The sequence below is a fragment of the Pseudomonas sp. LARHCG127 genome (assembly GCF_052871455.1).
Window position 1 is genome coordinate 113,815 of record NZ_JBIXJT010000015.1, and the last position, 49,748, is coordinate 163,562.

Annotated in this window: 50 protein-coding genes and 1 tRNA gene (1 of these 51 running past the window's edge); 31 read left to right on the plus strand and 20 right to left on the minus strand. The window is 57.3% G+C overall.

What is annotated here, in order from left to right:
* Together ACIPQ1_RS23330 and ACIPQ1_RS23335 are read right to left on the minus strand one after the other, a co-directional pair.
* Window positions 1-259: the beginning of a TRAP transporter small permease gene (locus tag ACIPQ1_RS23330; RefSeq protein ID WP_446534837.1), read on the minus strand. The gene continues 374 nt to the left of window position 1, outside the view; 259 of the gene's 633 nt are visible here — the first part of the coding sequence; the start codon lies at window positions 257-259; its stop codon lies off the left edge, out of view.
* Between the two features lie 65 nt (window positions 260-324).
* Entirely contained in the window at window positions 325-1,320 is a 996-nt protein-coding gene (locus ACIPQ1_RS23335; protein WP_411386510.1) for a TRAP transporter substrate-binding protein, read from the minus strand.
* Between the two features lie 220 nt (window positions 1,321-1,540).
* Between ACIPQ1_RS23335 and ACIPQ1_RS23340 the strand changes: the two genes are divergently transcribed.
* The 9 genes from ACIPQ1_RS23340 to ACIPQ1_RS23380 all read left to right on the plus strand — a co-directional run bounded on the left by ACIPQ1_RS23340 (window position 1,541) and on the right by ACIPQ1_RS23380 (window position 10,164).
* Entirely contained in the window at window positions 1,541-2,053 is a 513-nt protein-coding gene (locus ACIPQ1_RS23340) for a type VI secretion system amidase effector protein Tae4 (RefSeq protein WP_250965855.1), read from the plus strand.
* The gene (locus ACIPQ1_RS23345; protein WP_250965856.1) at window positions 2,050-2,274 is read left to right on the plus strand and encodes a hypothetical protein; all 225 of its coding nucleotides are present in this window, start codon (window positions 2,050-2,052) and stop codon (window positions 2,272-2,274) included. The genes ACIPQ1_RS23340 and ACIPQ1_RS23345 overlap by 4 nt, the downstream gene beginning before the upstream one ends.
* 579 nt (window positions 2,275-2,853) lie before the next feature.
* The gene (locus tag ACIPQ1_RS23350) at window positions 2,854-4,008 is read left to right on the plus strand and encodes a mandelate racemase family protein (protein ID WP_186708935.1); all 1,155 of its coding nucleotides are present in this window, start codon (window positions 2,854-2,856) and stop codon (window positions 4,006-4,008) included.
* Window positions 4,009-4,079: 71 nt separating this feature from the next.
* Window positions 4,080-5,702, plus strand: a complete 1,623-nt coding sequence (locus tag ACIPQ1_RS23355) for an ABC transporter substrate-binding protein (RefSeq protein WP_434572278.1) — start codon at window positions 4,080-4,082, stop codon at window positions 5,700-5,702.
* 34 nt (window positions 5,703-5,736) lie between these two features.
* Window positions 5,737-6,774, plus strand: a complete 1,038-nt coding sequence (locus tag ACIPQ1_RS23360; RefSeq protein WP_411386511.1) for an ABC transporter permease — start codon at window positions 5,737-5,739, stop codon at window positions 6,772-6,774.
* A complete protein-coding gene (locus ACIPQ1_RS23365) occupies window positions 6,774-7,682 on the plus strand; it encodes an ABC transporter permease (RefSeq protein ID WP_186708937.1) in 909 nt (302 codons plus the stop codon). Before ACIPQ1_RS23360 ends, ACIPQ1_RS23365 begins: the two co-directional genes overlap by 1 nt.
* Before the next feature lie 10 nt (window positions 7,683-7,692).
* Complete coding sequence (locus ACIPQ1_RS23370; RefSeq protein ID WP_446534838.1) at window positions 7,693-8,532, plus strand: ABC transporter ATP-binding protein; 840 nt, start codon at window positions 7,693-7,695, stop codon at window positions 8,530-8,532.
* Window positions 8,533-8,542: 10 nt separating this feature from the next.
* On the plus strand, window positions 8,543-9,310 hold the full coding sequence (locus ACIPQ1_RS23375) for an ABC transporter ATP-binding protein (protein ID WP_446534839.1): 768 nt from the start codon (window positions 8,543-8,545) through the stop codon (window positions 9,308-9,310).
* A gap of 131 nt (window positions 9,311-9,441) precedes the next feature.
* On the plus strand, window positions 9,442-10,164 hold the full coding sequence (locus ACIPQ1_RS23380) for an oligogalacturonate-specific porin KdgM family protein (RefSeq protein ID WP_250965861.1): 723 nt from the start codon (window positions 9,442-9,444) through the stop codon (window positions 10,162-10,164).
* A 158-nt stretch (window positions 10,165-10,322) separates the two neighbouring features.
* Here the strand turns inward: ACIPQ1_RS23380 and ACIPQ1_RS23385 are convergent, their stop codons facing one another.
* Complete coding sequence (locus tag ACIPQ1_RS23385; protein ID WP_186708942.1) at window positions 10,323-11,066, minus strand: FadR/GntR family transcriptional regulator; 744 nt, start codon at window positions 11,064-11,066, stop codon at window positions 10,323-10,325.
* Between the two features lie 97 nt (window positions 11,067-11,163).
* Between ACIPQ1_RS23385 and ACIPQ1_RS23390 the strand changes: the two genes are divergently transcribed.
* The gene (locus ACIPQ1_RS23390; RefSeq protein ID WP_446534840.1) at window positions 11,164-11,877 is read left to right on the plus strand and encodes a FadR/GntR family transcriptional regulator; all 714 of its coding nucleotides are present in this window, start codon (window positions 11,164-11,166) and stop codon (window positions 11,875-11,877) included.
* A gap of 135 nt (window positions 11,878-12,012) precedes the next feature.
* On the opposite strand, the gene ACIPQ1_RS23395 is transcribed toward ACIPQ1_RS23390, so the two are convergent.
* The gene (locus ACIPQ1_RS23395) at window positions 12,013-12,429 is read right to left on the minus strand and encodes a VOC family protein (RefSeq protein ID WP_411386516.1); all 417 of its coding nucleotides are present in this window, start codon (window positions 12,427-12,429) and stop codon (window positions 12,013-12,015) included.
* Window positions 12,430-12,812: 383 nt separating this feature from the next.
* On the opposite strand from ACIPQ1_RS23395, the gene ACIPQ1_RS23400 reads away from it, so the two are divergent.
* The gene (locus ACIPQ1_RS23400) at window positions 12,813-13,358 is read left to right on the plus strand and encodes a DUF4256 domain-containing protein (RefSeq protein WP_411386517.1); all 546 of its coding nucleotides are present in this window, start codon (window positions 12,813-12,815) and stop codon (window positions 13,356-13,358) included.
* A 235-nt stretch (window positions 13,359-13,593) separates the two neighbouring features.
* Here the strand turns inward: ACIPQ1_RS23400 and ACIPQ1_RS23405 are convergent, their stop codons facing one another.
* Window positions 13,594-15,096 carry a hypothetical protein gene (locus ACIPQ1_RS23405; protein ID WP_446534841.1) on the minus strand — a complete coding sequence of 501 codons (1,503 nt, stop codon included), beginning with the start codon at window positions 15,094-15,096 and terminating at the stop codon, window positions 13,594-13,596.
* A 311-nt stretch (window positions 15,097-15,407) separates the two neighbouring features.
* Between ACIPQ1_RS23405 and ACIPQ1_RS23410 the strand changes: the two genes are divergently transcribed.
* Window positions 15,408-15,833: a hypothetical protein gene (locus tag ACIPQ1_RS23410; protein ID WP_250965276.1), complete on the plus strand. Its 426-nt coding sequence runs from the start codon at window positions 15,408-15,410 to the stop codon at window positions 15,831-15,833.
* A 252-nt stretch (window positions 15,834-16,085) separates the two neighbouring features.
* On the opposite strand, the gene ACIPQ1_RS23415 is transcribed toward ACIPQ1_RS23410, so the two are convergent.
* A complete protein-coding gene (locus tag ACIPQ1_RS23415; protein WP_446534863.1) occupies window positions 16,086-16,490 on the minus strand; it encodes a DUF488 domain-containing protein in 405 nt (134 codons plus the stop codon).
* A gap of 219 nt (window positions 16,491-16,709) precedes the next feature.
* On the opposite strand from ACIPQ1_RS23415, the gene ACIPQ1_RS23420 reads away from it, so the two are divergent.
* From ACIPQ1_RS23420 to ACIPQ1_RS23430, 3 genes are read left to right on the plus strand one after another with little or no spacing between them, the layout of a single operon-like run.
* Window positions 16,710-17,513, plus strand: a complete 804-nt coding sequence (locus tag ACIPQ1_RS23420) for a response regulator transcription factor (RefSeq protein ID WP_446534842.1) — start codon at window positions 16,710-16,712, stop codon at window positions 17,511-17,513.
* The gene (locus ACIPQ1_RS23425) at window positions 17,513-19,903 is read left to right on the plus strand and encodes a 7TM-DISM domain-containing protein (RefSeq protein ID WP_446534843.1); all 2,391 of its coding nucleotides are present in this window, start codon (window positions 17,513-17,515) and stop codon (window positions 19,901-19,903) included. Before ACIPQ1_RS23420 ends, ACIPQ1_RS23425 begins: the two co-directional genes overlap by 1 nt.
* 1 nt (window position 19,904) lies before the next feature.
* Window positions 19,905-22,256: a TonB-dependent receptor gene (locus ACIPQ1_RS23430; protein ID WP_446534844.1), complete on the plus strand. Its 2,352-nt coding sequence runs from the start codon at window positions 19,905-19,907 to the stop codon at window positions 22,254-22,256.
* Here ACIPQ1_RS23430 and ACIPQ1_RS23435 read toward each other — a convergent pair.
* Window positions 22,240-23,325 carry a diguanylate cyclase domain-containing protein gene (locus ACIPQ1_RS23435; RefSeq protein WP_446534845.1) on the minus strand — a complete coding sequence of 362 codons (1,086 nt, stop codon included), beginning with the start codon at window positions 23,323-23,325 and terminating at the stop codon, window positions 22,240-22,242. The two genes, ACIPQ1_RS23430 and ACIPQ1_RS23435, sit on opposite strands and share 17 nt — an antisense overlap.
* A gap of 309 nt (window positions 23,326-23,634) precedes the next feature.
* Here ACIPQ1_RS23435 and ACIPQ1_RS23440 point away from each other — a divergent pair, with 309 nt between their 5' ends.
* The 3 genes from ACIPQ1_RS23440 (at window position 23,635) to ACIPQ1_RS23450 (ending at window position 24,764) form a co-directional block, all read left to right on the plus strand.
* Window positions 23,635-23,913 carry a hypothetical protein gene (locus ACIPQ1_RS23440; protein WP_446534846.1) on the plus strand — a complete coding sequence of 93 codons (279 nt, stop codon included), beginning with the start codon at window positions 23,635-23,637 and terminating at the stop codon, window positions 23,911-23,913.
* A 128-nt stretch (window positions 23,914-24,041) separates the two neighbouring features.
* Complete coding sequence (locus ACIPQ1_RS23445) at window positions 24,042-24,275, plus strand: DUF4160 domain-containing protein (RefSeq protein ID WP_250965270.1); 234 nt, start codon at window positions 24,042-24,044, stop codon at window positions 24,273-24,275.
* A gap of 3 nt (window positions 24,276-24,278) precedes the next feature.
* Window positions 24,279-24,764 carry a DUF2442 domain-containing protein gene (locus ACIPQ1_RS23450; protein WP_434705037.1) on the plus strand — a complete coding sequence of 162 codons (486 nt, stop codon included), beginning with the start codon at window positions 24,279-24,281 and terminating at the stop codon, window positions 24,762-24,764.
* A gap of 175 nt (window positions 24,765-24,939) precedes the next feature.
* Here the strand turns inward: ACIPQ1_RS23450 and ACIPQ1_RS23455 are convergent, their stop codons facing one another.
* The 3 genes from ACIPQ1_RS23455 to ACIPQ1_RS23465 form a co-directional block, all read right to left on the minus strand.
* A complete protein-coding gene (locus tag ACIPQ1_RS23455) occupies window positions 24,940-25,221 on the minus strand; it encodes a Rho-binding antiterminator (protein ID WP_446534847.1) in 282 nt (93 codons plus the stop codon).
* A 96-nt stretch (window positions 25,222-25,317) separates the two neighbouring features.
* Entirely contained in the window at window positions 25,318-26,205 is an 888-nt protein-coding gene (locus ACIPQ1_RS23460) for a dihydrodipicolinate synthase family protein (RefSeq protein WP_446534848.1), read from the minus strand.
* A 19-nt stretch (window positions 26,206-26,224) separates the two neighbouring features.
* The gene (locus tag ACIPQ1_RS23465; RefSeq protein ID WP_420764132.1) at window positions 26,225-27,007 is read right to left on the minus strand and encodes an aldolase; all 783 of its coding nucleotides are present in this window, start codon (window positions 27,005-27,007) and stop codon (window positions 26,225-26,227) included.
* Window positions 27,008-27,157: 150 nt separating this feature from the next.
* Between ACIPQ1_RS23465 and ACIPQ1_RS23470 the strand changes: the two genes are divergently transcribed.
* From ACIPQ1_RS23470 to ACIPQ1_RS23480, 3 genes are all read left to right on the plus strand, one after another.
* On the plus strand, window positions 27,158-27,724 hold the full coding sequence (locus ACIPQ1_RS23470; protein ID WP_186705385.1) for a helix-turn-helix domain-containing protein: 567 nt from the start codon (window positions 27,158-27,160) through the stop codon (window positions 27,722-27,724).
* 509 nt (window positions 27,725-28,233) lie between these two features.
* A complete protein-coding gene (locus ACIPQ1_RS23475) occupies window positions 28,234-28,593 on the plus strand; it encodes a DUF6124 family protein (RefSeq protein ID WP_446534849.1) in 360 nt (119 codons plus the stop codon).
* 275 nt (window positions 28,594-28,868) lie between these two features.
* Window positions 28,869-30,266, plus strand: coding sequence for a hypothetical protein (locus ACIPQ1_RS23480; RefSeq protein WP_446534850.1), 1,398 nt, complete (start codon window positions 28,869-28,871; stop codon window positions 30,264-30,266).
* Window positions 30,267-30,858: 592 nt separating this feature from the next.
* Here the strand turns inward: ACIPQ1_RS23480 and ACIPQ1_RS23485 are convergent.
* Genes ACIPQ1_RS23485 through ACIPQ1_RS23495 form a run of 3 tightly spaced genes read right to left on the minus strand, consistent with a single transcriptional unit; the run spans window position 30,859 to window position 34,150 of the window.
* Window positions 30,859-31,323 (minus strand): Mov34/MPN/PAD-1 family protein, encoded by a 465-nt coding sequence (locus ACIPQ1_RS23485; protein WP_446534851.1) that lies wholly within the window; start codon window positions 31,321-31,323, stop codon window positions 30,859-30,861.
* Window positions 31,305-32,975 carry a ThiF family adenylyltransferase gene (locus ACIPQ1_RS23490; RefSeq protein WP_446534852.1) on the minus strand — a complete coding sequence of 557 codons (1,671 nt, stop codon included), beginning with the start codon at window positions 32,973-32,975 and terminating at the stop codon, window positions 31,305-31,307. The genes ACIPQ1_RS23485 and ACIPQ1_RS23490 overlap by 19 nt, the downstream gene beginning before the upstream one ends.
* A 2-nt stretch (window positions 32,976-32,977) precedes the next feature.
* Complete coding sequence (locus ACIPQ1_RS23495) at window positions 32,978-34,150, minus strand: CBASS cGAMP synthase (protein ID WP_446534853.1); 1,173 nt, start codon at window positions 34,148-34,150, stop codon at window positions 32,978-32,980.
* A 230-nt stretch (window positions 34,151-34,380) separates the two neighbouring features.
* On the opposite strand from ACIPQ1_RS23495, the gene ACIPQ1_RS23500 reads away from it, so the two are divergent.
* The 3 genes from ACIPQ1_RS23500 (at window position 34,381) to ACIPQ1_RS23510 (ending at window position 36,198) form a co-directional block, all read left to right on the plus strand.
* Window positions 34,381-35,016, plus strand: a complete 636-nt coding sequence (locus ACIPQ1_RS23500) for a Cap15 family cyclic dinucleotide receptor domain-containing protein (RefSeq protein ID WP_446534854.1) — start codon at window positions 34,381-34,383, stop codon at window positions 35,014-35,016.
* 70 nt (window positions 35,017-35,086) lie between these two features.
* Window positions 35,087-35,536 carry a hypothetical protein gene (locus ACIPQ1_RS23505; protein ID WP_446534855.1) on the plus strand — a complete coding sequence of 150 codons (450 nt, stop codon included), beginning with the start codon at window positions 35,087-35,089 and terminating at the stop codon, window positions 35,534-35,536.
* Window positions 35,524-36,198: a hypothetical protein gene (locus tag ACIPQ1_RS23510; RefSeq protein WP_446534856.1), complete on the plus strand. Its 675-nt coding sequence runs from the start codon at window positions 35,524-35,526 to the stop codon at window positions 36,196-36,198. The genes ACIPQ1_RS23505 and ACIPQ1_RS23510 overlap by 13 nt, the downstream gene beginning before the upstream one ends.
* 398 nt (window positions 36,199-36,596) lie before the next feature.
* Here the strand turns inward: ACIPQ1_RS23510 and ACIPQ1_RS23515 are convergent, their stop codons facing one another.
* From ACIPQ1_RS23515 to ACIPQ1_RS23525, 3 genes are all read right to left on the minus strand, one after another.
* The gene (locus ACIPQ1_RS23515; RefSeq protein WP_446534857.1) at window positions 36,597-37,934 is read right to left on the minus strand and encodes a hypothetical protein; all 1,338 of its coding nucleotides are present in this window, start codon (window positions 37,932-37,934) and stop codon (window positions 36,597-36,599) included.
* A gap of 36 nt (window positions 37,935-37,970) precedes the next feature.
* Window positions 37,971-38,639 carry a DUF3885 domain-containing protein gene (locus ACIPQ1_RS23520; RefSeq protein ID WP_446534858.1) on the minus strand — a complete coding sequence of 223 codons (669 nt, stop codon included), beginning with the start codon at window positions 38,637-38,639 and terminating at the stop codon, window positions 37,971-37,973.
* Window positions 38,640-38,765: 126 nt separating this feature from the next.
* Window positions 38,766-39,053: a barstar family protein gene (locus ACIPQ1_RS23525; RefSeq protein ID WP_446534859.1), complete on the minus strand. Its 288-nt coding sequence runs from the start codon at window positions 39,051-39,053 to the stop codon at window positions 38,766-38,768.
* A gap of 596 nt (window positions 39,054-39,649) precedes the next feature.
* On the opposite strand from ACIPQ1_RS23525, the gene ACIPQ1_RS23530 reads away from it, so the two are divergent.
* A complete protein-coding gene (locus ACIPQ1_RS23530) occupies window positions 39,650-41,260 on the plus strand; it encodes a colicin-like pore-forming protein (protein ID WP_446534860.1) in 1,611 nt (536 codons plus the stop codon).
* A gap of 21 nt (window positions 41,261-41,281) precedes the next feature.
* Here ACIPQ1_RS23530 and ACIPQ1_RS23535 read toward each other — a convergent pair whose 3' ends face one another.
* From ACIPQ1_RS23535 to ACIPQ1_RS23550, 4 genes are all read right to left on the minus strand, one after another.
* Complete coding sequence (locus ACIPQ1_RS23535) at window positions 41,282-41,620, minus strand: colicin E1 family microcin immunity protein (protein ID WP_434572220.1); 339 nt, start codon at window positions 41,618-41,620, stop codon at window positions 41,282-41,284.
* A gap of 362 nt (window positions 41,621-41,982) precedes the next feature.
* The gene (locus ACIPQ1_RS23540) at window positions 41,983-42,324 is read right to left on the minus strand and encodes a hypothetical protein (RefSeq protein WP_434572218.1); all 342 of its coding nucleotides are present in this window, start codon (window positions 42,322-42,324) and stop codon (window positions 41,983-41,985) included.
* A 156-nt stretch (window positions 42,325-42,480) separates the two neighbouring features.
* Complete coding sequence (locus ACIPQ1_RS23545) at window positions 42,481-42,810, minus strand: hypothetical protein (protein WP_325918390.1); 330 nt, start codon at window positions 42,808-42,810, stop codon at window positions 42,481-42,483.
* Between the two features lie 306 nt (window positions 42,811-43,116).
* A tRNA-Leu gene (locus ACIPQ1_RS23550) sits at window positions 43,117-43,201 on the minus strand.
* Between the two features lie 108 nt (window positions 43,202-43,309).
* Between ACIPQ1_RS23550 and queA the strand changes: the two genes are divergently transcribed.
* The 6 genes from queA to ACIPQ1_RS23580 all read left to right on the plus strand — a co-directional run bounded on the left by queA (window position 43,310) and on the right by ACIPQ1_RS23580 (window position 49,390).
* Window positions 43,310-44,359, plus strand: a complete 1,050-nt coding sequence (gene queA / locus ACIPQ1_RS23555) for a tRNA preQ1(34) S-adenosylmethionine ribosyltransferase-isomerase QueA (RefSeq protein WP_025211994.1) — start codon at window positions 43,310-43,312, stop codon at window positions 44,357-44,359.
* Window positions 44,360-44,373: 14 nt separating this feature from the next.
* Window positions 44,374-45,489 (plus strand): tRNA guanosine(34) transglycosylase Tgt, encoded by a 1,116-nt coding sequence (gene tgt, locus ACIPQ1_RS23560; protein WP_212800693.1) that lies wholly within the window; start codon window positions 44,374-44,376, stop codon window positions 45,487-45,489.
* 43 nt (window positions 45,490-45,532) lie between these two features.
* Complete coding sequence (yajC, locus tag ACIPQ1_RS23565) at window positions 45,533-45,868, plus strand: preprotein translocase subunit YajC (RefSeq protein ID WP_007982729.1); 336 nt, start codon at window positions 45,533-45,535, stop codon at window positions 45,866-45,868.
* 63 nt (window positions 45,869-45,931) lie between these two features.
* On the plus strand, window positions 45,932-47,800 hold the full coding sequence (gene secD, locus ACIPQ1_RS23570; RefSeq protein ID WP_446534861.1) for a protein translocase subunit SecD: 1,869 nt from the start codon (window positions 45,932-45,934) through the stop codon (window positions 47,798-47,800).
* A gap of 9 nt (window positions 47,801-47,809) precedes the next feature.
* Entirely contained in the window at window positions 47,810-48,724 is a 915-nt protein-coding gene (gene secF, locus ACIPQ1_RS23575) for a protein translocase subunit SecF (protein WP_250965988.1), read from the plus strand.
* 117 nt (window positions 48,725-48,841) lie between these two features.
* A complete protein-coding gene (locus ACIPQ1_RS23580; RefSeq protein WP_018607449.1) occupies window positions 48,842-49,390 on the plus strand; it encodes a glycine zipper 2TM domain-containing protein in 549 nt (182 codons plus the stop codon).
* Window positions 49,391-49,748: the final 358 nt, after the last annotated feature.

Here is a 49,748-nt window from a genome sequence, read left to right on the forward strand (position 1 = left end):
GACCGAAGAAAATCAGCCAGCCAAACAGCGCCTTGGTCAGCGAGCTACTCCAGGTCATCGCCTGGGCCATGCCCATGACAGAGTCGCCGATGGCGAACATCGACTCGCTGGCGGCGGGCCAATGGTCGCCGAGGCTATAGAAAACCGCGTATAGATTATTGAGTACCACGTAGACGAACGTGACGATCGTCATGGCGGCCAGAAGGAAAGCGATGAAACCTTCCTCGAAGTGTTCCCAGGTGCGCCGGAGGGCGTTCATGGATGACATCTCCTGTGGGGGGACGACAGACCGGCACCGCCAGGGCGGCGGCACCGGCCAACCAATCACTGGGCTTTGTTGGAGGCTTCGGCGGCTTTGATCAGGTCAGCGCCGATATCGCCTTCGAACTTCTTCCACACCGGTTTCATCTTGTCGCGCCATGCGCCGCGTTCTTCTGGCGTCAGGGTGATGATCTCGGTGGTCTTGGCGTCGAGGATGCGTTGTTTGTCGTGCTCGTTCAGCTGCGCCGCCTCTTTGTTCACCTGGGCGGTGACTTCTACCAGGATCTTGTCCAGTTCAGTGCGGATGTCCGGCGGCAGGCCGCTCCAGAACTTGGTGTTGGTGATCAGCATGTAGTCGAGCAAACCGTGGTTGGACTCGGTGATGTACTTTTGCACTTCATGCATTTTCTGGCTGTAGATGTTCGAGTACGGGTTTTCCGCACCGTTGACCACACCGGTCTGCAAACCTTGGTACACCTCGGCGAAACTCATCTTGCGCGGGTTGGCGTTTACCGCCTTGAATTGCTCTTCCAGCACGGCCGATGCCTGTACGCGGAACTTCAAGCCACGGGCATCCTTGGGTTCACGCAACGGCTTGTTTGCCGACAACTGCTTCATGCCGTTGTGCCAATAGGCCAGGCCGGTGATGTTCTTGCTTTCCATGGACTTGAGCAGCTTCTGGCCTTCAGGGCTCAACTGGAAGCGGTCCACAGCGGAAATGTCATCGAACAGAAACGGCAAGTCGAACAACTGCACCGTCTTGGTGTACTGCTCGAACTTGGCCAGTGACGGCGCAATCATCTGCACGTCACCCAACAGCAAGGCCTCCATTTCCTTGCCGTCGCCGAACAGTGAAGAGTTGGGGTAGACCTCGACCTTCACTTTGCCTGGCAGCCGTTCTTCCACCAACTTCTTGAACAGCAGTGCGCCTTGGCCTTTTGGTGTTTGTTCGGCGACCACATGGGAGAACTTGATCACCACCGGATCTGCCGCCATGGCCGTGCTCATCGCACTCAGGGCCAACGTGCAAGCGAGCGCTTTCCAGATAGGTTTGAACATTACGGGCTTTCCTCTTGTTTTTAGTATTTTCGTGCGGGCTCATTCAAAACACGGCACGGCGGAACAATGATGAGTCTAGGCAGAAAAACAACTTGTCGGGGGCGGTCAATGGGAAAAACCGTCCTTTGGCTGTACGTCTCGCCAGCGCTTATTGAATCCATCGGGCGAGTGGGTCTGCTAGGCTATTCGTCCAGGATAAAAAACTCATGGAGAGGGCAGAATGTTTACATTCGACACGTTGTGGAAAAGCCATCCGCAGATATTTGGCGATGCCGCGCCTTGCAGAACGAATGGTGCCAAGAACTTCAGTGACCAATGCGCGATCAACCTTGGCGTGGCCCTGCGTCGCGCTGGTGCAGACATGAGCCAGCTCAAAAGCGTGCGACATTGCTGGCAACACCCCAAGAGCGACGGGCACATATTGGCCGCCGAAGAGCTCGCCAAGGCCTTGAGTCGCGCCAAGATTCCTGGCTTGCAGGCCATGAAGGCCATTAAAAGCGAAGAATTCGAAGAGACCCTGAGCGGGCAGCAGGGCGTTATTTTCTTCAAGGACTTCTGGCGTCGGGCAAACGAAACCACAGCCAACCGCAGCGGCGATCACATCGACCTGTGGAATGGCCGTCGCCTGACGGATTGGCTGAGCTACCCACGTATACAAATGGGTTTTTCGATCGAAGGCACGTTCTCGGACTTTCACGATTCCAAGGACATCTGGTTCTGGAAAGTCATATGAACGTCATCAAGGAAACTTTGTTCGTTCTCCTGATCATCGTGTTGGCGGTCGGCACATTTAATTTGGCGTTCATGGCCGTTGGTAGTTATTTCGGGCCGTTCTACGAGAGCGAAGCAGACCAGAGCCGCAACTTTGCGATCTGGTTGTTTGGCAATGTCGGGGTGGTGGTCGTGGCCGCGTCGGTGGGCATTGTCTGGAGACGACGCAAACCTCGGGTCTAGCCAGGCAGCCAAAACCTGCACAAAACCTGTACCAGGGCGTCCATCTTCCGCAGCCACCGCCTCCCACAGTTTTGATCCCGAGTGTTCACGAATTCTGCGACCACCACCGACCACCCTGTGGGAGCGAGCTTGCTCGCGAAGACGTCGGCACAGCCAACATCTCCGACGCAGACAGACCGCCATCGCGAGCAAGCTTTGCTCCCACAGTTTTTGATCCCGGGTGTTCACGAATTCTGCGACCACCACTGACCACCCTGTGGGAGCGAGCTTGCTCGCGATAGCGGCGGCCGATCTAACATCACTGTCTCAGGCACACCGCCTTCGCGAGCAAGCTCGCTCCCACAGTTTTTATCCTCCCGCCATCGTGGCCTTCCTGCGGCGAGTTGTATCTTTTTCGTCTCGTGGTATGACGACATTCTAAATATCGCTCAAGAAAAATAACCTCTTTTCACCAGTCCTCCCTCACGACTCCCTATTTTTATTGATTTTGTGGGTTGACAGCTCACGTGAAACCTCAGAATAATCTGTCACGTTGTATGACGACATACAAATAAACAATAACAACAGGGTGTTCCCTCTATGCGAATCACAGGCGTTCACGTCGAAGTCTTCTCCACACCTTCGCGCCGTGCCCAGGACAGCGCCGGTCACGCCCATCCGGGCGATGAGGTCATGATCAAGATGGCCTTGCTGCGAATCGGCTGCGACGATGGCTCCGAGGGTTATGCCTTTGGCCCGCCTGAGTTGATTCGTCCGCACATCATCGAATCCTTCGTGCGCAAAGTGCTGATCGGCCGCGATCCGATGGACCGTGAAAGCATCTGGCAGGACCTGGCGCACTGGCAGCGGGGCAGTGCCGGGCAGTTCACCGACCGGGCGCTGGCGCTGGTGGAACAAGCGTTGTGGGACCTGGCTGGGCGCAAGCTCAAGTTGCCGGTGCATAAACTGATTGGCGGTTATCGCGACAAGGTCCCGGCGTACGGTTCGACGATGTGCGGCGATGACTTGCCGGGTGGGTTGTCGACGCCGGACGAGTATGGCCAGTTCGCCGAGAAGCTGGTCCAGCGCGGCTACAAGGCCATCAAGTTGCACACCTGGATGCCACCGATCTCCTTCGCGCCGAATCCGCAAATGGACATCCAGGCCTGCGCCGCCGTGCGTGAGGCAGTAGGCCCGGACATCGCGCTGATGCTCGACGGTTACCACTGGTACAGCCGCATGGACGCCCTGACCATCGGCAAGGCACTGCAGAAGCTGAATTTCGCCTGGTTCGAAGAACCCATGATGGAAGACTCGGCGGAGTCCTATGCCTGGCTGGCCGCCAACCTGGACATCCCGGTGCTGGGCCCGGAGAGCATCGCCGGCAAGTTCCACAGCCGCGCCAGTTGGGTGACCCAGAAGTCCTGTGACATCCTGCGCGCCGGCGTGGCCGGGGTCGGAGGTATTGGGCCGTGCCTGAAAGTGGCGCACCTGGCCGAGTCGTTCGGCATGGATTGCGAGGTCCATGGCAATGGCGCGGCGAACCTGGCGGTGGTCGGGGCGATCAGCAATTGTCGCTGGTACGAACGCGGCCTGCTGCACCCGTTCCTTGACTATGAAGAGGTCCCGGCGCATCTCAACAGCATCGTCGACCCCATGGACGCCGACGGTTTTGTGCATCTATCCGACCGGCCGGGCTTGGGCGAGGACATCAACTTCGCGTATATCGAGGCCAACACCGTGTCCCGACATTGAGTCTGTTCCACGCCTGAGGCCGATGACGGCCCGGGCGACAAGTCTTTATAAATATAAGAAAGGACTGAACCATGAATCTCTGGCCCAAGCGCCTGACCAGGCTGCTGTGTGTCACCGTGGCCCTGTGCGCAGTGCAGGTGCCCGTCAGCCTGGCCCAAGGCGAAACGCCCCCCGACCAATTGGTGGTGGGCATGAGCATGATCAACCTGTTGTCCCTGGACCCTGCCGCGGCGACGGGCCTGGAGGTCGCGGAGGTCAACGCCAACGTCTATGACATGCTCCTGGAGCAGGACGCCGCGCAGCCCGACACGCTGATTCCGGCCCTGGCGAAAACCTGGGACATCAGCCCCGACCGCACGCGCCTGACCTTCCAATTGCGCGACGACGTACGGTTTCACTCGGGTGCGCCCCTGACCGCCCAAGACGTCGCCTGGTCGTTGCAGCGCGTCGTCACCCTCAACCGCGCCCTGGCCTCCACCTGGAAGGCCTACGGTTTCACCGCCGACAACGTGGTCAAACTGATGCGCGCCGAAGGCCCGCACACCTTTGTGATGGAGTTGCCACGGGTCACCGACCCGATGCTGGTGCTCAACACCCTGGCGACCTCACCCAGCGCCTTCATCATTGATCGCAGCATCGCTTTGCAGCATCAGGTCGGCGACGACCAGGGCGCGGCATGGTTGGCGACGCACACGGCCGGGTCCGGCGCGTTCAAGCTCGACATCTGGCGGGCCAACGATGTGATCCTGATGAGCCGTAATGACGACTATTGGCGCGGCGCGCCGAAGTTGCGCCGGGTGATCATGCGCAACATGACGGAGTCCCAGGCCCTGCGCCTGATGGTCGAGCGCGGTGACCTGGACGTCGCCCGCGGCATGGCGGCCACTGACATCAAGGCCTTGGGCAAGGTCGATGAAGTGCGCATCCAGAGCATTGCCCGCGGCACGCTGTACTACGTGGCGATGAGCATGCAGCAACCGCTGTTCCAGGACATCCGCGTGCGCCAGGCCGTCCGCCTGCTGATCGACTACCAAGGCATCAACGACGTGGTCATGCCGCACTACGGCGTGATCAACCAACGGCCCTTGCAGTTGGGACTGCCGGCTCGCCTCGACGACCCGGGTTATCGCCTGGACGTGGCCGAGGCCAAGCGTCTGCTGGCGGCGGCCGGGCATGCCGAAGGCTTCAAGGTGACGATTCGTTCACTGACCGATCCGCCGTTCATCAACATCGCCACCAGCCTGCAAGCGACGCTGGCCCAGGCGGGGATCCAGGCGACGATCATCACCGGCACCGGCAACCAGATCTATGGGGCGATGCGCGACCGTCAGTTCGACATCCTCGTCGGTCGTGGCGGCGGCGGGGCGGAGCGGCATCCCCATTCGAGCCTGCGGGCCCTGGTGTACAACCCGGACAACCGCAGCGAAGCCAAGCTGAGCAACTTCCAGGGCTGGCGCACCTCGTTCTTCGACCCGCAGCTCAATCAACTGATCGAGCAAGCCGAGCGCGAGCGTGACCCCGAGCGCCAGCGGGAAATCTATGCACAGATCCAGACCCTCTACGACCAACAGGCCGGGGCGATCATGCCGGTCTCGCAGATGGTCGACGAAGTGGTGATCCACGCGGATGTGCGCAACTACATCGGCCACACCGCCGCGACCACGCGTCTTCGCGACGTCTACAAGCAGCGCTGAAATCGACGGCCACAGGGCCAAGGCAGGAATGAACATGTCGACTGCATCCTTTTCAATCTGGACCACCCGGGCCGCTTCGGCGACCCGGCGCGGCGGCTCGGTGGCGGTGACGCTGCTGGGGTTGCTGCTGCTGACTTTCTTTATTGGGCGGGTGATGCCCCTGGACCCGGTGCTGGCCATCGTCGGCCCGGACGCCGACGCCTCGGCCTACGCCCAGGTGTACAAGGAACTGGGCCTGGACAAGCCGTTGTGGAGCCAGTTCGCGATCTACCTCGGCGACCTGCTGCACGGTGACTTCGGCATGGCCTTGCTGACCGGGAACCCGGTCATCACTGACATCGCCCGGGTCTTCCCGGCTACGTTGGAACTGGCCACCCTGGCCATCCTGTTCGGTGTGCTGGCGGGCCTGCCGCTGGGCGTCTACGCGGCGACCCATCAGGGCCGTGCCGGTGACCATGTCGCGCGGCTGATCACCCTGTTCGGTTACTCCACGCCGATTTTCTGGATCGGCATGATGGCCTTCCTGGTGTTCTACGCCTGGCTGGGTTGGGCCGGCGGCGTCGGGCGCATCGGCCTGGCCTATGACGGGTTGATTCCGAAACACACCGGGCTGTTGCTGATCGACACCGCCTGGTCCGGCGAGTGGGAAGCCTTTCGCAGTGCGCTGCGGCACATCCTGTTGCCGGCGGTGATCCTCAGCTTCAACTCGGTCGCCTACATCAGCCGCATGACCCGCAGCTTCATGCTCGAGCAACTGTCCCAGGAGTACATCATCACCGCCCGGGTCAAGGGCTTGTCCCAGCGCCGCATCGTCTGGGGCCATGCCTTCGGCAACATCCGCGTGCAGCTGTTGACCATCGTCGCCCTGGCCTATGGCGGCCTGCTGGAAGGTGCGGTGTTGATCGAGACCGTGTTCGCCTGGCCAGGCTTCGGGCAGTACCTGACGAGCAGTTTGTTGCTCGGCGACATGAACGCGGTGATGGCCTGCGTGCTGTTGATCGGCCTCATCTTCGTGACGCTGAACCTGATCAGCGATGCGCTGTACAAGATCTTCGACCCGAGGACTCGCTAATGAACCTGCCCCTTGCTTCCAGCGCCCCTGGCAGCGCCACGTTGCCGGCTTCCAGCACGGCGGCGATGGTCGCCAGCACCTTGCGCCTGTTGCGGTTTTTGCTGCGCAACCCGATGACCTTCGCCGGCCTGATCGTCGTCGCGACCCTGATGCTGGTCGCGGTCTTCGCGCCGTGGATCGCCGGCCACGATCCGCTGTTGCAGAACCTCGCCGGGGCCTTGCAGGCACCCAGCAGCGCGCACTGGTTCGGCACTGACGAATACGGTCGCGATGTGTTCGCGCGGTTGGTGTATGGCTCGCGCATCACCCTGTACATCGTCTTGCTGGTGACGGTGATCGTCGGCCCCATCGGCCTGTTGGTCGGCACGGTTTCCGGTTACTTCGGTGGTTGGGTCGACAGCCTTTTCATGCGCATCACCGACATCTTCATCTCGTTCCCCAGCCTGGTCCTGGCGCTGGCTTTCATCGCGGCCCTCGGCCCGGGCCTGGAGCATGCGGTGATCGCCATCGCACTCACGGCCTGGCCGCCGATTGCCCGGCTCGCCCGCGCCGAAACCCTGCCGCTGCGCAACGCCGACTTCGTCGTCGCGGTGCAGCTCCAAGGCGCGTCGAGCACTCGGATCATCCTGCGCCACATCATCCCGATGTGCCTGTCGTCGGTGATCATCCGCCTGACCATGAACATGGCGAGCATCATCCTCACCGCCGCCGCCCTGGGCTTTCTCGGCCTCGGCGCCCAGGCACCGTTGCCGGAGTGGGGCGCGATGATCTCCACCGGGCGCCGCTACATGCTCGAAAGCTGGTGGCTGGTGGCAGCACCCGGTGCGGCGATCATGCTGGTCAGCCTGGCCTTCAACCTGTTGGGCGACGGCTTGCGCGACGTCCTCGACCCCCGCAGCCAATCCTGAGGAACCGGCCATGACTGAGATAAAACTTGCGGTACAGGATTTGTGCGTGGAGTTTCGCAACGCAGGCAAAACCTCCCTGGCGGTGCGTGATGTGTCCTTCACCCTGGGACGTGAAAAGCTCGCCATTGTCGGCGAGTCCGGTTCGGGAAAATCCACCGTTGGCCGCAGCCTTCTACGCCTGCATCCGCCGACGGCGCGGGTCACCGCCAAGACCTTGCGCTTCGCCGATATCGACCTGTTGGCCGCCAGCGAAAAGCAGATCCAGGCGATTCGCGGCGCACGCATGTCGATGATCATGCAAGACCCCAAGTACTCGCTGAACCCGGTGGTGCGGGTCGGCGAGCAAATCGCCGAGGCGTACCTGGCCCATCACAAGGTGCCCCATCGCGAAGCCCGCGAGCGGGCGCTGGACATGCTCGCCAAGGTGCACATTCGCGATCCCCGGCGCGTCTATGACCTGTATCCCCACGAGGTCTCGGGCGGCATGGGCCAGCGGATCATGATCGCCATGATGGTGATCACCGATCCCCAGGTGATCATCGCCGACGAACCCACGTCGGCGCTGGATGTGTCGGTGCGCCGACAAGTGCTCAACGTGCTGGAGGAGTTGGTCAGCGAGCGTGACCTGGGGCTGATTTTCATCAGCCACGACCTGAACCTGGTGCGGTATTTCTGTGACCGCGTGCTGGTGATGTACGCCGGGCGCGTGGTCGAGTCGATTGCCGCCGCCGACCTGGATCACGCCACCCATCCCTACACCCAAGGCCTGCTGGCCGCACTGCCGAGCCTGGACCATCGGCGCGCCACGCTGCCGGTGCTGCAGCGCGACCCCCACTGGTTGAATGCTTGAGGAGCCTGTCATGAGCATGATTGAAATCGCCGGCCTGAACCTCAGTTTTGGCACCGGCGCGGCACTGAACGCGGTATTGCACGACGTCGATTTGAGCGTGGCCGAAGGCGAGGCGTTCGGCCTGGTGGGGGAGTCCGGTTCGGGCAAGACCACCGTGTTGCGCTGCCTGGCCGGGCAGTACCAGCACTGGACGGGAAGGTTGCACGTCGCGGGTCAGGCGGTGACGCGCAAGCTGCCGCTGAACCACTACCGTACCGTGCAAATGGTTTTCCAGGACCCGTATGCCTCGTTGCATCCGCGCTACACCATCGATGCCGCGTTGCAGGAACCGCTGCGTATCCATGGCATCGACGGGCGTGACCAGAAGGTCAGCGAGATCTTGCGCAAGGTCGGCTTGAACGACAGCTTTCGCTTCCGTTATCCGCATCAGTTGTCCGGTGGCCAGCGCCAACGGGTGGCGATTGCCCGGGCGCTGATCCTGCGTCCCCGGGTGCTGTTGCTGGACGAGCCGACTTCGGCGCTGGACGTCTCGGTGCAGGCGGAAATCCTCAACCTGCTGGCCGATTTGCGCCGCCAGGAAGGATTGACCTACCTGATGGTCACCCACGACCTGGCGGTGGTGGCGCATCTGTGTGATCGGCTGGCGGTGATGCAGCAGGGCCGGGTGGTGGAGACGCTCGACAGTCATCTGCTGGCGAGCGATGGCGCCACCCATGCGTACACCCGTTTGCTGGTGCAAGCCAGCCGCGACATACAGCGAATACCTATCGCTGTCTGAGGTAACTGTTTCGTAGCACGTGTTTTAACCCGAAGAAGACGTTGAACCGCAGGTTTCAATGCCGCGCACGCGCTCGCCTGTGATTTGGCGTTCAACCCAACTAAATCATTCAACTAACAAGAATAAAAAATATGAAAAAGACACTCGTCGCGCTGTCCCTCGCTTCTTTGTTCTCTTCCACTGTTGCCGTGGCCGACACCGGTTATATCAACGTACGCCACCAGTATGCGGAACAGACCCGCATGCACGCCGACCGCGCCAAGTTCGGTATGCGGCTGGACAACGGTGTGGGATTGGAAGGTGAACTCAAATACAAGACCGCCGGTGATCGCGAAGACGTCGCCTTCGACAACACCGTTGGCAGCGGCCATGAATTCACCGTCAACTACCAGCACAAGATCGATGATCGCTGGACACTGACGCCCTCGTTCGCCATGGAAAGCGATGAGGAATCCACCACCTACAAGATGGGCATGCGCCTGGGCTACAAGATCACCAAGGAGCTGAGCATCGCCGGACGCTACCGTTACGATTCCTCCAAGCTCGACCGCGACAAGATCGACCGTGACGTACCGGACAACGGCCAGGACGACCAGAAGATCCATCGCTACGACGTGTACATCAACTACGCCAACCAAGGGCCGTGGGCGTATGAATATCAACTGACGTACTTCGATGCCAACTACATCCGTTATAACGGCGGCACCGACGACTATGAGCAGAATGCCGTGGTCAAGTACAAATGGGACAAACGCTGGGCGCCGTTTTTTGAAGTGGGTGATATCAAAGTCAACTCCGTCGACAATGATCGCCAACTGCGCCTGCGGGTGGGTATTCAATACAACTTTTTCTGAGTTGTGGAGCGGGCCTACAGACAGCACTGCTGATTCAAGGAATAGATGAACCTGTGGCGAGGGAGCTTGCTCCCGCTGGGCTGCGCAGCAGTCCTTCTTTGTGGGCGCTTCGCGCCCAAGCGGGAGCAAGCTCCCACGCCACAGGGGGCAATGGGCGCTTATTCGTTGTAAAAGGCCTGGCGCTGCTGGGTTTCGCACAAACGCATGCGGCTGTTGCTTAGGTGCAGGTACATGGCCGCCCGCGCCGCGTCGACATTGCCGCTGGCGATGGCGTCGAAGATCTGCTGGTGTTCGGCGTTGATCCCTTGCAGGTAAGCACTGCGGTCACTTTGCCCGGAATAGGCGGAGTTCATGCGGGTACGTGGGATCAGCTTCGTGCCCAAGTGCTTCATGATGTCGATCAGGTAGTAATTGCCGGCGGCCTTGGCGATTTTCAGATGGAACTGGAAGTCGGCATTGATGGTGGTACCGGACTTTTCCGGCCCTTGCAGCAACGCCTCCAGCGCCTGGGCCAGTTCCGCCAGGGCTTCGGGGGTTGCGCGCTGGGCCGCCATGCCCGCGGCCTGGACTTCCAGGCTCAGGCGAAACTCCAACAGGTTGAGCACATCCGACAACGTCGCAATGGTCGCCGGCCCCAAGGTGAAGCCCTCTGGTGCCGGCATGTCGAGGACAAAAGTGCCGACGCCATGGCGCGTCTCCACCAGCCCCGCCGCCTGCAACCGCGACAGCGCTTCACGCACCACCGAACGACTGACGCCTTCGGCCTCCATGATATGCACTTCGGTGGGGAGCTTTTCGCCGCACTTGAGAATGCCGTCGCGCATGCGCTGGGCAAAGCGGTCGACCAGGGTTTCGGCGAGGCGGCGTGGCTTGTTCAATGGAGATAACGCTTGATCCGTCATCGGCGTGCTCTAGTGTGATCAGCGGGCATTATAGTGAGTTTTGGCGCAAGGTCGCGGCTATAATGCCGCGATCGTCTGGCTTTAATGGAAAGGTGCAATGGACCGTGTCACACCCGATCGACGCCTGAGCATGACCCAGCAACTGGTGGTCGACCTGACGCAGCAGATACTGGCCGGCGAGTTGCCCGCAGGCAGCAAGTTACCCACCGAACAAGTCATCATCAAGGAACGCGGCGTCAGCCGGACAGTCGTCCGCGAAGCCATGTCGCGACTCCAGGCCGAAGGCTTGGTGGAAACCCGTCACGGCATCGGCACCTTCGTGGTGGACACCGCCCGCCCCGGTGATTTCCAGGGCAGCAAACACGTCAAGGGCGGCGCCTACGATGCGCTGGCCGTCATCGAACTGCGCCTGAGCCTGGAAGTGGAAGCCGCCGGCATCGCCGCCCAACGCGCCACGCCGGAGCAGTTGCAGGCGATGCGCGAAATGCTCGACGCATCGAATGCCGTTGACCCAACGGATGACGAAAGCGCACGGCTCGATTTCGAATTTCACCGGCAAATCGCCCAGTGCACCGGCAACAGCTTTTTCATCGACGCCATGGCCCATGTGGGCAATACGCTGATCGCCGTCGTGCAACAGGCCGGACCGGCGGTGACGGGCGAAAGTCGGGCGCTGGTGGTGCGTGAGCGGGAGCAGATCTACGCGGCGTTGGCGCGGCATGACGGGGAAGCCGCGCGGGCGTCGATGCGGTTGCATTTGATCAACATGCAGCAGCGGGTCGAGGGTGCGGTGGAGTTGACAACGCAATAACCCCCACCGCAGATCCTGTGGGAGCGAGCTTGCTCGCGAAGACGGCCGCATATCCAACATCACCGGCCCAGACAGACCGCTATCTTGAGCAAGCTTTGCTCCCACAGTTTTTTGATCACAGCACCCAGTTGAAGCTCAGGGCTCCAACGCCGGGCCCTTCAACTCGATCTGGTTGCCATCCGGATCAAAGCAATAGATCGACCAGCCTTTGCCCTCCGCACCGTAGCGCATCTGCGCTTTCTCAACGGTCAGGCCGGCTGAGTTCAAATGAGCCAGGAGGGCGGGCTCATCAAACGGCTCGATACGCAGGCAGAGGTGATCGACATTATGCCCCTGCTTACCCGCCGCCGGCCCACCCTGGCGACCAAGAGGCCCGTCCACAGCCACCAGGTCAATCATCGAAACACCGGTGCCCAGATGAAGCATGCCAAGATCGTCCCGACGCTTCTTGAGCTCGCAACCGAGCACCGACGTATAAAAAGCCAGGCTGCGCTCAAGGTCTTTCACGCGCAGGACGATGTGGTCGATACGTTGAATCGTGAAGTTCTTCATACAGGCCTCATGTGCTCAGTGTCGCATCGGGTATTGCCCCAGGATCCCACACGCTATCAGGGCTTCTGATACCGTGCAAAAAACCTGATAGGGGAATGGCATAAGCATGAAGCCATCACGAATTTTCATGATTCACGCCGTTTCATTGGCAGTAGATGTGCTTCACTTTTCCTGTTGTGTAGTCACCATGAGCGTCTTGTTAACCCCCAAGGAATGCTTGCGCTTGCTTGAAAAGCTGCAGCAGATTAAGAGCTCAAGGCGCTGCGTGGCTATTGTCAGAGATGACAGTCGCCGAGGCTAAATTGAAATACCTGATATGAAATTTCGCCGGAAACGGTGATTAGAGCGTGCACATTCAATCGGCCAGCCAGGGACTCCGAGCCATGAAAAAACAAGAACAAGAAAGCCTTATCCAAACCCTGAAAACCCGCTTCGAAAAAAACCTGAACCGCCACCCAGACATTCCCTGGGCCGACGTTCAGACCCGGCTCGAAGCCAACCCCAACGCCCTGAAGTCCCTCCAAGCCATGGAAGCCACCGGCGGCGAACCCGATGTGATCGGCCTCGACCCAAAGACCGGCACTGTCACCTTCTGCGATTGCGCCAAGGAAAGCCCAACCGGGCGCCGAAGCCTCTGCTACGACCGCGCGGCCCTGGATGCGCGCAAGGAGAACAAGCCCAAAGGCAGCGCCATCGAAATGGCCGAAGCGATGGGCATCGCCCTGCTGACGGAAGACCAGTATCGGGCCCTGCAAACCCTCGGTGAGTTCGATGCCAAGACGTCCAGTTGGCTGGCAACCTCTCCAGCGCTTCGCGCCCTCGATGGGGCGATTTTTGGTGACTACCGCTATGGCCGGGTGTTCATCTACCACAACGGTGTGCAGTCGTATTACGCGGCGCGAGGGTTTCGCGGCGTGCTGAGCGTTTGAGCCCTGCCCCTGTGGCGAGGGAGCTTGCTCCCGCTGGGCTGTGTGTAGGAGCTGCCGAAGGCTGCGATCTTTTGATCTTGATCTTTCACTCCAGACTCAATTGTGTGGGACAAGATCGCAGCCTCGTTGCACTCGACAGCTCCTACACAGCTCCTACGGCGCAGCCGAGCGGGAGCAAGCTCCCTCGCCACAAAAGCGCCATGCTTTGGAAGTGTCTCCATGTAACGAAATCGCCTTACTGGAAATCCAAAACCTCACTCCCCTTGGCCTCAACCATCTCGCCAAACGCCGGCAACCGCGCCACAAACGCCGTCTCGAACGCCAGATACCGATCCTGCCCCGGCACATAACGAACCTGCGGCTTGACCCGCACAATATCCTTGGTCGACAGCTTCACCACCTCATTGCTGCCCTGGTTCCAGAACCACGCCAGCGTGTGGGTGCCGAAGGTATTGGCGCGGTAAGTCCAGACCCACCAATCGCCGTGCCCTCGCGAAACATGCAGTTGCCCATGAAACGTGCGCAACGTAATGACTTGCTTGGGCTGGGTGACGAGCAGGCGCGTGTCCTGGCGCAGTTCACTGCCGAAACCGTCCAGCATCGCCTTGGTCTTGGCCCCGGTCATGAAGTTGAAGCGCCACGCCAGCAGCACGGTGTCCTGATAACCCGCATGCTCAGCGTTCTGCCGCGCGCCTTCGCTGAACAACAGGATCTCGTCGCCCCCCAGGTAAACGGTTGATGCGCGCAACTTGTAGGCTTCAGCGGGCATCCGTTTGGCGACGACGGCCTGGTGCGGCGGGTCTTGGTGCCAGACCCAGCACTTCGGGCCGTTGTGCTGCATGAACAGCAAGCGGCGAGGGCCGATGGGCAGGATCGTCAGTTCATCGGCGCATTCGAAAATCACCTCGCTGCTGTCCGCCGTGATCCGCCAGATCCGGGTCAGATGCTCGGGTTCGTAGAGGCGCTGGCGTTCGAACACCTCCGAGTCCACCACCACACAGGGTTGTTCAAATTCTGGCCATTGCACCCCGGCAGGGCCGAACGCCGCGATCTCATTGCCTTGCCGAATTTCGTATTGGTAGCGGTCGTCCCTGCTGTAATCGCCACACACGACCCGACGTTTCCACAGGCTGCGCTGGGCATCGGCGTCGATGAGCTGCAAGTCTGCGCCGTCCACGCCATCGGTGCGGTGTTCGAGCATGTCCTGCTCGGCGGGCGGCCACTGGTTGTAATCGATCAGGAAGCACAACCACTGGTCTTCGTCCTGCTCGGTGATCGCGGCCCAACCGTTGCGGTAGTTGTCCTCATGCACATAGGTGTCGCCGGGGTAGTCATGGACTTCCTGCAGCCACTTCACCTTGCCGCGCTTGGGTTTGGCCGGTTTGCGCGCTTTCACCGCAGGGGGCTCGATCAACGTCGCCGTGAACCTCGGCTCCCCCTGCGAGCTTTGCCAATGCCTGGCAAACGCCTCGCGCTGGTCCGAGGGGAAAACCACCGGCCGATAATCATCGCCACCGGCGTCCAGGTTCCACAAGTCAAACCCCTGAGCCGCCAACAGCGGCGCCAGCGCCTCGAAGCAGACCTCGGGCATCTCGTTGGACAGCTCATCCAACAACGCCTCGAACCCCGGCCCGGCAAACACACCGATGTCGGGATAGTAGTGCTGCAACAGCCCGAGCACGTCGCTGCCCGGTGTTTTCCAATCGATATGAACCAATGGATCAAAACGAGCTGCCATCACGCCTGCCTTCCCCTGTGATTTTACTTGCGCCATCTTAGCCGTTCCTCAGCCACAGCACCCCGCCCAAGCAAGCCACCCAGTGTGGCGAGGGGATTTAGCGAAACGTCGCACCGCCCCGCTGGGCTGCGTAGCAGCCCCCAAACTCATCCAGCATTGCGGTCCACTGCCGATGCTCAAACGCAGGCACTGAGACAGCGTGAGCGCCGTCTATTCAGACTCTTCCATCCCCCCAGCCTGCGCTCTAAACTGCGCATGCCCAGTTGGGCAAACCAGCGCCGGCCTGTTCCGGTCAATCAGGGAAGAGAGTGATGAGAGTTATTTTTGTGGTGCTGTGGATGCTTAGCGGTTATGCCTTTGCCAACTGCGCCAACATAAACGACGACGACCAGCGTCGTTACTGCTATGCCAAGAACGGCAGTGGCAGCTGCAGCGCGATCTCCAGCAACGACCTGCGTCACGCCTGCGAGGCCGAGACTGGCAGCGGCAGTTGCGCCAGCATAAACGACGACGACCAGCGTCGTTACTGCTATGCCAAGAGCGGCAGTGGCAGCTGCAGCGCGATCTCCAGCAACGACCTGCGTCACGCCTGCGAGGCCGAGACTGGCAGCGGCAGTTGCGCCAGCATAAACGACGACGACCAGCGTCGTTACTGCTATGCCAAGAGCGGCAGTGGCAGCTGCAGCGCGATCTCCAACAGCGACCTGCGTGCTCAATGTGATGCCTTGAAGCCCTGACTGAGCGACTTGCTGAATGAAGCTGTCCCTCCTCGGCGATGCTCAAAACAACCGTGGCGAGGGAGCTTGCTCCCGCTGGGCTGCGCAGCAGCCCCAAAGCGACTGAAGTTCCCGCAGAAGCGTGGGGAACGGTCGACTGGCCGGGCACAGACCACTGTGGGAGCGAGCTTGCTCGCGATAGGGGCAGGCCAGGCAACATCGATGGCGACTGGTTGACCGCCATCGCGAGCAAGCTCGCTCCCACAGGTATTTTCAAAATTCTGGAAAATCACCTAAATAACAAACCGACGAACTCCCCTCGGCCCGCTTCTCCACCTCATCCTCCAACCACTGCGCCAACACCACCGCATTGTTCTCGACTGGCGACTTGGCCGCATACACCAACGTCAGCATCCCACCCTGTGCCACATCCACCAGCTTCCACCAATGCTCCGGCCGCGCCGCCAGCTCCCGCCGATAGGCCACGCTGAACTCGGCAAATGAAAGCGCCCCCGCCTTGAATGCCTTGCGTAACTCATGGGAAGGCCCAACCTCCGGCAACCACTCAGCAATCGCCAACGCGTCCTTGGGGCAATTACGCGGCCACAAGCGGTCCACCAAAACCCGTGCGCCATCCTCGGCGCTGGCGGTTTCATAGGCGCGTTTGCATTGGATCATCAAAGCCTGCCTGTCGGAGTAGGATCGCCTCAGCATAGCGGTCATGGACAATTCGGCATCTTCAAGTCTTCGCCGGACCTGCCGCTATTGGTGTAACGATTTTTACCGATCCATCGATTTTTGCGTTGCGATACCGTTGCTTTCCGGCAATTAATTGGCAAACGCACGATTAAGAGAACGTAGCGAATGGACGACGGACGATACGAAAGGCGCACGGCTATGGACGCAAGCGCGGCGGCGGCGTCCGAATCGCCGCATATTCTGCTGATCGACGATGTCCCGGAGGATATCCGCGCAACGCTTGTCCTGCTCAAGGCGCAACCCTGGCGCATTTCCCTGGCCAGTGATGCCCACCAGGGCTATCACCGCGCACTGGCCCTGCGCCCGGACCTCATCGTCCTGGACGTGCACATGCCGCAAATGGACGGCTTCAGCCTGTGTCGGCTACTGCGCGAGGCACCGGCCACCCGGCACACGCCGATCCTGTTCCTGTCCTCGGCCAACACCTCGTTAGAGCGATTGGAAGGGCTGACCGTGGGCGCGGTGGACTACATCCCCAAATCCTGCGCCCCCGAAGAAGTGCTGGCGCGCATCAAGATCCACCTGCAATTGACCTGGCGCGCGCCACCGGCCGTCCATGAAAGCCCCGCCGATCCGGAGCCGCAAGGCGATGAGATCGTGCTGCGCGCGGCGATGCGACTGATAGAAAACCAGCTGGACGACATGCCGTCCCTGGGCCTGCTCGCGCAAAAAGTCGGCACCCACGAAAAACGCCTCACCGCGATTTTTCGCGAGCACCTGGGAATGACCGTGTTTGCCTACATTCGCGATGCCCGACTGCGGCGCGGCCAGGACTTGCTCTGCGAAAGCGCCATGAGCGTGCAGGACGTCGCCGAACTGGTGGGTTTCCGCAACGCCTGCAACTTCACCACCGCCTTCCGCCAGCGAATCGGCATGACCCCCAGCCAGTTTCGCCAGCAAGCCCTGGGCATTGCCGAAACCGAGTCGGCCGGACGCGCGTGATGCGGCTTCTACAGTTTTTATGGCTGACGATAGCGTTGTTATCCACAGGCCTGGCGCGTGCGGCGCCTGTGGATATCTGCCGCACCGACTATCTGAACCTGATGCCGGTGGCGCAGATTGTCGAGGACACCCAGGCACACCTGAGCCTGGAACAAATCGCTCAACGGCCTGACACCGATTTCAAGGCCGCGACCCCAAGCTGGCCGACGCAGGGTTACAGCCGCTCTACCTTCTGGCTGAAATTACAACTGACTAACTCAAGCACTGCGGCGTGTTCGCGCTTGTTGGTGATCGGCGCGCCGCGCCTGGAAGACATCCGCGTCTACCAACCGGGACGGGTTGCCCACGGTGGAGCTGCCTATCCCTTGGTCGAATGGCTCCAGCCAGCGGCGCGTCAGCCGGCGTTCCCGGTCTCGCTGGCGGCGGGGGAGAGCACCACGGTATTCGTCCGCGTGGCCAGCCACTTCCAGATGTTGCTGGAGCCGGAACTGTGGTCCGAACCGGCGTTGCTGCGCAGTCAGCAACAGACCTACCTGAGCGACGGACTCAGCCTCGGCATTGTCCTGCTGGTGGTGCCGTTCGGCCTGATCGTCGGCTGGATCCTGCGCTCTCGACTGCTCACCGTGAACGCCGGCGCGGTCCTGAGCTATATCCTGCTGACCTGTATCCTCAACGGCTACCTGATCTACTGGCCCTCGGCGCTGGGTTGGACACGCGAGCTGCTGACCTGCGCCAGCGCATTCTCGTTCGTGCTGTTCCTGGCCTACTTCCGCGTGCTGTTGCAGGTTGCCCGATTGCCCATAATCATTGGCTGGAGCTATTGGGTGCCGCTGCTGGGCTGTATTTTCGGCCGACTCTGGTGGCTGAAAATCGATCCGGTCCAGGGCGCGCAAATTGTCCAGATGTCCCTGTTCAGTTTCTATGGCGTACTGCTCGCCACGCTGTTCATGGCCTGGCGCGCACGCCTGAGCTACAACTGGATGGCCTGGCTGGTTCCGGCGCTACTGCTTGGGCAACTGCTGATGCGGATTTTCTTCCCGCAAGAACAACTGCCCTGGCAAACGCCGGAAAGCAAATACAGCCTGTCGTCCACCTTGCCGGGCGTGGCGTTTCTGGTGTGCACTTTGATCATGGAAGTCGCCCGCAGCCGCAACCGTGAAAAACACGCCCTGTCCACCCTCGAACAACAACGCCAAGCCGAGCACGAACGCCTGGAAAGCACCGTGGCCCTGCGCACCTCGCAGCTGCGCGACTCCCTCGCGGCCCGCAGTGCATTGATGGCGCGCATCAGCCACGACCTGCGCTCGCCGCTGGTGCGCATCATCGACTACGCGCGTCTTCTGCATGCCGGGCCCAACCGCGACTATCAAGCGACGATCGAGCGCAACGCCCGCCAGCAACTGGAACTGATCGACGAGATGCTCGAGTTCTCCCGTGGCGAACTCGAGCAGATGCAACTGACCCTTGCGCCGGACTATTTGTACGGCTTCCTGCAGGAGATCGCAGACGAGGCAGGCTTTCTCGCCGCCCGCCAGGGCAACACGTTTGAAGCCGTGCTGGCGGATGACCTGCCGCCGCTGGTGGAGGCCGATTTCAAACGCCTCCGGCAGATCCTCATGAACCTCCTGGCGAACGCGGCGAAATTCACCCGCAACGGCCAGATCCGTTTCGAAGTGAGCGCAGGCCCCGGAGCGAGCGCCGACACCGTCGAGCTGCGCTTCAGCGTGATCGACAGTGGCATCGGCATCGACCCACAGGAATTCGAACACCTGCTGCAACCGTTCCGCCGCGGCCGCAATGCCCAGCGCTTCGAGGGCAGCGGCCTGGGCCTGTCCATCGTCACGCAACTGCTGGAACGCATGGACAGCCGCCTCGAACCCCAGGCCACCGGGCAGGGCAGCCACTTCAGTTTTCGCCTGCAGCTCAAATGCGCCCAGGAACACGACCTGGAAAACGGCATCGTCGACAACAACATCACGCCGCTCGATGGCCAGGGCAAACACGTGCTGCTGGTGGACGACATCGAGCAGAACAGCGAATGGCTCTACGACCTGCTGGCCGGCTACGGTTTCGACGTGAGCATGGCGGCGACTGGCGAAGACGCCTTGGCCTGTCTGGATGAACAACCGATTGACCTGCTGATCAGCGACCAGATGATGCCCGGCATGGACGGTTGGGAACTGCTGCGACAGGTGCGCGACCGTGAGCATGATCTACCGGTGATGCTGTATTCAGCGGTTCCGCCCCACAGGCCGGAGAATTACCCGCAAGACCTGGCCTTCGACGCGGTACTGCTCAAGCCCGCCGACAGCCGCGAATTGCTGGCGCGGATCAAGACGCTGGTTTGCCCGGACACGGTGGTGCATCGCGCAATGGCCCGGGAGTTCTAGCATGCCGGGTCTGGATTATCGGCTGCTCTTGCTCGGCAGCCTTTGCGCGTTGCCCTGGGTCTCGGCCGATGCCGGACTCGAGGCACCCAGCGCCCTGACGCTCGACGAAACCACCGTCACCGCTCGCCGCCGCGAAGAAGACCCGCAAGACGTGCCGATCCCGATCAACGTCCTCTACGGCGATCAACTGGACGAAGCCGGCCTGCATCGACTGCAAGACATCCAGCAACGGGTTCCGGGCCTGGTGGTCTCCGGCCACGATGCCCGTTACGCCGGCTTCGGCCTGCGCGGCTTCGGCGCCACCGCCTACAACGATGGCCTGGAAGGCAGCGTCGGCACCTACGTCGACGGTGTTTACCAGGCGCGCCAGGGCATGGCGTTCACCGAGTTGATGGACATCGAACGCATCGAAGTCCTGCGCGGGCCCCAAGGCACTTTGTTCGGCAAGAACACCACCGCCGGCGCGTTGAACATCATCACCCGCCAACCGACTTTCCAGCCCGAAGCCAATCTCGAAGCGACTTACGGTGAGCGCGGTCTGCGGGAATATCGCGGGACGCTTTCCGGGCCGTTGCAAGACGACGTACTGGCCGGGCGACTCAACGTATTCGACGGCGCCAGCGAAGGCGCCGTGGAGAACCTGCAAGACGGCAGCCGCCTCGGCGACTCCGACAGCCAAGGCCTGCGCGGCCAATTGCTGTGGACGCCGAACAGCGACTTCAGCGCCCGCCTGATCGCCGACTACGCCGAGCAGAACGAAGCCGGCAACGTCCTGCTGGTCAATCACTACAGCGAGCAAACCCGCAAGCGCGCCAAATTCCTTGGCTATCCGCTGGCGGAGCCCGACCCTTACCAACGGGAAAACCGCATCGACGCGCCGGGGCGCCCGCGAACCCTGCAGAACGGCGTGTCGTTGGAATTGAATTGGGATCTGGACGAGGCCATGCGTTTCACCAGCATCACCGCCTACCGCGACTGGGACTACCACGCCAGCCGCGACGGCGACAGCACCGCGCTGTCGGTGGCCGAGTCCGAAACCGAGCTCGGTCATCTGCAGTTCAGCCAGGAATGGCGGCTGTCCGGCAGCGCCGGCTCGTCCGTCGATTACGTCGCCGGGCTCTATTACCTGCGCCAACAACTCGACCGGCAGATCGACGCCGAGTTCGGCCCGGACGCGGCGCCCTGGTTCGTCGGTGACCAACTGGAGGCACTGCAAAAAATCTTCGGCGTCAGCCTCGCCGATCCGAGGCAGGTGCCTTCGGTGCTGCTCGATGGCGCCCGGCAACGTTACGACGGCGAACAGAAGGGCGACAGCCGCGCCATTTTCGGCCAGCTCTCCTGGCGCCCGATCGACCCGTTGGAATTCACCGGTGGCCTGCGCTACAGCCAGGAGCGCAAGGACGGCTGGGTCTCCCGCGACGTCAGCAACCTCGCTCCGCTGACCGGCTTGCCCCCGGTGTTCCAGGCCGGTGGGCAACTGCTCCGCGACATCGCCCTCGGCAGCGCTTATTACCGCGAAGATTCGATCAAGGAAAACAACGTCTCCGGCCTGCTCAGCGTCAGCTATAGCTTCACCGACGCGGTGATGGGCTACGTCAGTTGGTCGCGGGGCTACAAGGCCGGCGGCATCAACTTCGACGTGGTCGGCCCGTTCACCGCGCCGACCTTCGAGCCGGAGCGGGCCACGTCCCTGGAACTGGGCATGAAGACGCGCTTCTGGGACGAACGCGCCTTGCTCAACCTCGCCGTCTACCAGACCGACGTCGACGATTACCAAGCGCTCACCTACAGCCCGCCCACCTCGCTGTTCGCCCCTCCCCTGCGGGACAACCTGATCAACGTCGGCAAAGTCCGCCTGCGCGGCATCGAACTCGATTCCGCCTGGCAACTCACCCCCCGACTCACCGGCCGCCTGGGCGTGGCCTGGAGCGACGCCCGCTACCGCAGTTTCCCCAACGCCCCGTGCCCGCCCGCCTCGGGCCAATGGACCTGCGACCTCAGCGGCGAACGCCTCTACAACGCCCCGGAATGGAACCTCAGCAGCGGCCTCGACCACACCCACCCGCTGCCCTACGGCCTGGAAGCCTTCAGCGGCATCGACTACAGCTTCCGCACCGGCTACTACGGCACCCTCGAAGGCGGCGAAGGCAGCTATCAACCCGGCTACGGCCTCACCAACCTGCGCCTGGGCCTGCGCAGCCAGGACCGCGCCTGGGAAGTGGAAGGCTGGGTGCGCAATGTGTTCGACCGTAACTACATCACCGCCGTCTACTCACTGCTCGGCGCCGGCGACTACGGCGTCATGACCGGCAGCGAACGCACCGTCGGCACCACCGTCAGGCTTCGCTATTGAGCGAAATAAACCGCGTCGGACAAAACGCCAAGCGATTGCCGCCGGCCTTCTTCGACAGATACATCGCCTGATCCGCCTTACTGATCAACCCATCGATCTCCTGCCCATGCTCAGGAAAAAACGCCACCCCGATACTCGCCGCGATCTCCACCGTCTGCGCCCCAATCAGAATCGGCGCATTCGCCGCCGCCAACATCCGCTTGAGCAACGGCTCGCTGTCCTCCACCGCCTGCAAACCCACCAGCCCGGCGACAAACTCATCACCCCCAAGGCGCGCCAACGTATCGCCCTCCCGCAACGTCGCATTGATCCGCGCCGCGACAATCTGCAACACCCGATCCCCCCAGTCATGCCCATAACTGTCGTTCAACGCCTTGAACCCATCCAGGTCGATAAACGCAATCGCCACCTTCTGCTGATGAATCCGCGCCTTGCCCAACGCCTGCCGCATCCGCTCGGCCAACAACAACCGATTGGGCAACTGCGTGAGCGCGTCATACCGCGCATCCCGCTCCAGCAACTGCAAGCGCTGCTTCATCTGCGTCATGTCGCCGAGCAGCGCCACGTAGTGCTGAACATTGCCGTGCCGGTCATGCACCGCGCTGATGCTGATCCGCGACGTCATCTCCCGGCCGTCCTTGTGGTTGCTTTGGATTTCGCCGGACCAGTGGCCGTGGAAGTCCAGGGCATTCTTCATCGGCGCGTAAAAAGCGGTGAGGCGGCGGACCATGCGGTGGGCATTCAACTCGCGGCCCTGCACCTCTTCCTGGCTGTAACCGGTGAGGCGGGTGAAGGCTTCGTTGACGGCGATGACCCGACCGTAGGGGTCGACGAGGATGATGCCCTCGCGGGCGTGGCTGAATACGGTGGTGGCCAGCTCTGGGCAGAGGGTGCTGATACGAGGGGCCAGTGCGGCTTCGTCACGGGTGGCCGGCCATAGGTTGGAATCGAAGCCTTGCTGGGCCAGATAGGCGGCCAGGGAGGAGAGGGATTTGTGCAGGCGGGTCAGGGCATTCGTGGCGAGCCTGGCGTTGAGGCAATAGCTGCGAATGAAGGTGCGTAGGTTCATGGGAGGTACACGGGTGCTCGGTTGCAGCGCTTGGGTGAGTGAAGCGGGCATTATCGAGGCGGGGAGTGGGAGGGGCGTTTGCTGGAGGGGATGGAGGCTTTGCGGGAAGGGATGGAGTGGAAAGAATTTTTGAGGGGTTTATAGCCAAACAGAATTAACGGCTGCTTACTTGTGGCTAGTTGTTATTAATTACTGTCATTTCCAACAGGTGCGCGAGAAATTTTGAGGGCCGTATGCTGAAGGCGATATCGCGAGATTTCGCTCGAAACGTGTCGCGCTATCACGGTGCTTGATTTCGTGAGGTGCGATATGGAATTCGTAGAAAACTACAAAGGCTGCGTGATCAACAAAAAATCGGTGGGCGGCCGATGGGTCGATGGGGTTTGGGTGGGGCCTCGTTATGATTACAGCGTCTTCTTTCCAGATGGAACAGTCTGCGCGCTGACTTATGACAGCGCAGAGGGGGCGAGATCCGAAATCGATAAGGTGGCTGATGCGTTTGTGCGTGTGCGTAGGAAATTCGAGTGGGCGTTTTTTCTTGAGTTCTTGGGCGTGCGAAAAGGGGATGGGATTGTTCGGAGAAGGTGATGGAAAGTCTTGATCATTAATCACCGTGACAAACGACTGCTAATCGCGCTTTAGCGGGAAAAGGGGTCACGCTCAGCATCTGACGCCTGACCTTGTGCTAGAGAAAAAAATTCCCTAGCATGCCTGGCATGGCTACCGTACACAGCGACCGTAACTGGAAAATAAAAATCTACCCGGACGATCATGCGCCGCCGCATTTTCATGTGCAAACGCCCGATGGTGAGTCACTGGTAGAGATCGACGGGCTCAAGGTGCTTGGTAAAGGGGCCAACTCTAAATCCCTGAAAGCCGCCTTGGCGTGGGCGGCAGAACATACGGCTGACCTGCAGCGTGTGTGGAACGAACAGAATCGGAGGAGCTGACCCATGATCAGCAAAGCCAGAATCAGCAGCGTGAAGCCTGTCCCCGGTAAACATGCCTTGCAGGTGGAGTTTGCCAACGGTAAGCGCTACGACGTTGACCTGCGGGAGTACATCCGACAATTCCCGGTGCTCAAGCCCCTGGAAGACCTGTCGTTGTTCGGCACCGCCCAAGTGGGAGAATGGGGCTTCGATGTGAGCTGGGGGGATGACCTGGAACTGGCGGCCGTCACTTTGCATCGGTTGGCGCTGGAGCAAGCCGGTGAGGTGATGCCGACCCAGGCCTTCAAACGCTGGATGGCTGCCAACAAACTCTCGTTGACCACCGCCGCGCAGGAGCTGGGCTTTACCCGTCGCACTATTACCGCTTACAGCAGTGGGACCTCAATGATTCCCAAGCATGTGGCCCTGGCTTGTAAAGGATGGGAGTCTGAGCACAAGGGCAAGAAAGTGACAAAAGCTGAAAGCAAAAGGACCTCGCAAATAGCTTGATGAAACAAAGCCTCTGCCCCACTACTGCCTGAATGATTAGGGATGCTGCGCAGCCCGGCAGGAGCAAGCTACCTAGCCACGAGAATAACTGGATGCCCGTTGAGTCCCAGGCGCAACAGTCCCTTGTGGGAGCGAGCCTGCTCGCGATAGCGGTGCGTCAGTCAGCAGATCCATTTCACTGACTAACCTGGTCACCCACCATCAACACAACCCGCCCAAACCTGGCGTTCTTATCCAACGGCGTAATCGCCAATAAACGGTCAAGACGAATCTCCTGACGACCGTCCGCCGTTTCGATTTCGAGAAACTCTTCCCGCGTGGAAGCGGTCCGCGTAGTAATCGCCCGAGCCGTCACGCGTTGGCCGTCAGTCAGTTCGATGTCCAGCGTATAGCCGCACAGACAGGCAATCTCCAGGTAGTCGTGCAGGTCGCAGTGCAGCGGTTTATAGGTGTCCATCTCACGCCTCGCAGTCTTGCAGTTTGAGAATGAAGTGAAGCGACCGACAGGTTGACGTTTTGAGTCGCCACCCGCCGGGCCGCAGGGCAGGGCGAATCAGAGCAGTTGCTTCAGCATCGCTTGCAACCGGTCATTCCCCGACTCGTCGAGCGGAAACACCGGCAAGCGCGGGTCGCCGACCTCCAGGCCGAGGGTGCGCAGACCAGCCTTGATGGTAGCGGGCAAGCCGCCCTTGAGGATGAAATCCAGCAGTGGCAATTGACGATAGAACAGCGCCCGGGCTTTGCTCAGGTCGTTGGCCAACACTGCCGCGTACAGGTCGAGATTGAGTTGCGGGATGAGGTTAGGCGCGGCGGTGCACCAGCCCTTGGCACCGGCCGCGAAGGCTTCCAGCGCCAGTGGATTACAGCCGTTGTAGAACGGCACCTGGCCTTCGCCCAGCAGTTGCAGCTTGTGCATGCGCTGGATGTCGCCGGTGCTTTCCTTGACCATGGTGACGTTATCCACCGCGTTGAAAATTCGCAGGATCAAGTCCACGGACATGTCGATGCCGCTGGTGGCCGGGTTGTTGTAAAGCATGATCGGCACATCGATGCTGGCGCCGATGGTCTGGTAGTGCCTGAGGATTTCCGCCTCGCTCAGTTTCCAGTAGGAAGCCGGTAAGACCATCACCACATCGGCGCCGTGATCCTGGGCAAAACGCGCGCGGCGCACCGCTTTGGCGGTGGTCAAGTCAGACACGCTGACCACGGTCGGCACCCGGCCGGCGACGTGGGCGATGCTGAACTCGCTGACCTGGTCCCACTCCGCGTCGCTCAGGTAAGCGCCTTCGCCGGTGCTGCCCAAGGGCGCGATGGCATGCACGCCGCTGTCGATCAGGCGGTCGATGGACCGCCCCAATGCGTCCAGGTCCAAGCCTTGGCCGTCGGCGGAAAAGGGCGTGATGGTGTAACCGATGATGCCGTGGATGTTGGGGGTAGACATGGCGTCGCTCCTATTGGGTTCAGTTCAGGCAATCGGCGTGTTGGCGCAGGTTCTGCCGGGCGTAATAGTTGAAGGCGGCCGCGTGACGCTTGGGACGGGCGATCCAGTCGTGAGCTTCGCGGCCCAGGTGCGGCAGGATCGGCTTCACCTCGCCGGCGGCCATGGCGAGCAATTGCAGCTTCGCGGCGCGCTCGATCAATTGGGCGATGTTGCAGGCTTCTTCCACGGTCTCGCCGGTGGACAATTGACCGTGGTGGGAAAGCAGAATCGCTCGCTTGTCACCCAGGGCGCCGGCGATCAATTCGCCTTCCTCGTTGCCCACGGGCACGCCCGGCCAGCCTTCCAGGAACGCGCAGTCTTCGTACAACGGGCAGAGGTCCATGTGGGAAATCTGCAGCGGCACTTCCAGCATCGACAGCGCGGCGATGTGGGTCGGGTGGGTGTGGATGATGCAATTCACATCCGGCCGGGCGCGGTAGACCCAGGTGTGAAACCGGTTGGCCGGGTTGGGAATGCCGTGTCCCTCCAGGACCTCAAGGTCTTCGTTGATCAACAGCAGGTTGCCGGCGGTGATCTCGTCAAACCCCAGGCCCAGTTGCTGGGTGTAGTAAGTGCCAGGCTGCGGCCCGCGCGCGGTAATCTGCCCGGCGAGGCCGGAGTCGTGACCGTTCTCGAACAAGATGCGACAGGTCAGGGCCAGCTTTTGTCGCACAGTCCACGTATTATCCGGCAGTGATTTCTGCATCTGGTTTACAGCGTGCTGGACCAATTGGTCCTTGGGCGTCGCCAGTGTCTTGCTCATGTCAGTTCTCCTGATTCGTTCTTTGACCGTTCTTGATCCGCGTCATGGAAGCGGTGGGATGAAGGTGCTAATGACACTAAATAGGCTATATGACACAAAGTGTCATTTGCAATCGCAGATTGTCCGTTTCCCTGGAAATGTGGGTTACCTATGTCCATTCGCTTGAAATTGCTCAGAAAAAAACTCGGTGTGACGCTGGACGTCCTGGCTGAAAAAACCGGGATGACCAAGAGCTACCTGTCCAAGGTGGAACGGGGTCTGAGCACGCCCTCCATCGCCACGGCGCTCAAGCTGTCCAAGGCGTTGAACGTGAAAGTCGAGGAGTTGTTCTCCGAGGAAAACGTCTCGCTCGACAGCTACAGCCTGGTGCGCTGTGAAGACCGCCAATCCCTGGCGGCGAACCCTGGCAGCGCTGAATACGCCGTGTTGGCTCACCAGGTTTCCGAGCGAACCTTGCTGCCCTTCATCCTCTACCCCCCGGCCGAATTCGCCGCGCATCATGCGTTCAAGGAACACACGGGCGAGGAGTTCCTGTTCGTTCACGAAGGCCAGGTGGAAGTGGACTTCATGAACGAGCGCGTCGTGTTGAATCGCGGCGATGCGTTGCATTTCAACGCGCAAAAACCCCATCGCCTGCGCTCGGTGGGGGATGTTCAGGCGCAGTTGTTGGTGGTGGTGCACAGCGCTGAATCGGCAGAGAAGGGCGAAGACGCCTAGCACCACGTTGCTCACTGGGTAAACACCAAACCCCGTGGCGAGGGAGCTTGCTCCCGCTGGGCTGCGCAGCAGCCCCCTTCCATGAGCGCCTTGCCACAGATCTTTCGACAGCCTCAATTGAACGGCATCGGACACCTGCTCGGACCAGTCGAGTGACGTCCTGTCAGTAAAGACCGACAGACACTAGCGACAAGGCCCGCCAAGCCACAGCGCCTTGCGCCTTTGCCTACAACTACGCCAGAATCCGCCGGCTTGTGCGCCTGGGGTTGCGTCGGTAGTTTGGGACCTGTCACTGCTCATCAGTGATCGGGTTTAGCAGCTCGTGGTGAAACAGGTTGTGCAAGGCGTCATCCAGTCAGGAATCTCCTTCCTGCACTTGATGGTGGCTGTGCGCAGGGCGTCCCCGGACGCGCCGGTTTCTTGTTTCCCCGGTCTGCTAACCTGCGTACAGCTGCCTCCCATCGTTTAGCAGCGAGCGGGTGATGGCTCCAACTACAGGAAGCAAGACGATGGTAAAAGAGACTCCGAATCCTCCTGATACGAACGAGCATGTCTCCCGTGCTCAGTCTGCTCGCAACAAGAAAATCGATGACGCGGCTACGCGAGCGTTGGATTACTACCTGAAACCCAAGCCTAAGAGCGAAACGTCTGACAAGACCGATTCCATTTTTCGGATTGATCCGGGGGTGGATTCTGAGTGTTTGCTGGCGAATCTCAGTGAGAACCTGGCTTCGGCGAATGCCATGATCAGTGATTTGGCGTTTGATCTGGATGGGTCAAGGCGGCGTGTTGCGATGGGGATTTTGCAGGTGATTGAGGTGAGTGAGCTGTTGGCGAATCGGGCGTTGGATATTGTTGAGGTGAGGTGAGGTGAGGTGAGGTGAGGTGAGGTGAGGTGAGGTGAGGTGAGGTAGGGCGGCAGCGGTACGTGTCGCCTGGATCGAAAAAAGGTCTTGCTCAGCAAGGCCTTTTTTGTGCCCGAGGGAGACTCGTGCGCTCCATATAAACCGTGCCTTGTAGACGGATCTTTCAGTTAGGGATACAGATAGGGATACAGGGTGCAAGCCCCTACCGAGCCTGCAAGCGGTGCAGTAGTCTAAATTAGACTCCATTCTAACCCAAGCCAACAAGGATGACAGGCGATATGCCCTATAGCAGAGCAAGGTTGGTAGCCGACGCAAAATTTGTGATCGCCGAGTGCAACCGTATTCAGGAGCAACTAAATCGTGGCGGCATGAGATCAATAGCCCGAACGGATCATATGTCGTTCCTGCCCCATCCTAGTGGGCAGGGGGAAATGGTTTGTGGAAACGCTGCTTCATCCATCATCACAGATTTTGCTAAGGAGGCTGCAGAGAGAGGGGGGATATCGAAACGAGTAAGCCTGGGCAGCGTGCGAAAAGAATTGGCAAGGCTATTCGTATATCGATTCTTTAAGGAAGGGCGAGAAATTGATATGAAACAAATTGATCGGCTATTTAATGCAACAATTAAAGTCTCTCAAAAATACTTAGATCAAATTACTCACTTTATTCCTTGTCACCTTATGAATGTCAAAGATCCCGATTCCTTCACGCTCGGACCTGTCACATTTCACAATAAGTTAAGTATGGTTCGAAGAGTTTTGATCCAAAGCCGCTCTAGTACTAAATCTGCCAAAAATACTGCTCAGGGTCGACATGAGCGTGATTTGCTCGTAAGAGCACTTCGTTATTATCGTAATTTTCGTTGGGTCGCAGAGGTCTCTGTTCCAAATTGTGATGGCCCGACGTCTAATAGAATTGCTGAAGAGGCTGTTACAGCAAGTCTTAACTGTTTGCACTTGATGCTGGGTGTGGCGAATACAAGTCGAATGCAATTAGGAGGTCTTGATGTAAGCGGTGATAGTAGAGCGAAACTGACAATAGGAAGCGATGGCCTACTCGAACCATCATTGTCTTTCTCGTATCTGGGCGAGGTCATATATCAGGACGGTTGGTCTGAAATGTTATCAGAGCCACGGATGCTTTATTGGAAAAAACTATTCGATGTCGTACTTGAGGTGACGGTTGATCCTGAATTAGATAGGCCAATCAGTAGGCGATTTATCGACGCCGCCCAATGGTTTGGTGAGGCAGCCCGTGATAACAGTTATGCAACCAAGACAGTCAAGTACGTTACAGCTCTCGAGCGGTTGTTGATGACTGATGAAAAAGACGATATTTCCTTACTCGTGTCTCAACGAGTGGCGGCCTTATGCTTTAGTGCTGAAGTAGGGCGTAATGAATGGATAAAGAGAGCAAGAGACGCCTATGATCTTCGATCTCGTTTGGTGCATGGCTCAATATCACCTGCTTCCCTAGATCTTGAGGAAGGCGCAATAAATGCTGCTCGGGTAGCAGAAATGGCATTGACTAGGGCAATCGAAGCTTTTGGAGAAGAGGACCTACGTCTCGGTGGGCTTAGATCCGACCAATTAGCAAAATGGTTTGGGGAGTACATGAAGTGGGCTGATAGGGAGGAAGAGGCGATGCTTGCCCACATCGCCAGCGGTGCTAACTAGACTACGACACATTGATGACGCGCAAACCTGCCGGGGCCCCTGGACGCGCTGTATAAACACGGGGTCGGAAACCCGCGGGGCTTCGTTAGTGGGAGGACTCAAGAGTTACTGAAATTTCAATCATTGAAATTGAAAGAAACACATCGAAAAACAGCCACCATTACCGTTCCGGTAATGGTCACCTCAGATAGGCCATTCCATAGGGCTAATGCACAGGTGAACCGGCAGTTCACCTGTTCACTAAGCTGGGAGTTCTCCCGCTAACAAGGTCCTGCGGGTTTCCGACCCCGTGACTGTCGAATCTTGCAGGGACCCCGGACATCCTTGGCGACGTGTTCATTAGGTATCGCTGATGGAATTGATGCCTCCGGGGCGGGGGGAGGAGCCCTACAAAAATCCGGTGTTACTCCAGTTACGGGTGTAACAAATCATTCTAACTAATTGAATTTGAAGATTGTTTTTCTCGTAACACTGCATGGGCACCTCTGGGCTAGGGGTGTTACCAAATCCACTGGTGTAACGCATCTTAATAGAAGGGCGGAAGGTCTGGGGGGGCGTAGAGGATCAATGGTAAGGAGCCGCATAATTCAATCTACGTAATTTCTACGAGTCGATAAATTCGAGACTTGGACACAATTGCGTAGTAGTTATTCATTCGACCTATAATTACAGCTATAAGTGGAATGCCGTGCTCGCTACTCATCCCCTTCCAAGTGGCTAAGTCTGTAAATGATGGTTTAGGAAAGTCCTCGGGATGAGTGTGCCACTCTCCTAAATAATTATCTTCCCCATTGCTTTGGTGCCAATATTGGCTAAGTATTTTGTCATGGCCAAACTCTTTACGATCGAAACGGCAGCGAGACCTCCTGTCTTTGAGTTGGGGGGTGGTTATTGCTACTACCTCAATGTTGGAACTTCGTCGCTTGCCGATTATTATCCCTCCTGCCTCCGTGTCTCTGGACTTTACTTGCTTGTTTTGCTCTAGCTCATCGATAAGTGTTGTCGGAAAAATAACGAAAGTGCCATCCTCGATTGTCATCATGGTTTTATATTGCATATTGGGCACAGTGCTCTTTTTTTCGGTGAAATGGGTTTAACTATTTTTCCGTTGTCGTAATCTATGAGGATGCTTCTTAGTGTAGGATTGGGTTTTCCTCCTGCCCAAGCTACCGCCAACTCAGCAGCAAGCCCCGCCGCATGTATGGCGGCAGGAACAGAGAAAGGAACTAGCCACTCACCGCAAGAACCAAGATGTTTATACTTAAGTTCATAACCGGCTCGCATCAACGAGAAGGAAGATCCTGGAGTGGCATGGTCTAAGCAATGGAGACATGCATTTGTGTCTTGGTCCATTAGGTATGCCTGAGCCCCGCACCCTGCTCCAGAAACCCATGAATATAATATCGGTGGTAACCTTGTAGATATTTTTGCTGCGCTCAGGAAATGCGATAGCCCCTGGTTTCCGGTAGCATCGATAATTAGATCATAATCTTTTATTGAGTCTGTCTTTTTAATGCGGCCTGTCGAAGACAATACGTTTATTTCAGGATATTTCCCAGATAGTTCACGTTTTAAAGCATCAGACTTAAACTCTCCGACTTGCCCGAATCCGAGGTAGTGCCTACCTAAATTTCCAACTGACAATCGGTCATGGTCTATCAGAGCGAGTCGGCCACCCAGAAATCCAGCCCCTTGTTTCGCCAGTAAGTCACTTAGAAATCCGCCAACTGCGCCACAGCCAATCAAAGCAATATTTTTTCCGGAAAGACTGCTCCTATAATCGGTCAGGTTTCGAGTTATCCAGGACTCGGGATCGGAAGGTATAGGTGTGAGTCGTATGATCCGAACGTTAATTGCGTGAGCTTTCATAACTGCACGCATAAATCTATCAGGGCTAGAAGATTTGAGTAGTTTGCGAACTAGCGCTAGGTCGAGAAACACCGCGCAGGAAGTATTGATTGCGCGGACAAGAACAAAGACGTTGTTTGATTTGGCTCTAAAGGCGTCTTTTATCGCTTCGAGTACGCCATTTCGCGCATCATTATCTACAGCGGCCAACCACTGAGATAAAGACTTAAGGCTTTGAGGTGGCCAATCTAATGGAAGTGCTCCAAGGGGAGAGTTGATGTCGACTATGCGCAGGAGAACGTCCGAGAATAGATCCTTGGAGCCCCAAGGTTTATAGCGCTCGGCAAAGTTAGAGGCATCTTTTCCTAATATCCATATGACCTCCTCCCTATTATCCGTCTTGGGAAGCTCGACAATGCAGGCATTCTTATGGAGGCCGGGTTTTATACTAAAAGGTATGTCTAGAAGTACGTCCAGTCCGTCCCAGTAAACAGGAAACTCATCACGAGTGTCCTCAAGAGTCTTATTGTCAATAATTTTTTCAATGAGCTTTTCCGCAAGAACTAGACATCCTAGTACACCCGCGCCTAACTGGTTACGTGGTAAATAAGCTTGGTCTCTGCCTATGTAGCATAGGAATCCTTCGCTACTAAGATGTGCGCAGGCCTTGGGGAAATTTTCAGGGCGCTCCAATAATTGAATCAATGGAAGCGAGACTAGAGTTTTGTCCTGGATATAAACTCTAGCTTTAATTGATGTTTTTCCGGCAGAAAGAGTACCCGAATAGATGGGGAGAGGAGAGCTTCTGTCAAGTTTAAACCCCCGCTCCCGAAGTGCTTGATGAATATCACTAAGGTCCATCTCTAAGCTGATGTCCTGTTACCCACAGGAAGAATCGCGGGTGTTCTGTCGGGGGAGTCCGTTTTCACCGTTTCTACGACAACTCGTGTAGCGTCGTTTGGGAGTCTTGCGCCAAACTCCGAGATCAAAAGATTGCATGACTCTTGTGGAGAGCTAGAGCCTTGAATAGCTTGCTTAATTTTTAACGCCAGGTTTTTGAAGCGTTGGATGACTTCTTCCCGAATGCCATCTTCATCTAGACGTTTGGCGAGATCCTCTTGTTCCCCGTCAGGCTTATTAATGGTGGTCGGATTTATCAGCTGGCCAGATAAAATTTCAGGGAGTTTGCTAACTACTGCAAGCAGAGCCAAGTCATCTCGAGCATGAATTTGTGTATCATAAGCCTCCGCTGCGGCAACCATAAGTAAAATAGACTTGGGGTCACCTTTGGCCCATGTCTGGTGATCGCGCCAACCTTTTAGGTAGCGCATAATGTGCCTCAGTTGCTCCGACTTTACCGCGATCTCGTCGTTTACCCAATCCTTTACGGGGCGGGGATCATTATCTCGCCACCCTCGATTTTTAGTCGCCATCAGAACGCCATGAGTAGGCATTAGGTCCCAGTTGTCATCCTCAGGCTTTTGATCCGCTGCCAAAGAATCCATGCCGGCCTTCAGCAAAAAGTTTCGGGCTTCGCGGAGTTTCTCGAACTCGTCATCTGGGATGCTATATACAGGTACGTCAATGTGCTTATCAGGCGCGATCTCAATACGAGTACAGTTAGGGTTATCGTCAAATAGAGTCCACCCCTCTGTTTCATCAGCGAGCTCCCTTAACACCTTCTCAACGCTATTAAATAATGCCGTACTGACAACTGATGGGGGTTCTTGTTCCAGGTAGCTGAATGGGAGATAGGTGCCATCGTCTAAGTCAGCTTGTTGGGGAGTTCGGCACGGGGCATTTAGCGTCTTATATGCCCAAGAACCCTGAGTGAAAAAGCGAGGCGCACGAACCCGCTCGTCAGTCTGGAGCTCTTTCTGAAGCACACCGGGAAGTCGTGTTCTCAATCTATCGCGGATGCGCGTGCGTGCGCTCTGCATCTGCGCTCGGTCATCCTCTTCAAGCGTCAGCTTAGCGAGGTAGGTATCGTCGTAAACGGTGCTACGGAAAAGGCTATGAAGGTTGAACGTGGCCATCGGAGCAAACCCTTGAGGGGAGGTTGGATCCACTATATGCTGTGATGGCACTTTCTGTCCAACACAACATAGGGGGAATTTAGTCAATTTTTCGAGTTGTTTTGCTGAGGGCACTTGATGATGGGAGATGTATCGGGTTGTAAGAAATTGGCGAAACACCGCAGTCCGGCTGTCATTAAAAAAGGACTCTATAAAACGATTGTGATTTATATTGGAAAGGGGACGGTCATTTGTTAAATCATGAATATGCTTTGCTGGGTGGGATAAATCGGGCATTTATCGGTCGTTATATTGGATTGGCTGCTAGTATTATTTCAGGTGTTATCGTTTTTTTGCTGCTATCTTTGATTGATTTAGCTTCGACTTTTGGTGTGGCAGTGAATCTACCACCGACTGCCCTTTCATTGGTTGGCGCTGGCGTGGTCTTCTCTGTTTTATATATGTTATTTGATAAATTTGTATGGCGTTGGAGCATTGCAACTAAGTGGCTCAAGGTCGCTGATCTCTCTGGTGACTGGGTCTGCACTGGGCAAACCCTGAGCGAAAGTGGAGAGGTCCGATATGAGTGGGACGCAGACGTCACCATTTGCCAGACGTGGGATAAAATTCGAGTTAGGCTAAAAACTGAACAGTCAGGGTCTAATAGTATCGCCGCAGCTTTACTATATGACGAAGCTGAAGGGTATCGCCTACTTTATAACTATAGAAATGATCCAGGCATAGATCAACCTGAGTTGCGTAGTCATGTTGGATGCGCCAATATATTATTTGATAAAGATTTATTGGTTGGTCGTGGGGAATATTTTAACGGTCATGGTCGACCTACTTTTGGTAAGATGGAGTTTGCTAGAAAGTCTCAGAAGTAGCGAAAAAGCATTGCATTGATTGATGCTCGGCGGTAACCAGTGAATTATTTTATTGAACTTAGGAAAGTCCATGCAGTGGGTTGATAGGATGTTGTCCGCGCTTGTTGAAAGGCGAGTGAAGGATTTCTCGGGCTTAGGTATTGTTTTCTATAAGAATCTGATGGTTCTTCCTTCTCATTCCATGGGAGGGATACTTCCAGTAGGGGTTCAGCTACCAATTTCAGATTTCGAGAAAATTGTAGAGTGTTTAGTGGATGTCTCTAGTTATCGAAGTCAGTGGCACGATGGGTTTCATCTTATTGATTTTGATACGCAATCTTTAACTCATATGTGTCAGTTCTTAAGTCCTTCATCTGAGCTTATTTTTCCCCCGGCGAAAGGTGCAGTTCCTGTAGGCTCTAGGTATTTTACTGCGCAAGCTGTGTCTAGGTTGTCTAGTGTATCCTGCTGTGCTGTTATCAATGCTCAAGGTGCGGTAAATATATTCATTGGTGGGGAGGTTAGAGTTTGGAAAATCTGACGTTAACATCCAAAGAGCTCAGCTTGTTAGTTAGATTTATATTTTGGGCGACGGTGGTTATATTTACTTCTTGGTTAGTGCTTCAGCTTGCCATTTTTGACGCCGTGCTAACTTGGCGGCGACTGCTGTCAATGGTGTCAAGTTCGTTTGCTTTAACCAGTGGGATGTTTTTCGTATTCTGCAAGTGGGGGTGGAAGTTTTCTATTTTACCAACAATTATAGGGCGTCCGGTTCTTGAGGGCGTTTGGATTGGCGAGCTTGTTTCAAATTATCAACCTTCTCCTGGTGAGTCGGTACCACCAGTTAAAATGGCCTTCATAATAAAGCAAACCTATCTTACTTTGTCGCTTCAGAGTTTTTCTGCTCTCCAAAGTGGGAGTTCGGAAGTTGAGGCGATACTCAACAATCCTAGAACTGGCTCGCTTCGGCTGACATATATATTTGAGCTTCGGAGTCCGTACAAGGGTGAGGTTAGATTGATCAAGGGGGTGGGCGACCTAAGTGTTGTTTCTAAGACACTTCTGAAAGGTGGCTATTGGACAAATAGTCCAAGTAACGGGGAGTTAAAAATGAGAAGGGTTTCAGCTACATCCAAAAATTTAACATGTTTCGCAGATGTTAGGGCTAGATGGAGTAATGATCGTGACTGGAGTGTGATGTGAAGCCGGTTGAGTCGAAATTACATGGCTTCTACGTTGTTTTCATTATGCTGCTGATTTATGGTTCGTGAATAAGTTGTGTTGAAAAGCTATTGAAGTATTTTTTGTATGATATTAAAAATATCAGAGCGTTCACTGTTTTAGTATGCAGCCAAGCATTTACTGCGGGGGATGCAAAGCCAAGGTGCAAAGTAACCGCTCGCGATCACATATGTTTTAACTCTGTCCCGTGCGTTGGTAATTCAGAGGCACGAAAGTCTGACGTCAAAAACTAAATTCAATAAGGAAAAGGGGACGGATTTATTTTCCTTGGCTGTCCGTCTCCTTTGTCTTCTAGATTGACCCCGGCACAAAACGCCCGGCCCCCAGTGTACCTACCGATAGAAGCTAGTCCCGCCGTGCTATCCCCGTTTAAGCAGCTTCGATACCCGGAGAGCGGCGAGCCATGTTAATTGGCCGAACCCGACCAGCATGCGCTTCAGCACCCGAGCGCACTGCCCCAGCCTCTGCCGTACAACCCTCAAAACCCGACGCCTATCAGCCGCAGGCCTCACATCAATCAAGCACAGCTTGGTAGTCGCCAAGGCCACCTTCGCTCCCACCGCCACAGCAACAGCAAGAAAATACAACCAACGGTGATTCTTGGCTTTGTCATGCTTGCCGACCAGCGCCATCTGCTGCTTCAAGGTGGGCTTGACACCCGCAAGCCAGGGAACGATGCATTCGCTGGCCAAGGCTACGGTGTGACTGCTGATGTTGTTGTCCACAAGGCCGGGTGGGCCATCAGGATTGTTCAAGCAAAAGCCACGGGGGACGTACTCGCAGGTGCTGGAGAGTGGCGATGAGCGCGACATGCCATTGGAAAAGTGCTTCACGGGGCACAACCGTTGGTTGTAGTCGTTGATCTCTTTGCGGATGGCGATCACATCCTCGTCGCTTATGGTTCTTCTCGTCTCGGCGTAGAAGCCTTTGGAGTCGTTCGGTGCGAAATCCATGAAGTAGCTGGCTTCACCTTCCTTGATATGGGTGAAGGTCCACTGTGAGTCGCTGCTCCACTGGCAGGACTTCAGGCTATCCAGGCCATTCGCCCTGCAGTAATCATCGTAGCGCCTGATCTGGCTCAGCAGGAACGCGCTGGCCTCCTGGATGCTCGCTGTCGCCTCCTTCAGCATTGCGGTGTCTTCATTGGCGCCGTTGTCCGCCACGAAGAACACCGCGGCGACCAATGCCAATGGAAACCAGAAGTGATCGTATATCTGACGGAAGCGTTCGGTCAGGTTGAGGTTGTCATAGATAAGCACCATGACGGCCCATCCGGTGATGGCGCAAAGCATCAACAAGGGGATGAGCCCGATCTCGCTGCCCAGTTTCCCCACGCCATTGATGGCGTAACGGATGGGCAGGTAATTGATGTTGGGAAAAAGGCCGAGGCAGTTCAACGCTCCTGGTAGGAGCAAGAGCGCGAAGAAGATGAGCACGCCTCGCTTCTTGCCCACCGTATAGGCGGCTGCTGCTAGCAAGGGGATCAGCAGCAGTGACAGCATCATCAGACAGCCAAGCGTGTTCACCATCGCTTCATCGGGCGACCAGTAGGTTCCGATGATTTGCCCGGCGTCGTTACGCCCGTTGAAGGTCGATGAGACGACGCCAAGCCCCTCCAGGATCTGGTGCAGGTTGTAGGCCGCGCCGTGGAGAAACTTTAGGTAAGGGTAGAAGAAAGTCCCTATGGAAATTGACATCAATCTGAGTCCTTTAATGCGGTAGACATTCCTTGGTTACTTGCAGCGCTTGTTGCCTGAAGGGCCAGGAGGTGGGGAAGGGGTAACCGATGCGAACGTGCTATCCATCTCTGCACGGTCATAGTCCAGCAAATATTCTTGATGCTGACAGTACAACTGCCTGAGTAGCGTTTCGTTAGGCCCAACGACATCCAAACCCCTGTCGTCATAGGGAAAGACCATAACGCCCTGCGGCAGGTTGAAAAGATACAAAATGCAGTTGAATTGCGGTTGGATCGGCGCGAGGTCTTTGGCTAGGGCTCCCCATAGCAACGTCTCAAGGCGGGAGATGGGGAGTTTGAAAGCGAGATTGATCCAATACTCTGGCTGATCTGCGCTGTACCACTCGTCAGCGGCTATATCCTCGCGCCAGATTGAACGCGTAGAGGGAATGAGTATCCCGGCTGATCGCAGCGCGCGAAGTTCTGGCCTGTGGATGAAATGGCTTGCGTCAGCGTAGGCGCGCAGACAGACGACAAGCTCGTCTTCGCCGTGGAAGATGTCGTTACAGATCTTTGTAGCCTTGCGGTGCGCGGTTAGAAACTGATCGATCACGCCGCCGGGTTCGGAGAGTTCAAAGCGCAGGCCGCCGGGATAGGAATAGAACAGTGGTCTGGCGAACGTGTTGTTGCCAAAGATTCGTTCGATTTCGATTTGTAGATTCACGTGTGTCCTTGGCCGCTCTTCAACCGTTTCCATGGTTTGGGTGGTGCGATGGGATGTTACGACGCCTCGGATAGTGGGTCGATGACCTTGGGTGTCGCACCGCCAGCCGTCGCCGCGTTCTTGCGTTCAGTCGAACTCTACGTTTGACGCGAACGATGGATACCCAAGGCTCAGGTCTTCGAGGCATTTTTGCATGAGCTCAGCATCTTTGGGTAAGCGCCTGGATAACGCATCCCACCCGGAAATTTTCAGGTGCACGGGCATTTCCACCAGTCCTGTGATTGCGTCCCAGAAGGCATCCCAGTTACAGCCGTACCGGCCGGGGAAGCCGAGCGCATCGCTCAGGGTGGAATGGAGTTCGTTGGCACTCATCACTCCGTTTAGATCAATCTGCACAAGCTGTGGGCGGGTCACTGTTCAAGCCTCGAAACGTTCGACAGCTATAACAATCTGGCAAGCGGGAATGACTGTCTAGGTTATTACGGAAAGCGTTAATCGCAGTAATAGATGTAAGGTTCGTTTACCCGCCATGTGCCAGTCACAGAATATCGGGAAAATTTCTGAGCATGATCGCCGGAGCATGAAGCCCCTACATCGCCTGTGCGCCTCGTCGATGACACCACGGAAACCCACGTCGGATACAAGCCAATTGAGAAGGGTAGATGAGGCCTGTCCCCTATGGTGCTTCCACACTCAGCTTGTCATCCCCTGAACCTTACAGAGGGTCATGGGGCTTTATGACATCACTCAATGCCTAATTCGTGGCTCCATGGGGTGCATTCCGATGGAGTAAGCGAGCCTGGGAAGCTAGGTTTCGCATCAGGATATGCATAAATGCATATTTTTGTTGATTTCACGACTGTGTTTTTGTACAGTCTTTTTGCCTTGTTCGATCCCAGCCCCAACAGGCTGAGGGGAACACAGACACGGAAGCCGCAGGTCTCGATAGAGACCTTAACAGTGCTGATATCCCACTGATCAACAGTGTGATCTCATATTAGGAGAACATGATGTCTACAAACGGAACCATGGAATTACCCCCAATCATAATCACACCTAACCCGCCGCCGCCGCAGCCGCCCAAACCGATACCAGGTGGTGGTTATGTTGCGAAACCCCAACCATGGGTTAAGGGAGTCGGACCCATCACTAAGCTTAGTGACCTGGGAATAAATCTAAATCACGACAGTGCGGGAACGACCATATTTGTGGTGGCTGCCGGCTCCTTAAAAAAAATTGAAGATGTATACAAAGCCAGTGTGCCAAATATTCCCGCCAGTCTTGAAATGCAAATTAACGCAACCACTGGATCAAATACTAATGAGTCGCTAGAGGGGCTGAAGAAAAAAAAGGCTTCGATTGACGCCCTTTTACTGGCCAAGCAAGCTGAGATTAAGAGTGATACTGTAAAATCCAGTGCTTTTTTTGGAAGGGCTTTTTTAAGTAAGGATTTTAAGCAGAACGGAGTAGACTTTGTTAATAGAAGTTACTCTCATCGTGATAAAGATGCATACTATAATCTTTTTATCGCGGCTGGTACTGCGGCTTACAATGTTAAAGTTTTAACTGAGGAGATTAGAATTCTCACTGCGAAAACTAAAGCTTTCACGACGAAAATTGCCGTAGCCCAAGCGGCAGAAAATAAGGCCAAAGCCGAAGCTAAGCGGCTGGCGGAAGAGAAGGCCAAAGCCGAAGCTAAGCGGCTGGCGGAAGAGAAGGCCAAAGCCGAAGCTAAGCGGCTGGCGGAAGAGAAGGCCAAAGCCGAAGCTAAGCGGCTGGCGGAAGAGAAGGCCAAAGCCGAAGCTAAGCGGCTGGCGGAAGAGAAGGCCAAAGCCGAAGCTAAGCGGCTGGCGGAAGAGAAGGCCAAAGCCGAAGCTAAGCGGCTGGCGGAAGAGAAGGCCAAAGCCGAAGCTAAGCGGCTGGCGGAAGAGAAGGCTAAAGCCGAAGCTAAGCGTTTGGCAGAGGAGAAGGCCAAAGCTGAGGCCGAAGCTAAGCGTTTGGCGGAGCAGAAGGCCAAAGCAGAAGCTGAGGCTAAGCGGTTGGCAGATGAGAAGACCAAAGCAGATGATGAGTTAAAGGGCGCGATTAAATTTACTGCTGATTTTTACAAAGATATTAGTGGGAGGTTTGGCACACAGATGTCAGCTTTAGCTCAGCAAATGACTGATGATGCGAAAGGTAAAGTACTGCGAAGCGCTGATGAAGCTTTACGAGCGTTCGATCAGTACAAGGATAATCTGAACAAAAAATTTAGTGTCGCTGATCGGACGGCAATTGCTAACGCTCTTGAGTCGTTAGATAGGGGCGAGCTGGCAAAGAACCTAAATGTTTTTAGTAAGGCTTTTGGGTACGTGGGGAAAGCTATTGATGCCATGGATTTGCTCGTCGAAATCAAAAAAGGCTATGAGACGGGTGACTGGAACAGTACGGTTTTGAAAGTTGAAACCCTATTTGCCGGCGCGGCGGCAACTGGACTGATAGCATTTGCGTTCGGTCTAGCAGTTACCACACCTATGGGTATTATTGCATTTGGTCTAGTTATGGCGTTGGTTAGTGCGTTTATTAATGATGCGCGTGTAAAAATGTTCAATGATGCTCTTGATTCTGTTTTGAGTCGATAAGAGCAAAGGAGAGTGGTCTATTTAGACCACTCTCTTCAATCCAAGATATATTAAAAAGCTGCCCCCCAAAGGTATTGCTGTAATCATGCATATGAAAAAATATATGACGTACAGTCCGTTTTTTCCGGGGCTTTCAGTCAATAAACCAGTTGTCCAAAATTCACGGCTTGTAAAGCGCAAGCATGTATTTTCAATAAGCTTTCTGGAGAAGGGGAAAAGAAAAGTGCTGCAGAGGCATGTGATTAGATAGAACAGGTTTGTTGTTTCGTATAAGGGCTCTTTGTAAAACCAAACGATTAAACCCAGTGCGAGTAAGCTGAGTGAGATTAATAGGTTGCTAAAATAATATTTTTTGTTCAAAGAGTACCTCGAGTATCATGCTGGGGGGGCTACTTGAAGTCTTGCTTGGGGGGTTTAATGTTTGCAAGTTTTGAATGCTGAGTTTGATGCTGTATAAGTATGCAGTTATTAAGGGGTGGCGTCAGTTCCTTCTGGTGTCTATATGGTGTCGCTATTCTACGCGGGGCACCCTAACAATCTCAAGACTCAAACTGGCGGTATTCATGCTCTTGGTCCACCGCAGGCGGCATATATCGAGAAAGGGAGATGGTTGAATTGTGGGCTTATGGATGCTTCATTTCTTCTAAATGTATCCGAATGCGATGGTCGGAGCACGAAACTCGTCTCTGAGCGCACGGTATGAATCCACATGCACGGCATTTTCAGTGTTTGAAATCCGACAAAACAAACGAAGTACAGCTTGTAAGATAAACCTCAACCTTCTCCAGCGACGGCATCACCTCGCTACACGACTCGGTACGCTCCCCGTCAGTCTCTCGAATCAGGCTGACGGTATACCCGCCCTCAACCCGCCGCAGGGTGCCAACGAATTTAACCGCACGACCTTGTTCGTCACTCAACAACGTAGCGCTCAGCTCCTTCTCTGGCAAGGCTTGCTCCGTTCGCCTCATCAGTGCCTTACGCTTCGCGGCGTAATCTTTCGCGGCGATCGCGCCGAAAATCGCGGCGGCGATCCAGAAGAGCATTTCCAGGTTGCTCACCATTCGCCGTTTCGCTTCATGGGTTTCGGTTAGCCAACTGCCTATCGCTGTGATGATGTCGTCCCTGGTTGCCTGCGTAGGAGCGTGTTTTGGCTGTTGGATCTGCAACGCGGAGCATCGCGGTATGCGTTACCACGCGGAACGTGCGAGCGCTGGGGTTTATAGAATATCTTTCACGTAACCGTTAAGCGCGATGAGCGGAGCGTAAAGATCGTCCATTTTCTGCACTGCGTTGAAGTCCGCAGCCAAACGATGCAGCTCTCGGCCCAGCACTGTATCCACCCCACCAATCGCCCCCAACGCTAAATCCAGGCATCGGCTGATTTCGCCCTGAATCCCGGCCACATCGCCCCGCCGTATCAGCAACTCAAAAATCTCCCGGTCGCAACTGCCCATCAATGGATCATCCCGCAGGATCGGGCTGTGGCCTTCTGTCTCATAGGCCAGTTTGAGGGAGTAGAGAGCGACCGTTTCCAGTAGCAATTCCATGGGGTGAAATCCTTTGTCAGCGGGTGAGGAGGGGGCGGTGGGTCAACTGGGCGTCGCAAGGCAGAGGATCGGTGGGGGCTGTGACATTTTTGTGAGCGCTTCGCGCTCAAGCGGGAGCAAGCTCCCTCGCCACAGGTTATTCCTCACCATAGGATGGGTATTTGGGGGCTGCTTCGCAGCCCAGCGGGGATAAATCCCCTCACCACAAAAGGGATCGCCGTCAGGTGAGATCTGCGTTGATCACAGCAAAACCACTTTCTAGCAGACGAAAAAAAAGACCTTGAATTTCAAGGTCTTTCTTTAAGATGGTGCCCCGAGGGAGACTCGAACTCCCACTCCTTTCGAAAACGGATTTTGAATCCGCCGCGTCTACCAATTCCGCCATCAGGGCTCAATGGCGGCGAAGTATAGAGAGGTGCCTACCGTTGGTCAATCACGTTTCATGGTGAATTTTTAATATTTCCGCTAGACTTTCCGGCCCTGCTAGACGAACCCCATCATGCGTGTTGCTGACTTTACCTTCGAACTCCCGGATTCGCTGATCGCTCGCCACCCGCTGGCCGAGCGTCGCGCCAGTCGACTGTTGACCCTGGACGGGGTCAGCGGTGCCATGGCTCACCGTCAATTCACTGATTTGCTCGAGCATTTGCGCCCGGGCGATTTGATGGTGTTCAACAATACCCGCGTCATTCCCGCGCGTTTGTTCGGCCAGAAGGCCTCCGGCGGCAAGCTGGAGATTCTGGTGGAGCGGGTGCTGGACAGTCATCGCGTGCTGGCCCATGTGCGGTCGAGCAAGTCGCCCAAGCCCGGTTCGTCGATTCTGATCGACGGCGGCGGTGAGGCGGTGATGGTGGCGCGGCATGATGCGTTGTTCGAGCTGGAATTCGCCGAAGAGGTGTTGCCGCTGCTCGACCGTGTCGGGCACATGCCGTTGCCTCCTTATATAGACCGCCCGGACGAAGGTTCGGACCGCGAGCGTTATCAGACCGTGTACGCCGAGCGCCTGGGGGCGGTGGCGGCGCCGACGGCGGGGCTGCATTTTGATCAGCCGTTGCTGGAGGCGATTGCGGCCAAGGGCGTGGAAACCGCGTTCGTGACGCTGCACGTCGGCGCTGGCACGTTCCAACCGGTGCGCGTGGAGCGCATCGAAGACCATCACATGCACAACGAATGGCTCGAAGTGAGCCAGGAAGTCGTTGATGCCGTGGCGGCCTGTCGCGCCCGCGGTGGGCGGGTGGTGGCGGTGGGGACCACCAGCGTGCGGTCTTTGGAAAGCGCTGCGCGCGATGGCGTGCTCAAGCCGTTCAGTGGCGACACCGATATCTTTATCTACCCGGGCCGGCCGTTCCATGTGGTCGATGCCCTGGTCACCAACTTTCATTTGCCTGAATCCACGCTGTTGATGCTGGTTTCGGCGTTCGCCGGTTATCCCGAAGCCATGGCCGCCTACAAGGCCGCCGTCGAGCATGGGTACCGCTTTTTCAGCTACGGTGATGCGATGTTCATCACCCGTAACCCCGCGCCACGCGGGCCCGAGGAAACCGTATGAGTCGCACCTGTCGCATGTCCTTCGAGTTGCTTGCCACCGATGGCAAGGCTCGTCGCGGACGCCTGACCTTCCCCCGCGGAACCGTGGAAACCCCTGCGTTCATGCCGGTGGGCACCTACGGCACGGTCAAGGGCATGCTGCCGCGTGACATCGTCGCCACGGGTGCGGAGATCATTCTCGGCAATACCTTCCACCTGTGGCTGCGCCCAGGCATGGAAGTGATCAAGGCCCACGGCGACCTGCACGATTTCATGCAGTGGAAAGGCCCGATCCTGACCGACTCCGGCGGCTTCCAGGTGTTCAGCCTCGGTGCGATGCGCAAGATCAAGGAGGAGGGCGTGACCTTCGCTTCTCCGGTGGACGGTTCCAAGGTGTTCATGGGGCCGGAAGAGTCGATGCAGGTGCAGCGTGACCTGGGCTCGGACATCGTGATGATCTTCGACGAATGCACGCCGTACCCGGCCGATGAAGACGTGGCGCGGGTGTCCATGGAGCTGTCGTTGCGCTGGGCCCAGCGTTCGAAGAATGCCCATGGCGAAAACACCGCGGCGCTGTTCGGCATCGTCCAGGGCGGCATGCACCGCGACTTGCGCATGCGCTCCCTCGAAGGCCTGGACAAGATTGGCTTCGACGGCCTGGCCATTGGTGGCCTGTCGGTGGGTGAGCCGAAGCACGAGATGATCAAGGTGCTCGATTACCTGCCGGGCGAGATGCCCGCTGACAAACCTCGTTACCTTATGGGCGTTGGCAAACCGGAAGATCTGGTTGAGGGTGTGCGCCGCGGGGTGGACATGTTCGATTGCGTGATGCCAACCCGTAATGCCCGCAATGGGCATCTGTTCATCGACACCGGTGTGCTGAAGATCCGTAACGCGTTCCATCGCCATGATGATTCGCCGCTCGATCCGACGTGCGATTGCTATACCTGCCAGAACTTCTCCCGCGCTTATCTGCATCATTTGGACAAGTGCGGCGAAATGCTCGGCAGTATGCTCAATACCATCCACAATTTGCGCCATTATCAGGTGCTTATGGCTGGTTTGCGCGAGGCTATCCAACAGGGTACATTGGCCGCCTTTGTCGAGGCCTTCTATGCCAAGCGCGGGTTGCCTGTTCCGCCTTTGGACTGAGTTTTCCGATCCCTAGATTCAATACTTGCAACTGGAGTGCTAAATGAGCTTTTTTATCTCTAACGCCATGGCTGACGCGGCTGCACCGGCTGCCGGCCCTATGGGCGGTGGTTTCGAGTGGATTTTCCTGGTCGGCTTCCTGGTCATCTTCTACCTGATGATCTGGCGTCCACAGGCCAAGCGCGCCAAAGAGCAGAAGAACCTGCTCAGCAGCCTGCAAAAAGGTGATGAAGTGGTCACCACCGGCGGCATCGCTGGCAAGATCACTAAAGTGGCTGATGACTTCGTGGTACTGGAAGTGTCCGACACTGTTGAAATGAAGTTCCAGAAGGGCGCCATCGCGGCCACGCTGCCAAAAGGCACGCTGAAAGCGATCTAAGTAACCACTTCTTTTCAATCGACGGGGCGCGCAAGGCGCCCCGCGTCATAAGCGGGCGGCGTGATGCTGAACAAATACCCTCTGTGGAAATATGTACTGATCCTGGCGGTGCTGGCGGTCGGTGTGATTTATTCCGCTCCCAATCTATACCCGGATGACCCGGCCATTCAGGTCAGTGGCGCAAGCACTGCGCTGCAGGTCACCCAGGCCGATCTGGACCGTGCGAGCACTGCGCTCAAGGCGTCCAATATCGATGTGAAGGCTGCGTCCATCGCCGAAAACGGCAAGGGCGGCCTGTTGCGCCTGGTCAAGGCTGAAGACCAGCTGCCAGCCAAGGATGTGGTGCGCAAGGCGTTGGGCGACGATTACGTTGTAGCCCTGAACCTGGCCCAGACCACGCCGCAGTGGCTGCGCAACCTCGGTGCGCATCCGATGAAGCTGGGCCTGGACTTGTCCGGTGGTGTGCACTTCCTGCTGGAAGTGGACATGGAAAAAGCCCTCGACGCACGCCTGAAAGTCTATGAAGGCGACGTCAAGAGCCTGCTGCGTAAAGAGCGCCTGCGTTATCGCAGCCTGCCGCAGTTCGAAGGTGCCATTCAGCTGGGCTTCAGCGATGAAGATGCCCGCGAACAGGCCCGTGCGCTGGTCCGCAAGAACTTCAACGATTTCGACATTGTGCCGGCCGATCTCAACGGTCAACCGGTGCTGCGTCTGGCGATGACCCCGGCCAAGCTGGCGGAAATCCGCGAATACTCCATCAAGCAGAACTTGACCACGGTACGTAACCGCGTCAACGAGCTGGGTGTGGCCGAGCCGATCGTGCAGCGCCAGGGCGCCAACCGCATCGTGGTTGAGCTGCCAGGCGTGCAGGACACGGCCGAAGCCAAGCGTATCCTCGGCAAGACCGCCAACCTGGAGTTCCGCCTGGCCGCTGAGCCGGGTGCGTCCAAGGCCACTTCCGAGAGCTTCGAGTTCCGTGAAGGCGGTCGTCCGGCGGCGCAGATCGAGCGTGGCCTGATCATCACCGGTGACCAGGTGACCGACGCCCAGGCGGGCTTCGACGAGCAGGGTCGTCCACAGGTGAACATTCGCCTGGACGGTCATGGCGGCGAACTGATGAGTCGCGCCACGCGCAGCAACGTCGGTCGCAGCATGGCGGTGATCTTCATCGAGCAGAAGCCGACCACCACTTACACCAAGCAAGTGGTCAATGGCGTCGAGAGGGACGTGCCGGTCCAGACCTTCAAGGAAGAGAAGAAGATCATCAGCCTGGCGACCATCCAGTCGCCACTGGGCAGCCAGTTCCGCATCACCGGCCTGAACGGCCAGGGCGAATCCTCGGAACTGGCCCTGCTGCTGCGTGCCGGTGGCCTGGCCGCGCCGATGTACTTCGCTGAAGAACGCACCATCGGCCCGAGCCTGGGTGCCGACAACATCACCAAGGGCGTCGATGCCTCCCTGTGGGGCATGCTGTTCGTGTCGCTGTTCATCATCGCCATCTACCGCTTCTTCGGCATCATCGCCACGGTTGCGCTGGCGGTGAACATGGTGCTGCTGCTGGCCCTGATGTCCTTGCTGGGCGCCACGCTGACCCTGCCGGGTATCGCCGGTATCGTCTTGACCATGGGCATGGCGGTGGACGCCAACGTGCTGATCTTCTCGCGGATACGTGAAGAGATCGCCGCGGGCATGTCGATCCAGCGGGCAATCAACGAAGGCTTCGGCCGCGCATTCACTGCGATTGTCGACTCCAACCTGACCACGTTGCTGGTCGGCGGGATTCTCTTTGCCATGGGCACCGGCCCGGTCAAGGGCTTCGCAGTGACCATGTCCCTCGGGATCTTTACCTCGATGTTCACAGCCATCATGGTGACCCGTGCAATGGTCAACCTGATTTATGGTGGTCGTGACGTCAAGAAGTTGTGGATTTAAGGGGCTGCCATGTTACGTACAATCAACTTCATGGGCGTTCGCAACATTGCGTTCGGCGTCACATTGTTCCTTACCGTCCTGGCGTTGTTCAGCTGGGCCACCAAGGGTCTGAACTACGGCCTGGACTTCACCGGCGGTACGCTCATCGAGCTGACCTACGAGCGTCCGGCCGACGTCACCAAGGTGCGTGAGCAACTGGCGTCGTCGGGCTACAGCGATGCCATCGTGCAGAGCTTTGGCGCCACGACTGACCTGCTGGTGCGCATGCCAGGCGAAGACCCGCAGTTGGGTCACCAGGTAGCCGAGGCCTTGCAGAAGGCTGGCGGCGACAACCCGGCCCAGGTCAAGCGCGTGGAGTTCGTCGGCCCGCAAGTGGGTGAAGAGCTGCGCGACCAGGGTGGCCTCGGCATGCTGTTGGCCCTGGGCGGCGTGATGCTCTACCTGGCTTTCCGCTTCCAGTGGAAGTTCGCGGTGGGCGCCATTATCTCGCTGATCCACGACGTGATCGTGACTGTGGGCATCCTGTCGTTCTTCCAGATCACCTTCGATTTGACGGTGTTGGCGGCGGTGTTGGCGATCATCGGTTACTCGCTCAACGACACCATCGTGGTGTTCGACCGGGTGCGTGAAAACTTCCGCGTGCTGCGCAAGGCGTCCTTGATCGAGAACATCAACATCTCGACCACCCAGACCCTGCTGCGGACCATGGCGACGTCGATCTCCACCTTGCTGGCGATTGTCGCGCTGCTGGTGTTTGGTGGCGACAACCTGTTCGGTTTCTCCATCGCGCTGTTCATCGGTGTGATGGCGGGTACTTACTCGTCGATCTACATCGCCAACGTGGTGTTGATCTGGCTGAACCTGAGCTCCGAGGATCTGATTCCTCCTGCGGCCACTGACACCGAGGTGGACGACCGCCCGTAAGGCTCGGTTTTCCGTCTGTCACCGCTGAAAAGGCGCGAGTTGAACTCGCGCCTTTTTTTATGCTCCAAGGCTGGGAGAAGCGCGGATTTTTCCGCTTGTGATGGTCAGGAGGTTCAAGTGAACAAATCGATGCTGGTTGGTGCGGTATTGGGTGCTGTCGGTGTAACAGCCGGTGGTGCGGTCGCCACCTACAGCTTGGTAAAAAGTGGCCCTGAGTATGCGCAAGTATTGGCCGTGGAGCCGGTCAAGACCCAGATCAAGACCCCGCGTGAAGTGTGCAAGGACGTCACCGTGACTCGGCAGAAGCCCGTCCAGGACCAGCACCAGATCGCCGGCACCGTGCTCGGCGCTGTGGCCGGTGGCCTGTTGGGCAACCAGATCGGCGGCGGCAACGGCAAGAAGATCGCCACCGTGGCGGGTGCGGCCGGTGGTGGTTATGCCGGTAACAAGATCCAGGAAGGCATGCAGGAACGCGACACCTACACCACCACCCAGACTCGCTGTAACACCGTCAATGACATCAGCGACAAGGTTGTGGGCTACGACGTTCGCTACATGCTTGACGGCAAAGAAGGCAAGGTCCGCATGGATCGCGACCCGGGCAACCAGATCCCGGTGAGCAAGGAAGGCCAACTGATCCTGGGTCAGAACGAACCGGCCCAGTAATTGGAAGATGTACAAGAAGCACCCTTCGGGGTGCTTTTTTCATGCCCAAAGTTCACGCGCCACCCCGAAACCCCCTGTGGGAGCGAGCTTGCTCGCGATAGCGGCGGGTCAGCTTGCATCGATATTGAATGTGCCGGCCTCTTCGCGAGCAAGCTCGCTCCCACATTGGATCTGCGGTGGGCACAAATCCTATGCCTACCCCGAATCCCCCTGTGGGAGCGAGCTTGCTCACGATAGCGGCGGGTCAGCTTGCATCGATATTGAATGTGCCGGCCTCTTCGCGAGCAAGCTCGCTCCCACATTGGATCTGCGGTGGGCACAAATCCTATGCCTACCCCGAATCCCCCTGTGGGAGCGA

Coding starts and splice junctions, on each gene's coding strand:
- ACIPQ1_RS23405 (WP_446534841.1), bottom strand. CDS start 15,096: ATGGCAGCTCGTTTTGATCCATTGGTTCATATCGATTGGAAAACACCG.
- ACIPQ1_RS23350 (WP_186708935.1), top strand. CDS start 2,854: ATGCGAATCACAGGCGTTCACGTCGAAGTCTTCTCCACACCTTCGCGC.
- ACIPQ1_RS23335 (WP_411386510.1), bottom strand. CDS start 1,320: ATGTTCAAACCTATCTGGAAAGCGCTCGCTTGCACGTTGGCCCTGAGT.
- ACIPQ1_RS23490 (WP_446534852.1), bottom strand. CDS start 32,975: ATGGACCTTAGTGATATTCATCAAGCACTTCGGGAGCGGGGGTTTAAA.
- ACIPQ1_RS23470 (WP_186705385.1), top strand. CDS start 27,158: ATGTCCATTCGCTTGAAATTGCTCAGAAAAAAACTCGGTGTGACGCTG.
- ACIPQ1_RS23345 (WP_250965856.1), top strand. CDS start 2,050: ATGAACGTCATCAAGGAAACTTTGTTCGTTCTCCTGATCATCGTGTTG.
- yajC (WP_007982729.1), top strand. CDS start 45,533: ATGAGCTTTTTTATCTCTAACGCCATGGCTGACGCGGCTGCACCGGCT.
- ACIPQ1_RS23480 (WP_446534850.1), top strand. CDS start 28,869: ATGCCCTATAGCAGAGCAAGGTTGGTAGCCGACGCAAAATTTGTGATC.
- ACIPQ1_RS23395 (WP_411386516.1), bottom strand. CDS start 12,429: ATGAAGAACTTCACGATTCAACGTATCGACCACATCGTCCTGCGCGTG.
- ACIPQ1_RS23445 (WP_250965270.1), top strand. CDS start 24,042: ATGGCTACCGTACACAGCGACCGTAACTGGAAAATAAAAATCTACCCG.
- secF (WP_250965988.1), top strand. CDS start 47,810: ATGTTACGTACAATCAACTTCATGGGCGTTCGCAACATTGCGTTCGGC.
- ACIPQ1_RS23505 (WP_446534855.1), top strand. CDS start 35,087: ATGCAGTGGGTTGATAGGATGTTGTCCGCGCTTGTTGAAAGGCGAGTG.
- ACIPQ1_RS23410 (WP_250965276.1), top strand. CDS start 15,408: ATGAGAGTTATTTTTGTGGTGCTGTGGATGCTTAGCGGTTATGCCTTT.
- ACIPQ1_RS23460 (WP_446534848.1), bottom strand. CDS start 26,205: ATGTCTACCCCCAACATCCACGGCATCATCGGTTACACCATCACGCCC.
- ACIPQ1_RS23390 (WP_446534840.1), top strand. CDS start 11,164: ATGGACCGTGTCACACCCGATCGACGCCTGAGCATGACCCAGCAACTG.
- ACIPQ1_RS23440 (WP_446534846.1), top strand. CDS start 23,635: ATGGAATTCGTAGAAAACTACAAAGGCTGCGTGATCAACAAAAAATCG.
- ACIPQ1_RS23355 (WP_434572278.1), top strand. CDS start 4,080: ATGAATCTCTGGCCCAAGCGCCTGACCAGGCTGCTGTGTGTCACCGTG.
- ACIPQ1_RS23340 (WP_250965855.1), top strand. CDS start 1,541: ATGTTTACATTCGACACGTTGTGGAAAAGCCATCCGCAGATATTTGGC.
- ACIPQ1_RS23475 (WP_446534849.1), top strand. CDS start 28,234: ATGGTAAAAGAGACTCCGAATCCTCCTGATACGAACGAGCATGTCTCC.
- ACIPQ1_RS23365 (WP_186708937.1), top strand. CDS start 6,774: ATGAACCTGCCCCTTGCTTCCAGCGCCCCTGGCAGCGCCACGTTGCCG.
- tgt (WP_212800693.1), top strand. CDS start 44,374: ATGTCCTTCGAGTTGCTTGCCACCGATGGCAAGGCTCGTCGCGGACGC.
- ACIPQ1_RS23515 (WP_446534857.1), bottom strand. CDS start 37,934: ATGTCAATTTCCATAGGGACTTTCTTCTACCCTTACCTAAAGTTTCTC.
- queA (WP_025211994.1), top strand. CDS start 43,310: ATGCGTGTTGCTGACTTTACCTTCGAACTCCCGGATTCGCTGATCGCT.
- ACIPQ1_RS23530 (WP_446534860.1), top strand. CDS start 39,650: ATGTCTACAAACGGAACCATGGAATTACCCCCAATCATAATCACACCT.
- secD (WP_446534861.1), top strand. CDS start 45,932: ATGCTGAACAAATACCCTCTGTGGAAATATGTACTGATCCTGGCGGTG.
- ACIPQ1_RS23385 (WP_186708942.1), bottom strand. CDS start 11,066: ATGACGGATCAAGCGTTATCTCCATTGAACAAGCCACGCCGCCTCGCC.
- ACIPQ1_RS23360 (WP_411386511.1), top strand. CDS start 5,737: ATGTCGACTGCATCCTTTTCAATCTGGACCACCCGGGCCGCTTCGGCG.
- ACIPQ1_RS23545 (WP_325918390.1), bottom strand. CDS start 42,810: ATGGAATTGCTACTGGAAACGGTCGCTCTCTACTCCCTCAAACTGGCC.
- ACIPQ1_RS23435 (WP_446534845.1), bottom strand. CDS start 23,325: ATGAACCTACGCACCTTCATTCGCAGCTATTGCCTCAACGCCAGGCTC.
- ACIPQ1_RS23415 (WP_446534863.1), bottom strand. CDS start 16,490: ATGATCCAATGCAAACGCGCCTATGAAACCGCCAGCGCCGAGGATGGC.
- ACIPQ1_RS23485 (WP_446534851.1), bottom strand. CDS start 31,323: ATGCAATATAAAACCATGATGACAATCGAGGATGGCACTTTCGTTATT.
- ACIPQ1_RS23425 (WP_446534843.1), top strand. CDS start 17,513: ATGCGGCTTCTACAGTTTTTATGGCTGACGATAGCGTTGTTATCCACA.
- ACIPQ1_RS23540 (WP_434572218.1), bottom strand. CDS start 42,324: ATGGTGAGCAACCTGGAAATGCTCTTCTGGATCGCCGCCGCGATTTTC.
- ACIPQ1_RS23370 (WP_446534838.1), top strand. CDS start 7,693: ATGACTGAGATAAAACTTGCGGTACAGGATTTGTGCGTGGAGTTTCGC.
- ACIPQ1_RS23420 (WP_446534842.1), top strand. CDS start 16,710: ATGGACGCAAGCGCGGCGGCGGCGTCCGAATCGCCGCATATTCTGCTG.
- ACIPQ1_RS23375 (WP_446534839.1), top strand. CDS start 8,543: ATGAGCATGATTGAAATCGCCGGCCTGAACCTCAGTTTTGGCACCGGC.
- ACIPQ1_RS23450 (WP_434705037.1), top strand. CDS start 24,279: ATGATCAGCAAAGCCAGAATCAGCAGCGTGAAGCCTGTCCCCGGTAAA.
- ACIPQ1_RS23400 (WP_411386517.1), top strand. CDS start 12,813: ATGAAAAAACAAGAACAAGAAAGCCTTATCCAAACCCTGAAAACCCGC.
- ACIPQ1_RS23465 (WP_420764132.1), bottom strand. CDS start 27,007: ATGAGCAAGACACTGGCGACGCCCAAGGACCAATTGGTCCAGCACGCT.
- ACIPQ1_RS23430 (WP_446534844.1), top strand. CDS start 19,905: ATGCCGGGTCTGGATTATCGGCTGCTCTTGCTCGGCAGCCTTTGCGCG.
- ACIPQ1_RS23380 (WP_250965861.1), top strand. CDS start 9,442: ATGAAAAAGACACTCGTCGCGCTGTCCCTCGCTTCTTTGTTCTCTTCC.
- ACIPQ1_RS23455 (WP_446534847.1), bottom strand. CDS start 25,221: ATGGACACCTATAAACCGCTGCACTGCGACCTGCACGACTACCTGGAG.
- ACIPQ1_RS23495 (WP_446534853.1), bottom strand. CDS start 34,150: ATGGCCACGTTCAACCTTCATAGCCTTTTCCGTAGCACCGTTTACGAC.